The 57,189-nt window shown below is 61.6% G+C and carries 49 protein-coding genes and 2 pseudogenes (2 of these 51 only partly in view); 31 read left to right on the top strand and 20 right to left on the bottom strand.

Annotated elements, in window-relative coordinates; translation table 11 throughout:
• Positions 1–1,860 carry the 3' portion of a PhoX family protein gene (locus tag AC0L3N_RS14860; protein ID WP_123146024.1) on the top strand. It extends 132 nt beyond the left edge of the window, so 1,860 of the gene's 1,992 nt are visible here — the last part of the coding sequence; its start codon lies beyond the left edge, outside the window; it ends in the stop codon at positions 1,858–1,860.
• An 86-nt stretch (positions 1,861–1,946) separates the two neighbouring features.
• Here the strand turns inward: AC0L3N_RS14860 and AC0L3N_RS14855 are convergent, their stop codons facing one another.
• Together AC0L3N_RS14855 and AC0L3N_RS14850 are read right to left on the bottom strand one after the other, a co-directional pair.
• Positions 1,947–2,708, bottom strand: a complete 762-nt coding sequence (locus AC0L3N_RS14855; protein WP_095495890.1) for an ABC transporter permease — start codon at positions 2,706–2,708, stop codon at positions 1,947–1,949.
• The gene (locus tag AC0L3N_RS14850; RefSeq protein WP_123146025.1) at positions 2,705–3,631 is read right to left on the bottom strand and encodes an ABC transporter ATP-binding protein; all 927 of its coding nucleotides are present in this window, start codon (positions 3,629–3,631) and stop codon (positions 2,705–2,707) included. The genes AC0L3N_RS14855 and AC0L3N_RS14850 overlap by 4 nt, the downstream gene beginning before the upstream one ends.
• A gap of 231 nt (positions 3,632–3,862) precedes the next feature.
• On the opposite strand from AC0L3N_RS14850, the gene AC0L3N_RS14845 reads away from it, so the two are divergent.
• The 6 genes from AC0L3N_RS14845 to AC0L3N_RS14820 all read left to right on the top strand — a co-directional run bounded on the left by AC0L3N_RS14845 (position 3,863) and on the right by AC0L3N_RS14820 (position 9,292).
• Positions 3,863–5,221 (top strand): cytochrome ubiquinol oxidase subunit I, encoded by a 1,359-nt coding sequence (locus AC0L3N_RS14845; protein WP_473548286.1) that lies wholly within the window; start codon positions 3,863–3,865, stop codon positions 5,219–5,221.
• 10 nt (positions 5,222–5,231) lie between these two features.
• Positions 5,232–6,236, top strand: a complete 1,005-nt coding sequence (locus AC0L3N_RS14840; RefSeq protein WP_473548285.1) for a cytochrome d ubiquinol oxidase subunit II — start codon at positions 5,232–5,234, stop codon at positions 6,234–6,236.
• 176 nt (positions 6,237–6,412) lie between these two features.
• Entirely contained in the window at positions 6,413–7,207 is a 795-nt protein-coding gene (locus tag AC0L3N_RS14835) for a transporter substrate-binding domain-containing protein (protein ID WP_473548311.1), read from the top strand.
• 40 nt (positions 7,208–7,247) lie between these two features.
• Positions 7,248–7,919 carry an amino acid ABC transporter permease gene (locus AC0L3N_RS14830; RefSeq protein WP_123146027.1) on the top strand — a complete coding sequence of 224 codons (672 nt, stop codon included), beginning with the start codon at positions 7,248–7,250 and terminating at the stop codon, positions 7,917–7,919.
• Positions 7,920–7,929: 10 nt separating this feature from the next.
• Positions 7,930–8,589: an amino acid ABC transporter permease gene (locus AC0L3N_RS14825; RefSeq protein WP_473485682.1), complete on the top strand. Its 660-nt coding sequence runs from the start codon at positions 7,930–7,932 to the stop codon at positions 8,587–8,589.
• Positions 8,567–9,292 (top strand): amino acid ABC transporter ATP-binding protein, encoded by a 726-nt coding sequence (locus AC0L3N_RS14820; protein ID WP_473548284.1) that lies wholly within the window; start codon positions 8,567–8,569, stop codon positions 9,290–9,292. The genes AC0L3N_RS14825 and AC0L3N_RS14820 overlap by 23 nt, the downstream gene beginning before the upstream one ends.
• A gap of 45 nt (positions 9,293–9,337) precedes the next feature.
• On the opposite strand, the gene msrA is transcribed toward AC0L3N_RS14820, so the two are convergent.
• The 3 genes from msrA to AC0L3N_RS14805 form a co-directional block, all read right to left on the bottom strand.
• Positions 9,338–10,078 carry a peptide-methionine (S)-S-oxide reductase MsrA gene (gene msrA, locus AC0L3N_RS14815; RefSeq protein ID WP_473548283.1) on the bottom strand — a complete coding sequence of 247 codons (741 nt, stop codon included), beginning with the start codon at positions 10,076–10,078 and terminating at the stop codon, positions 9,338–9,340.
• A 176-nt stretch (positions 10,079–10,254) separates the two neighbouring features.
• Positions 10,255–10,545 (bottom strand): pentapeptide MXKDX repeat protein, encoded by a 291-nt coding sequence (locus AC0L3N_RS14810; protein ID WP_473548282.1) that lies wholly within the window; start codon positions 10,543–10,545, stop codon positions 10,255–10,257.
• Positions 10,546–10,681: 136 nt separating this feature from the next.
• Positions 10,682–11,407 carry a DUF1223 domain-containing protein gene (locus AC0L3N_RS14805; protein WP_473548280.1) on the bottom strand — a complete coding sequence of 242 codons (726 nt, stop codon included), beginning with the start codon at positions 11,405–11,407 and terminating at the stop codon, positions 10,682–10,684.
• A 542-nt stretch (positions 11,408–11,949) separates the two neighbouring features.
• Between AC0L3N_RS14805 and lepA the strand changes: the two genes are divergently transcribed.
• The 8 genes from lepA (at position 11,950) to AC0L3N_RS14765 (ending at position 21,374) form a co-directional block, all read left to right on the top strand.
• Positions 11,950–13,755, top strand: coding sequence for a translation elongation factor 4 (gene lepA / locus AC0L3N_RS14800; RefSeq protein ID WP_473548279.1), 1,806 nt, complete (start codon positions 11,950–11,952; stop codon positions 13,753–13,755).
• 212 nt (positions 13,756–13,967) lie between these two features.
• Positions 13,968–14,648, top strand: a complete 681-nt coding sequence (locus tag AC0L3N_RS14795) for a hypothetical protein (RefSeq protein WP_473548277.1) — start codon at positions 13,968–13,970, stop codon at positions 14,646–14,648.
• Entirely contained in the window at positions 14,645–14,791 is a 147-nt protein-coding gene (locus AC0L3N_RS14790; protein ID WP_473548315.1) for a hypothetical protein, read from the top strand. Before AC0L3N_RS14795 ends, AC0L3N_RS14790 begins: the two co-directional genes overlap by 4 nt.
• 78 nt (positions 14,792–14,869) lie before the next feature.
• The gene (locus AC0L3N_RS14785) at positions 14,870–15,394 is read left to right on the top strand and encodes a hypothetical protein (protein WP_473548276.1); all 525 of its coding nucleotides are present in this window, start codon (positions 14,870–14,872) and stop codon (positions 15,392–15,394) included.
• A 10-nt stretch (positions 15,395–15,404) separates the two neighbouring features.
• Positions 15,405–15,908 carry a hypothetical protein gene (locus AC0L3N_RS14780; RefSeq protein WP_473548275.1) on the top strand — a complete coding sequence of 168 codons (504 nt, stop codon included), beginning with the start codon at positions 15,405–15,407 and terminating at the stop codon, positions 15,906–15,908.
• A gap of 277 nt (positions 15,909–16,185) precedes the next feature.
• Positions 16,186–16,557 carry a hypothetical protein gene (locus AC0L3N_RS14775; protein ID WP_292183641.1) on the top strand — a complete coding sequence of 124 codons (372 nt, stop codon included), beginning with the start codon at positions 16,186–16,188 and terminating at the stop codon, positions 16,555–16,557.
• Positions 16,558–16,814: 257 nt separating this feature from the next.
• Positions 16,815–18,836: a hydantoinase/oxoprolinase N-terminal domain-containing protein gene (locus AC0L3N_RS14770; RefSeq protein ID WP_473548273.1), complete on the top strand. Its 2,022-nt coding sequence runs from the start codon at positions 16,815–16,817 to the stop codon at positions 18,834–18,836.
• A gap of 366 nt (positions 18,837–19,202) precedes the next feature.
• Entirely contained in the window at positions 19,203–21,374 is a 2,172-nt protein-coding gene (locus AC0L3N_RS14765) for a malate synthase G (protein ID WP_473548272.1), read from the top strand.
• A 75-nt stretch (positions 21,375–21,449) separates the two neighbouring features.
• Here AC0L3N_RS14765 and AC0L3N_RS14760 read toward each other — a convergent pair.
• Positions 21,450–22,370: pseudogene (locus tag AC0L3N_RS14760) on the bottom strand (YifB family Mg chelatase-like AAA ATPase); the annotation flags it as partial.
• A 64-nt stretch (positions 22,371–22,434) separates the two neighbouring features.
• On the opposite strand from AC0L3N_RS14760, the gene AC0L3N_RS14755 reads away from it, so the two are divergent.
• Entirely contained in the window at positions 22,435–24,150 is a 1,716-nt protein-coding gene (locus AC0L3N_RS14755; protein ID WP_473548270.1) for a recombinase family protein, read from the top strand.
• A gap of 110 nt (positions 24,151–24,260) precedes the next feature.
• Positions 24,261–25,262 carry a hypothetical protein gene (locus tag AC0L3N_RS14750; RefSeq protein WP_473548269.1) on the top strand — a complete coding sequence of 334 codons (1,002 nt, stop codon included), beginning with the start codon at positions 24,261–24,263 and terminating at the stop codon, positions 25,260–25,262.
• A 301-nt stretch (positions 25,263–25,563) separates the two neighbouring features.
• Here AC0L3N_RS14750 and AC0L3N_RS14745 read toward each other — a convergent pair whose 3' ends face one another.
• Positions 25,564–25,797, bottom strand: a complete 234-nt coding sequence (locus AC0L3N_RS14745) for a hypothetical protein (RefSeq protein ID WP_473548268.1) — start codon at positions 25,795–25,797, stop codon at positions 25,564–25,566.
• A 298-nt stretch (positions 25,798–26,095) separates the two neighbouring features.
• Here AC0L3N_RS14745 and AC0L3N_RS14740 point away from each other — a divergent pair, with 298 nt between their 5' ends.
• A complete protein-coding gene (locus tag AC0L3N_RS14740; protein WP_473548266.1) occupies positions 26,096–27,070 on the top strand; it encodes an MrcB family domain-containing protein in 975 nt (324 codons plus the stop codon).
• Between the two features lie 7 nt (positions 27,071–27,077).
• Here AC0L3N_RS14740 and AC0L3N_RS14735 read toward each other — a convergent pair whose 3' ends face one another.
• The 3 genes from AC0L3N_RS14735 to AC0L3N_RS14725 all read right to left on the bottom strand — a co-directional run bounded on the left by AC0L3N_RS14735 (position 27,078) and on the right by AC0L3N_RS14725 (position 29,305).
• Positions 27,078–27,752, bottom strand: coding sequence for a hypothetical protein (locus AC0L3N_RS14735; protein WP_473548265.1), 675 nt, complete (start codon positions 27,750–27,752; stop codon positions 27,078–27,080).
• A gap of 779 nt (positions 27,753–28,531) precedes the next feature.
• Entirely contained in the window at positions 28,532–28,723 is a 192-nt protein-coding gene (locus AC0L3N_RS14730) for a hypothetical protein (protein WP_473548264.1), read from the bottom strand.
• A 21-nt stretch (positions 28,724–28,744) separates the two neighbouring features.
• Positions 28,745–29,305 carry a recombinase family protein gene (locus AC0L3N_RS14725; protein WP_473548262.1) on the bottom strand — a complete coding sequence of 187 codons (561 nt, stop codon included), beginning with the start codon at positions 29,303–29,305 and terminating at the stop codon, positions 28,745–28,747.
• A gap of 122 nt (positions 29,306–29,427) precedes the next feature.
• On the opposite strand from AC0L3N_RS14725, the gene AC0L3N_RS14720 reads away from it, so the two are divergent.
• A complete protein-coding gene (locus AC0L3N_RS14720) occupies positions 29,428–31,185 on the top strand; it encodes an ATP-dependent nuclease (RefSeq protein ID WP_473548261.1) in 1,758 nt (585 codons plus the stop codon).
• A gap of 66 nt (positions 31,186–31,251) precedes the next feature.
• Here the strand turns inward: AC0L3N_RS14720 and AC0L3N_RS14715 are convergent, their stop codons facing one another.
• The 3 genes and pseudogenes from AC0L3N_RS14715 to gshB form a co-directional block, all read right to left on the bottom strand.
• Complete coding sequence (locus tag AC0L3N_RS14715; protein WP_473548259.1) at positions 31,252–32,007, bottom strand: hypothetical protein; 756 nt, start codon at positions 32,005–32,007, stop codon at positions 31,252–31,254.
• Positions 32,008–32,131: 124 nt separating this feature from the next.
• Positions 32,132–32,785 (bottom strand): annotated as a pseudogene (locus AC0L3N_RS14710) (magnesium chelatase domain-containing protein); the annotation flags it as partial.
• Between the two features lie 181 nt (positions 32,786–32,966).
• Positions 32,967–33,908, bottom strand: a complete 942-nt coding sequence (gene gshB / locus AC0L3N_RS14705; protein ID WP_473548258.1) for a glutathione synthase — start codon at positions 33,906–33,908, stop codon at positions 32,967–32,969.
• Between the two features lie 395 nt (positions 33,909–34,303).
• Between gshB and AC0L3N_RS14700 the strand changes: the two genes are divergently transcribed.
• From AC0L3N_RS14700 to AC0L3N_RS14670, 7 genes are all read left to right on the top strand, one after another.
• Entirely contained in the window at positions 34,304–35,071 is a 768-nt protein-coding gene (locus AC0L3N_RS14700) for an SDR family NAD(P)-dependent oxidoreductase (protein WP_473548257.1), read from the top strand.
• The gene (locus AC0L3N_RS14695) at positions 35,068–36,024 is read left to right on the top strand and encodes a 2-dehydro-3-deoxygalactonokinase (protein WP_473548256.1); all 957 of its coding nucleotides are present in this window, start codon (positions 35,068–35,070) and stop codon (positions 36,022–36,024) included. Before AC0L3N_RS14700 ends, AC0L3N_RS14695 begins: the two co-directional genes overlap by 4 nt.
• Entirely contained in the window at positions 36,021–36,662 is a 642-nt protein-coding gene (locus tag AC0L3N_RS14690) for a 2-dehydro-3-deoxy-6-phosphogalactonate aldolase (RefSeq protein ID WP_473548255.1), read from the top strand. The genes AC0L3N_RS14695 and AC0L3N_RS14690 overlap by 4 nt, the downstream gene beginning before the upstream one ends.
• The gene (locus AC0L3N_RS14685; RefSeq protein ID WP_473548254.1) at positions 36,659–37,540 is read left to right on the top strand and encodes an SMP-30/gluconolactonase/LRE family protein; all 882 of its coding nucleotides are present in this window, start codon (positions 36,659–36,661) and stop codon (positions 37,538–37,540) included. Before AC0L3N_RS14690 ends, AC0L3N_RS14685 begins: the two co-directional genes overlap by 4 nt.
• Before the next feature lie 176 nt (positions 37,541–37,716).
• Entirely contained in the window at positions 37,717–38,772 is a 1,056-nt protein-coding gene (locus AC0L3N_RS14680; protein ID WP_473548253.1) for a D-alanine--D-alanine ligase family protein, read from the top strand.
• A 223-nt stretch (positions 38,773–38,995) separates the two neighbouring features.
• Positions 38,996–39,142, top strand: coding sequence for a hypothetical protein (locus AC0L3N_RS14675; RefSeq protein WP_473548314.1), 147 nt, complete (start codon positions 38,996–38,998; stop codon positions 39,140–39,142).
• 165 nt (positions 39,143–39,307) lie between these two features.
• Positions 39,308–39,538, top strand: a complete 231-nt coding sequence (locus tag AC0L3N_RS14670) for a cupin domain-containing protein (RefSeq protein WP_473548252.1) — start codon at positions 39,308–39,310, stop codon at positions 39,536–39,538.
• A 23-nt stretch (positions 39,539–39,561) separates the two neighbouring features.
• Here AC0L3N_RS14670 and AC0L3N_RS14665 read toward each other — a convergent pair whose 3' ends face one another.
• The 6 genes from AC0L3N_RS14665 to dnaK form a co-directional block, all read right to left on the bottom strand.
• On the bottom strand, positions 39,562–39,849 hold the full coding sequence (locus tag AC0L3N_RS14665; RefSeq protein ID WP_473548251.1) for a DUF1330 domain-containing protein: 288 nt from the start codon (positions 39,847–39,849) through the stop codon (positions 39,562–39,564).
• Positions 39,850–39,866: 17 nt separating this feature from the next.
• Positions 39,867–40,550 (bottom strand): orotidine-5'-phosphate decarboxylase, encoded by a 684-nt coding sequence (gene pyrF / locus AC0L3N_RS14660; RefSeq protein WP_473548310.1) that lies wholly within the window; start codon positions 40,548–40,550, stop codon positions 39,867–39,869.
• 20 nt (positions 40,551–40,570) lie between these two features.
• Entirely contained in the window at positions 40,571–41,167 is a 597-nt protein-coding gene (locus AC0L3N_RS14655; protein ID WP_473548250.1) for an NADPH-dependent FMN reductase, read from the bottom strand.
• 265 nt (positions 41,168–41,432) lie between these two features.
• Positions 41,433–42,038: a phospholipid N-methyltransferase PmtA gene (pmtA, locus tag AC0L3N_RS14650; protein ID WP_473548249.1), complete on the bottom strand. Its 606-nt coding sequence runs from the start codon at positions 42,036–42,038 to the stop codon at positions 41,433–41,435.
• A 143-nt stretch (positions 42,039–42,181) separates the two neighbouring features.
• The gene (gene dnaJ / locus AC0L3N_RS14645) at positions 42,182–43,312 is read right to left on the bottom strand and encodes a molecular chaperone DnaJ (protein ID WP_095491286.1); all 1,131 of its coding nucleotides are present in this window, start codon (positions 43,310–43,312) and stop codon (positions 42,182–42,184) included.
• Positions 43,313–43,623: 311 nt separating this feature from the next.
• The gene (gene dnaK, locus AC0L3N_RS14640) at positions 43,624–45,540 is read right to left on the bottom strand and encodes a molecular chaperone DnaK (protein ID WP_473548248.1); all 1,917 of its coding nucleotides are present in this window, start codon (positions 45,538–45,540) and stop codon (positions 43,624–43,626) included.
• A gap of 568 nt (positions 45,541–46,108) precedes the next feature.
• On the opposite strand from dnaK, the gene AC0L3N_RS14635 reads away from it, so the two are divergent.
• The 5 genes from AC0L3N_RS14635 to AC0L3N_RS14615 all read left to right on the top strand — a co-directional run bounded on the left by AC0L3N_RS14635 (position 46,109) and on the right by AC0L3N_RS14615 (position 56,214).
• Positions 46,109–48,010, top strand: a complete 1,902-nt coding sequence (locus AC0L3N_RS14635; RefSeq protein ID WP_473548247.1) for a hypothetical protein — start codon at positions 46,109–46,111, stop codon at positions 48,008–48,010.
• 10 nt (positions 48,011–48,020) lie between these two features.
• A complete protein-coding gene (locus tag AC0L3N_RS14630; protein WP_473548245.1) occupies positions 48,021–51,548 on the top strand; it encodes a DUF7929 domain-containing protein in 3,528 nt (1,175 codons plus the stop codon).
• A gap of 166 nt (positions 51,549–51,714) precedes the next feature.
• The gene (locus tag AC0L3N_RS14625) at positions 51,715–53,616 is read left to right on the top strand and encodes an EB domain-containing protein (protein ID WP_473548244.1); all 1,902 of its coding nucleotides are present in this window, start codon (positions 51,715–51,717) and stop codon (positions 53,614–53,616) included.
• 316 nt (positions 53,617–53,932) lie between these two features.
• Positions 53,933–54,610 carry a ribulose-phosphate 3-epimerase gene (gene rpe / locus AC0L3N_RS14620; RefSeq protein ID WP_473548243.1) on the top strand — a complete coding sequence of 226 codons (678 nt, stop codon included), beginning with the start codon at positions 53,933–53,935 and terminating at the stop codon, positions 54,608–54,610.
• Positions 54,611–54,834: 224 nt separating this feature from the next.
• Positions 54,835–56,214 (top strand): malonyl-CoA decarboxylase, encoded by a 1,380-nt coding sequence (locus AC0L3N_RS14615; RefSeq protein ID WP_473548242.1) that lies wholly within the window; start codon positions 54,835–54,837, stop codon positions 56,212–56,214.
• Positions 56,215–56,257: 43 nt separating this feature from the next.
• Here the strand turns inward: AC0L3N_RS14615 and nagA are convergent, their stop codons facing one another.
• Positions 56,258–57,189 carry the 3' portion of an N-acetylglucosamine-6-phosphate deacetylase gene (nagA, locus tag AC0L3N_RS14610; RefSeq protein WP_123146050.1) on the bottom strand. The gene runs 247 nt beyond the window's last position, so the window shows 932 of its 1,179 coding nt (coding positions 248–1,179); the start codon falls outside the window, past its right edge; the stop codon is at positions 56,258–56,260.

Below are 57,189 nucleotides of genomic sequence, written 5' to 3'. Positions count from 1 at the left end.
TTCCTGCAGGGATCGCTCGCGGCAACCGCCATCGCTGCAACCGTCAGCCCGCTGGCGCTGATCCTCGCCGACGATGCCCGCGCCAACGGCGGCTCGGCCTTCACCTTCGACGAGGTCGAGGCGGGCGTCGACGACAAGCATCATGTCGCCGCCGGCTATGACGCCGATGTGCTGTTGCGCTGGGGCGATCCGCTGTTTGCCGATTCGCCGGAATTCGATCCGACAAAACAGTCGGCGCAGGCCCAGGAAAGACAGTTTGGCTACAACAACGACTATGTCGGCTACATCCCGCTCGACGGCTCGGCCGAGCATGGCCTGCTGGTGGTCAACCACGAATACACCAACCCGCATCTGATGTTTCCGGGCCTCGTCACTATCGTCGAGGGCGAGGCCAAGCAGGCGCCGCTGAGCAAGGAACAGGTCGACGTCGAGATGGCCGCCCATGGCGGCACCATCGTCGAGATCCGCAAGGTATCAGGCAAATGGCAAGTAGTGCGCGACGGCAAGCTCAATCGCCGCATCACCTCGAACACCGAGATGGCACTGTCCGGCCCCGTCGCCGGCCACGACCGCGTCAAGACCAGTGCCGATCCGACCGGCACGAAGGCCATCGGCACCGTCAACAATTGTGCCGGCGGCGTCACGCCCTGGGGCACCTACGTCATGGCCGAGGAAAACATCCACGGCTATTTCTCCGGCGAATTGCCGGCCGATCACGCCGAAGCCGCCAACTACAAGCGCCTGGGCATTCCCGAAGGCGCCTATGAATGGGCTGCGCATTATGACCGCTTCGACATCGGCAAGGAGCCGAACGAGCCCAACCGCTTCGGCTGGATCGTTGAGGTCGACGTCAACGATCCGACCTCGGTGCCGAAGAAGCGCACTGCCATGGGCCGCTTCAAGCATGAGGGCGCTGAATCGATCGTCGCCAAGGATGGCCGTGTCGTCTTTTATCTCGGCGACGACGAGCGCTTCGACTATGTCTACAAATTCGTCACCGCCGGCAAGTTCAACGCCGAGGATCGCGCCGCCAACATGGATCTTCTCGACGACGGCACGCTCTACGTCGCCAAATTCGCCGAGGACGGGTCGATCGAATGGCTGCCCATCGTCTTCGGCCAGGGCCCGCTGACGGCGGAGAACGGCTTTGCCAGCCAGGCCGACGTACTGATCGAGACGCGCCGTGCCGCCGATCTGCTCGGCGCCACCAAGATGGATCGCCCCGAGGATATCCAGCCCAATCCGACGACCGGCAAAGTCTACGTCATGCTGACCAACAATTCGAAGCGCAAGACGGATCAGGTCGATGCCGCCAACCCGCGCGCCGAAAACGCCTTCGGCCACATCATCGAGATCGTCGAGGACGGTGGCGATTTCACTGCTGCCAAGGGCAAGTGGGAAGTGCTGCTGAAATGCGGCGATCCCTCGGTGGCCGAAGTCGGCGCCACCTTCTCGACCGCAACCACCGCCAATGGCTGGTTCGGCATGCCGGACAATTGCGCCATCGATTCGGCCGGCCGGCTCTGGGTCTCGACCGATGGACAGGGCCCGAAGGCCACCGGCCGTACCGACGGCCTGTGGGCGGTCGACACCGAGGGCGAGGCGCGGGCGACATCAAAGCTGTTCTTCCGCGTGCCGATCGGTGCTGAACTGTGTGGCCCGCTATTCACGCCCGACGACCAGACCGCCTTCGTCGCGGTCCAGCATCCGGCCGATGGCGGCGAAGACTGGGAGCCTTTTGGCCGACCCTCTTACTATGAGGACCTGTCGACCCGCTGGCCCGACTTCAAGCCCGATATGCCAGTGCGGCCATCGGTCGTCGCCATCACCAAGCAGGGCGGTGGCAAAATCGCGGTCTAGCTCATCTCACTCCAGGTCCACGCCGGTAAATCGTGGAGGAGGGGTTTTGGCTCGACCGAAGCCCCTCCTTTTTTATCCCGCGCCGGTCAGGTCCGCAGCCGGTAGCCGGTCCTGAAGATCCACGCGACGATCGCTATGCAGATAAACAGGAAAACGACGGTCATGCCGAGGCTGATGCCGATCGAGACGTCGGACTTGCCGTAGAAGCTCCAGCGAAAGCCGCTGACCAGATAGAGGACGGGGTTGAACAGCGTCACCGTGCGCCAGATGCCGGGCAGCATGTCAATCGAATAGAAGCTGCCGCCAAGGAAGGTCAGCGGCGTGATGATCAGCAGCGGCACCAGCTGCAGCTGCTCGAAGCTTCTCGCCCAGATGCCGATGATGAAACCGAACAGGCTGAAGGTCACCGCCGTCAGCACCAGGAAGGCAAGCATCCAGAACGGATGCTCGATGGTCAGCGGCACGAACAGCGCTGCGGTCGCCAGGATGATCAGGCCGAGGATGATCGACTTGGTCGCCGCACCCCCGACATAGGCAATGATGATCTCCAGATAGGACACCGGCGCCGACAGCAATTCGTAGATCGAGCCGACAAATTTCGGGAAATAGATGGCGAAAGAGGCGTTGGAGATCGACTGCGTCAGCAGCGACAGCATGATCAGCCCCGGCACGATGAAGGCGCCGTAGCTGATGCCGTCGATCTCGGTGATGCGCGAGCCGATGGCCGACCCGAAGACGACGAAATAGAGCGATGTCGAGATGACCGGCGAAACAATGCTCTGCAGCACGGTCCGAAAGGCGCGCGCCATCTCCATCTTGTAGATCGCCCAGACGGCTCGCAGGTTCATGCGTCCCTCCTCACCAGATTGACGAAGATCTCCTCGAGCGAGCTGTTTTGCGTGTCGATATCGCGGAACTGGATGCCGGCCGTCTCAAGGTCGCGGAGCAGCGAGGCGACGCCCGGCCGTTCGCTCTGGTTGTCATAGGTGTAAGTCAGTTGATTGCCGTCCGGCGAAAGCTCCAGCGCATAGCGCGAAAACGTCTCGGGTATGGTGACAAGCGGACTGCGCAATTCCAGCAACAGCCGTTTGCGGCCGAGCGTGCGCATCAGTTCGGCCTTGTCCTCGACCAGCACGATCTCGCCGCGATTGATAACGCCGACCCGGTCGGCCATCGCCTCGGCCTCCTCGATATAGTGCGTCGTCAGGATGATGGTGACGCCATCCTCGCGCAGCCGGCGCACCATCGCCCACATGTCCTGGCGCAGCTCGACGTCGACGCCGGCTGTCGGCTCGTCGAGGAACAGCACCCGTGGTTCGTGCGACAGCGCCTTGGCGATCATCAGCCGCCGCTTCATGCCGCCGGACAGGGTGATCGCCTTGGCGTCCTTCTTGTCCCACAACGACAGGTCACGCAGTACTTTCTCGACGAAGGCGTGGTCGGCCGGCTTGCCGAACAGGCCGCGGCTGTAGTTGACCGTCGCCCATACGCTCTCGAACGCGTCGATGGTCAGTTCCTGCGGCACCAGCCCGATCAGGCTGCGCGCGGTGCGATAATTCCGGCTGATATCGTTGCCGTCCACGGTGACCGTGCCCGACGAGCGGTTGACGATACCGCAGACAATCGAGATCAGCGTCGTCTTGCCGGCGCCGTTCGGCCCGAGCAGCGCAAAGATCTCGCCGCGCTCGATATCGAGGTTGATCTCCTTCAGCGCCTTGAAACCGGTGGCGTAGGTCTTGGTGACCCCGGAAATGGAAATGATGGATGGCATGGCTGAAAAACGGCTGCTTGAAAGGAGGTCTGTTGATTTTAGTCCGCTGAATGTCGGTGCGCGCCGCCGGAAGTCAATGGCACTCCTGACAGTTCTGGACATCGGTATGTGAAGACGCATCCACCGCTGCCGCGGTCCTGCGGCGTTCCGCCTCGCGTGACGCCACGCCGCTTTGACCGGTCGGCGCATCCGGCCTATCTTCTGCGACATAAGCAGCAGCCGGAGCCCACGATGGACCCGCTCATCCTTTCGCGCATCCAGTTCGGCGCGAACATCTCGTTCCATATCCTGTTTCCGGCTATCACCATTGCGCTTGGCTGGGTGCTGCTGTTCTTCAAGCTTCGCTACAACGCCACAGGCGATTCCGCCTGGATGCGCGCCTATTTCACCTGGGTGAAGGTGTTCGCGCTGTCCTTTGCCATGGGCGTGGTTTCGGGCGTCACCATGAGCTTCCAGTTCGGCACCAACTGGCCGGGTTACATGGAGACCGTCGGCAACATCGCCGGCCCGCTGCTCGCCTATGAGATCCTCACCGCCTTCTTCCTCGAGGCGGCATTCCTCGGCATCATGCTGTTCGGCTTCCGCCGCGTCTCCAATCGCATCCACACGCTGGCAACCGTGCTGGTGGCCGGCGGCACCACCCTGTCCGCCTTCTGGATCATCGCGCTCAATTCATGGATGCAGACGCCGGTCGGCTTCGAGATGCGCAACGGCGTCGCGCATGCTACCGACTGGTGGGCGATCGTCTTCAATCCGTCCATGCCCTACCGGCTCGTCCACATGCTGATTGCCTCCGGCCTGACGGTCTCGCTCCTGATCGCCGGCCTGTCGGCGCTGCGCTATCTCTATGGCGACCGCTCGGAATCAATGTGGAAGGCATTGCGCACCGGTGTCTTCACCGCGGCGATCCTGATCCCCATCCAGATCTTCGCCGGCGACCAGCATGGGCTCAACACGCTGGAGCATCAGCCGCAGAAGATAGCCGCCATGGAGGCCAACTGGAACACCGGCCCCAATGTGCCGCTGGTCCTTTTCGCGCTTCCCGACGAGGCGGCAAGGGAGAACAAATTCGAAGTCACCATCCCCGACGGCGCCAGCCTCATCCTCAGGCACAGCGCCACTGGCGTCGTGCCGGGGCTGAACGACTATGCCGGCAACCACCCGCCGGTGTTCCCGGTGTTCTGGGCTTTCCGCATCATGGTCGGCACCGGCGTCTTGATGCTCGTCGTCTCCTGGTCGGCCGCCTTTTTCCTCAAGCGCCGCCACAGCCTGCCGAAACCGCTGGCGCTGGTGATGGTGCCGATGGCGCTGTCCGGCTGGCTGGCGACGCTGGCCGGCTGGTACACTACCGAGATCGGGCGCCAGCCCTGGCTGGTCACCGGCGTGCTCAGGACTGTCGATGCCGTCGGCCCGGTCGCCGGCAGCCAGGTCGCGCTGTCGCTTGCGGTCTATCTCCTCCTCTATGCGCTGCTTCTGACCGCCTATCTCGGCGTGCTGGTCTATCTGGCGCTGAAGGCGGCGAAGGATGGCGACACCTCGCCGCTGCCGGGCGTTCTCGACGCGCCGCTGTCGCAGCCGGCGGCGAAATAGGAGGATGGTGATGACCCTCGACTGGCCGACATTGCTCCCCCTCATCTTCGCCGGCCTGATGGGCCTTGCCATCCTGATCTACGTTATCCTCGACGGCTTCGATCTCGGCATCGGCATCCTGTTCGCGACCGCCGAGGACGCCGAGCAGGACACGATGATCGCGGCAATAGGCCCGTTCTGGGACGCCAACGAGACCTGGCTGGTGCTGGCCGTCGGCCTGCTGCTAGTCGCCTTCCCGCTGGCACACGGCACCATCCTCACCGCGCTCTACATTCCGGTCTTCCTGCTCCTTGTCGGCTTGATCCTGCGCGGCGTTGCTTTCGATTTCCGTGCCAAGGTGCCGGCCGGCCGGAAGCATCGCTGGAACCGCATCTTCTTCCTGGGCTCGGTCATCGCCTCGCTGGCGCAGGGCTACATGCTGGGGATCTATGTGCTCGGCCTGGATGCCGGCCTCGGCGGCATGGCCTTCGGCGCGCTGGTGGCGCTCTGCCTTGCCGCCGCCTATGCGGCGATGGGCGCGGCTTGGGTCATCTACAAGACGGAAGGCGAATTGCAGAAGAAGGCGGTGCTCTGGCTGCGGCGGGCGCTGGTGCTGACCGCGCTCGGCATGGTCGCCGTCTCGCTGGCCACGCCGCTCGCCAGCCCGCGCATCTTCGACAAATGGTTCGTCTGGCCCGCCATGCTCTATTTGTCGCCGCTGCCGATCCTGTCGGCGGTACTGTTCGCCTGGCTGTGGCGGCAGACCTTCCATCTGCCTAAGACGGACGACCGCCATGCGCTGACGCCGTTCTTGACGCTGGCCGCCATCTTCACGCTGGGCTTTGCCGGGCTCGCCTGGTCGTTCTATCCCTTCGTCGTGCCCGACAGGCTGACCATCTGGCAGGCGGCGTCCGCGCCTGAAAGCCTCGCCATCATCCTGGCCGGCACGGTGGTCGTGCTGCCGATCATCATCTTCTATTCGTTTTATGCCTACCGCGTGTTCGGCGGCAAGGCGACGGATCTGACCTACGACTGACAGGCAACCGCCGCACTGCCCAATATTTAGGCAGCCTGCTGGTCGGGCGGCATTGGATCGTGAAGACGGCCTTCCCAATCCTGCTGGGAAAGCCTGATTCGCGCTGATTTCGATGGTTTGGCATGTCTGTTGCTTTGCCCTGACGACCAATCGGTTTTGTTCAGTCAAAGGGAAAAATAATGAACCGTCGCAATGTTTGCATGCTGGCCTTCGCCGCCGCGGCTGGAATCGCCATGGCTCCGTTCCCGCAGGCGCGGGCTGACGCCTTGAGCGACATCGGGGCGCGGGGCACCATCCGCATCGCCGTTCCACAGGATTTCCCGCCCTTCGGCAGTGTCGGCGCCGACATGACGCCACAAGGCTACGACATCGATATCGCCAATTTGATTGGCGAAAAGCTCGGCGCCAAGGTCGAGATCGTCCCGGTCACCAGCGCCAACCGCATTCCCTATCTTCAGACCAACAAGGTCGACCTGGTCATTTCCAGCCTCGGCAAGAATCCTGATCGCGCGAAGGTCATCGACTTTTCCGAAGCCTACGCCCCGTTCTACAATGGCGTGTTCGCTCCGGCGGACGTCGCAGTCGCTAAGGCGGAAGACCTCGCCGGCAGGACCGTCGGCGTCACCCGCGGCGCGATCGAAGACCTCGAACTGACCAAAGTCGTGCCCGCGAGCGTCGAGATCAAGCGCTACGAGGACAACAACGGCACTATTTCCGCTTTCCTTTCGGGCCAGGTCGAGGTGATCGCAACCGGGAATGTCGTCGCCGCCGCCATCCTCGAAAAGAACCCGCCCAAGCGGCCCGAGCTCAAGTTCCTGATCAAGAACTCGCCCTGCTACATCGGCATGAACAAGGAGCAGCCGGCATTGATGGCCAAGATCAACGGCATCATCGCCGCTGCCAGGGCCGACGGCGCCCTCAACGCGATTTCGCAAAAATGGCTGAAGGTGGACCTGCCGGCTGACCTGTGATCGCCGCCCGCCGCGTGTGGCTGAGGGCAGATAGCAAGCCATGACCTATCATTTCGATTTCGGCTGGCTGATCGATTCTCTGCCGGTGCTGCTCAAGGGCATCCGGATTACCGTGCAGCTCATCCTGATCGGTGCGGTGTTCGGCGTGGCATTGGGCATTGCCTGCGCCTGGGTGCGGGCGCTGGGGCCGAAATGGCTAAAACCTGTCGTCGCGACCTATGTCGAGCTGATCCGCAACACGCCGTTTCTGATCCAGCTGTTCTTCATCTTCTTCGGCCTGCCGTCGCTTGGCATCAGGATGTCGGAACTGACCGCCGCCAACCTCGCCATGATCGTTAACCTCGGCGCCTACAGCTGCGAGATCATCCGCGCCGGCATTCAGGCCACGCCACGTGGCCAGTTCGAGGCCGGCGCGAGTCTCGCCATGACCCCGTTCCAGGCCTTCTGGTATGTGGTTCTGGTCCCGGCGCTGCAGCGCATCTGGCCTGCGCTGTCGTCGCAGATCGTCATCGTCATGCTAGGTTCGGCCGTCGTTTCGCAGATCGCCGCCGAGGACCTGACCTTCGCCGCCAACTTTATCCAGTCGCGCAATTTCAGGGCCTTCGAAACCTACATCGTCTCCACCTTGATCTACCTGGCCCTCGCCATCCTACTGCGCCAGCTGCTGGCCGGCCTGGGCTGGATGCTGTTTCCAAGGAAGGCGTCGCGATGAGACATGCGCCATGATCGAGTTCAGCTTCTGGGACATCCTGCGTAACCTGCTTTTGGCCGCCCGCTGGACCGTTGTGCTTTCGCTGGTCTCCTTCATCGGCGGCGGCATCGTCGGTGCGGCCCTGCTTTTCCTGCGCATCGGCGGCCGGCATTGGCTGCGGCTTCTGTCACGCGGCTACATCCAGCTGTTCCAGGGCACACCGCTCTTGATGCAGCTCTTTCTCGCCTTCTTCGGCCTTGGCCTGTTCGGCGTCGACGTTCCCGCCTGGCTTGCCGCTTGTGTCGCGCTCGTCCTGTGGACCGCCGCCTTCCTCGCTGAAATCTGGCGCGGCTGCGTCGAGAGCATCGCCAAGGGTCAATGGGAGGCGTCCGCCAGCCTCGGCATGGGTTACCTCCAGCAGATGCGCTACGTCATCCTGCCGCAGGCGCTGAAAGTGGCGGTGCCGCCGACCGTCGGCTTCTCGGTGCAGGTGGTGAAAGGCACCGCGCTCACCTCGATCATCGGCTTCGTCGAATTGTCGAAGGCCGGTTCGATCGTCACCAACGCCACCTTCCAGCCGTTCACCGTCTATGGCCTTGTGGCGCTCATCTACTTTGCTTTGTGCTGGCCGCTGTCGAAATCCAGCCAGCTCCTGGAAAGGAAGCTCAATGTCGCTCATCGCAATCACTGAGGTGAAGAAGCGCTTCGGCGACAACGAGGTGCTGAAGGGGATTTCCATCGACGTCGCGCCGGGCGAGGTCGTCGCCATCATCGGCAAGAGCGGTTCGGGCAAGTCGACGCTGCTGCGCTGCATCAACGGGCTGGAGACCATTGATGAAGGCTCGATCGTCGTCGCCGGCGCCCAGTTCCTGCCCGACGAGGTTCATCTCAAGGCGTTGCGCCTGAAAGTCGGCATGATTTTTCAGCAATTCAACCTGTTCCCGCATCTCACGGCCGGCGGCAATGTCATGCTGTCGCAGATGGTGGTAAAGAAGACGCCGAAAAAAGCCGCCGAAGCGGTCGCGCGAAAAATGCTCGACCGCGTCGGTCTCGCCCACAAGTTCGACGCATTGCCGGATGAACTGTCCGGCGGCCAGCAGCAGCGCGTGGCGATCGCCCGGGCGCTAGCCATGCAGCCCATCGCGCTGCTATGCGACGAGATCACCTCGGCGCTCGACCCCGAACTCGTTGCCGAGGTGCTGGCCGTCGTCAAGGAATTGGCCGCGGAAGGCATGACGCTGGTGATGGTCACCCACGAGATGCGCTTCGCCCGCGACGTCTGCTCGCGCGTCGTCTTCATGCATCAGGGCCGCGTCCACGAGATCGGCGCCCCCGAGGACGTCTTCGCCAACCCGAGGACGCCGGAGCTCAGGCAGTTTCTGGGCGTGCACTAAGCGGGCATTGCTGCCCGCTCGCTGCCCTAAGCGCGTCGCAAAAGATCAGCTCTTGTTGGCGGCCAGCACCAGCACCGGCTTGTCGCTGTAAAGGCTGGGGAATAGCGTCTTTAAATTCTCGACCTTGGGCAGGTCGTTGTAGACGATGTAGGGGTAGGTCGGGTTCAGCGTCAAAAAGTCCTGGTGATAGTCTTCGGCCGGATAGAACGTCTTTCCGGTCTCCAGCGTGGTCACGATCGGCTCTGGAAACACCTTGGCCTTGTCGAGCTGGGCGATGTAGCTCTCGGCGATCTTCTTCTGGGCATCGTTTTCGGCAAAGATCGTCGAACGGTATTGCGGGCCGCGGTCCGGACCCTGATAGTTCAGCTGCGTCGGATTGTGCGCCACCGAGAAATATACCTGCAGCAACCGGCCGTAGGTCACCTTTGTCGGCTCGTAGGTGATCTCGACGGCTTCGGCATGCCCAGTCCGGCCGGTGCCGACCGTCTCGTAGACGGCGGTGTCCTTGTCGCCGCCGGCATAGCCGGAGACGGCGCTGGTCACGCCCTTGACGTGCTGGAACACGCCCTGCACGCCCCAGAAGCAGCCACCGGCGAAGACCGCCTTCGCGGTGCCGGCGGCGGCTTTCTCGTCCATCGCCGGCGGCGGGATCACCACCGCCTCCTCGGCCGAGCTTGCCGGCGTCTGCCACAAGGCGGCCCCGGCCGCCGCGAGCATCAGCGCCGCAAGCGCGCCCCTGGCGAAGCTTGTCGAGCGCCTCGCAATTGGTTCTCGAATGCCAGTCATGTCTGATCTCCCATGATGGTGATGTGATTATAGAGCATTTGGGTCCGCCGGCGTCTCACATTGCCGTGCGTTTCGGGCCGTGCGTATTTGGAATATTACGCCGGCGCAGGTTTGCCCTGCGCCGGCCGCAAGAGCCGTCTCCGGCCCGGGCAGGGAACGGCCAGGGACTGCCTGACCTACTTGGCCATGCCCATGGCGTCGCAGGCCTTCGTTGCCTCATCCTTTTTCATAGCGTCCGTTTCCATGGCTGCCTTGTCCATGCAGTCCTTCATCTTTTCGGCGGCCATCGGGTCGGCCGGCTTCATCGCGTCGGTGGCCATGGCATCGGCGGGCTTCATGGCATCCGTGGCCATCGGGTCCGCGGGCTTCATCGAATTTTCGGCGCGGGCAATGCCGCCGGCGAAAAGCGCCGTCGAGCAAAGCGCGAAGGCGAGGGCCGGCAGCGTCAGGCGGGTGAAGTTGGTCATGGTGGTCTCCTCTGAGTGGCGCGCTGATGCGGCCGGCATGTGCGGCGCCGCTCATGCGGCGTTGCGCAATTTGTTTGAGCATGATCTTTTTTCCGAAAACCGGGTTCCACTTTTCGGGATCATCCGTTGTTGAATTCTAGTTCGTCGCGGCGGCCAGGATCGGTCCGCCATCCGGCACTTGCACCAGCACCGCGGTGCTTAGCCCGCTCGGCGGTGCCGGCAGCGGCAGCGCGATGGCCTCGCCGGTCCAGGCGCCAAGCCTGGAGAGGGAATGCACGACGTTGGCATGCGGCAGCGTGCGTCCGGTGTTTTCGCCGCGCGCCACCGGCACTTCGATGACGCCCTGCCGGTAGCGCACCAGCCAGATATCGGCCTTGCCGCCCGGCACCGGGCCGGCGCCGATGGCGATCTTGCCGCCGTCGAGCGACAGCGAGGGTCCTTTCGCGCGGCCGCTGCTCGAAATCAGCTGCTCGATCTCGCCGGGCCGGGCGCCGACCGCATCGGAATTGCCATTGACCACCACTTGCGGCGTGAACGGACTCGAACGGCCGAGCGACGGCTCGTAGCGGACCTGGCGCTGGGTGAATTCCTCCCTGCCGAAAGTGTCCTTCCAGCCGAGATAGTCCCAGTAGGTGACGTTGAAGGAGAGCGCCAGCACATCAGGCCGGTCCTTGACCTTGATGAGATTGGCGTTGGCCGGTGGGCAGGATGAGCAGCCCTGGCTGGTGAACAGCTCCACCACGGTGAGCGGCTGGCCGGTGGCGCCGGTTGCTGAAAACAGAACAGCGGCGAGCCCTACAAGGACCGCGCCTGCGCTTGATTGCGTCGCGCTCCCGCTGCGTTTGGCTTGTGATCCAGTCATCGGCTGTCCTCCGCTGCGACGGGCGTGAAGCGCCGTCATGTTCACACTTCGGCGCCGCAGTGCGGTTCGTTACAGCCATCACCGCTTCGTGATCGTTTACCTTCGTTTGCTGCCGGCGCGATGCCGCGAATAACGGCGTCTTCGGCCGCCTGCGCTCAGCCCTGGCGCCGCGTTTCCATGTAGTGCCATAGGCCGGCTGCGACGGCACCGGCCGCAATACAAACGGCGATCCAGATCCCGGTGTTGCCGCCCACATTGCCGAACGCGGCGCCGAGCACCACCCCACCGAGAATGCCTCAAACCAGCTTGCTCGCCATTGGTTTGTCCTTTCGTGAGTTCGGAAGGAGCCTTGCATAGCTGTGTGGTCATTTCGACACCGGACGGAGACCGGAAAATGGCCGGCACCGATGGATGCCGCTTCGGCTTTCGCCAGCCACTAATGCTGGAACACAGGCGGGGTGAGCGCAAACCTGACGCGATTGCACTGGCGCCGCGCCCGGCCGCTTGCCCGGGCAAGCTGCCCCTGCTAAAGCCGCCCCATCATGACCACGCCGATCAAGAACATTCGCAATTTCTCCATCGTCGCCCATATCGACCATGGCAAATCCACGCTTGCCGACCGGCTGATCCAGCTGACCGGCGGGCTGGAGCTGCGCGACATGAAGGAGCAGGTGCTGGACTCGATGGATATCGAGCGTGAGCGCGGCATCACCATCAAGGCGCAGACGGTGAGGCTGAAATACCGCGCCAACAATGGCGAGGACTATATCCTCAACCTGATCGACACGCCCGGCCATGTCGACTTCGCCTACGAAGTGTCGCGGTCGCTCGCCGCCTGCGAAGGCTCGCTGCTGGTCGTCGATGCCTCTCAAGGCGTCGAGGCGCAGACGCTGGCCAATGTCTACCAGGCCATCGACAACAACCACGAGATCGTCGTGGTGCTGAACAAGGTCGACCTGCCGGCCGCCGAGCCCGAGCGCATCCGCGAGCAGGTCGAGGAGGTGATCGGCATCGATGCCTCCAACGCCGTGCTGATCTCGGCCAAGACCGGGCTCGGCATTCCCGACGTGCTGGAGGCGATCGTCAACGATTTGCCGCCGCCGCACGAGGGCGACATCACAGCACCGCTGAAGGCGATGCTGGTCGACAGCTGGTACGACGCCTATCTCGGCGTCATCGTGCTGGTCCGCGTCATCGACGGCGTGCTGAAGAAGGGCCAGACCATCCGCATGATGGGCACCGGCGCCAAGTACCTCGTCGAGCGCACCGGCGTCTTCACGCCGGCCCGCGTCAATGTCGACGAGCTTGGACCCGGCGAGTTCGGCTTCTTCACCGGCTCGATCAAGGAAGTGGCCGACACCCGCGTCGGCGACACCATCACCGAGGACAAGCGCCAGACGGCACAGGCCCTGCCCGGCTTCAAGCCGGCGCAGCCGGTGGTGTTCTGTGGCCTGTTCCCGGTCGACGCCGCCGATTTCGAGGATCTTCGCGCCGCGGTCGGCAAACTGCGCCTCAACGACGCTTCTTTCTCCTACGAGATGGAAACCAGCGCGGCCCTCGGCTTCGGCTATCGCTGCGGCTTTCTCGGCCTTTTGCACCTGGAAATCATCCAGGAGCGGCTGGAGCGCGAGTTCAATCTCGACCTCATCGCCACCGCGCCGTCGGTCGTCTACCGGCTGCTGTTGAACGACGGCACGACGAAAGAATTGCACAACCCGGCCGACATGCCCGACGTGGTCAAAATCCAGGCTATCGAGGAGCCGTGGATCCGCGCCACCATCCTGACGCCGGACGAGTATCTCGGCGGTATCCTAAAACTCTGCCAGGACCGGCGCGGCATCCAGGCCGACCTGTCCTATGTCGGCAAGCGCGCCATGCTCACTTACGACCTGCCGCTCAACGAGGTCGTCTTCGACTTCTACGACCGGCTGAAGTCGATCTCCAAGGGCTACGCATCCTTCGACTATCATCTGACCGACTACCGCGAGGGCGACCTGGTGAAGATGTCGATCCTGGTCAATGAGGAGCCGGTCGACGCGCTGTCGATGCTGGTCCACCGCACGGCGGCGGAAAAGCGCGGCCGGCTGATGTGCGAGAAGCTGAAGGAGCTGATCCCGCACCATCTGTTCAAGATCCCGATCCAGGCCGCCATCGGCGGCAAGGTCATCGCCCGCGAAACGATCTCGGCGCTGCGCAAGGACGTCACCGCCAAATGCTACGGCGGCGACGTCTCGCGCAAGCGCAAGCTGCTCGACAAGCAGAAAGAGGGCAAGAAGCGGATGCGCCAGTTCGGCAAGGTGGATATCCCGCAGGAGGCGTTTATCCAGGCGCTGAAGATGGGGGATTGAGAAGCCGGTTGGCGCGCGCAGCGCGCCAAGTCATCGATCCGGTGGATCGATGACAGGCTTCGAAAGCGGGGGAGCTGCCGGAGGCAGCGGAACCCCCGCCAGCGCGGCGTTGAAGCTGCCCGGTGGAGATTGGGTGTAACGACCCACCCGCCATTGCGTTTTCCACCCTCGATTGTATCTTTGGCTCGGGGGTCCTTGGGGAAAATCGCTCCATGCGCAAATACGTTGTCCCGTTCCTTTCGCTTTTTCTCGACTTCATCTGGATCAACGCCGTCGTAGGTTTGGCTGTCTATCTAGTGCCACCACTCCCGGAAGCTGCGTTTGGCGGACCTTTGCCATGGTCGGCGCAAATCGTCATCTCCCTGGTCTTGCTGTCGATCAGTCGCCTACTGAACCTCTCGCTCGGTGAGTATCTGCTCTCCTACGCCGTTGCTGAATGGGAAGCGGGCGTGCGGCTTCGCCAATGGCCAAACCTCCTCCTTGGGACGGTCGGATTCCTGTCCGGCCTCAACGAGCTGGTGCGCGGGACCGAGCCTGGCACCGGAGTGCCGTTCCTTTTCATGGTCGAGGAAACACCGCTCAAGATGGTCGCGATGACGGTCTATGGAGCGCTCTTTGGTTTGGGAGGCATCATGTTGCTGAGGTTCGCAACCGGTGCGAAATTGCTCAATGGTGTCTTGCTGGCGAGCGGCGTCTTCGTCATGGCGGTCAACATATTATTTTATCATGACGCAATGGTCACTGCGATCATCGCGCGCAACGAAAACCAGGGCAGGTTGATCACCTTGGAAGCAGCAGAACGAGCCGTGGCGCTCTCGCTATATGGTTTCGTATTGCTGGGCGTCATAGCCGCGATCCTTTACTTTTGCCGGGAGCGCCCAGCGGCGCCGTGATCCGCAAGGGCGACCTGTTGGCCAGGCAGAAAGAGGAGCGGATGCGCCAGTTCGGCAAGGTGGATATCCCGCAGGAGGCGTTTATCCAGGCGCTGAAGATGGGCGATTTGGCGGGGCAGCGCCCGCTTAATCTCAAGAATTAAGGGCCGGAGGCTACGAAAGCCAGCGATTGGAGAACGTCCCTTCCTGAAGTATCCTTGGGCTTGGAAGGGAGCTCTCACATGCGTTCCGCAAGCCCTGCGATCTCCGATATCGTCGCCGCAATCGGCTTGGCGATCGGTGGCGTTTTCGGCCTTGCCGGCACCTTCGAGGACAGCGCCGAGCTTCGCGAAACACTCTGGACCATCGACGGCGTGGCACTCGTGGTGGCAGCCGCACTGTTGACGATGAAGTATCAGCGGGAAGGCAACGACGGCGTGGCGGCCGGATTTCTGACCTTCCTCGCCGGCGAGAGCCTGCTGCTATCAGGCAATGCGGCAGGCCTCCAGGCCAGCGTTCCCTCCTATCTCGGCGGCATCTCGCTTTGGGCGGCAGCACTGGTCATGATCAGCGCGCCGAAAACCTTCGCTTTGTGGATGCGCCTGACGGCGTTGGTGGCCGCCGTGCTGTTCTCCGTGTCGGCAGGCCTGATACTCTGGGGCACCCCGTTGCTGCCAACCTCGGCGCCCTTGCCTGCCGCGGGATATCCGTTTCTGGTCGTCACATTCATCGGCTGGATCTGGACCCTGCTCAAACCCGAACGGTGAGCGGCAGCCCATGCCCGCGCCGCTCGAAATCCGCAACAGCCTCACCGGAAAAATCTTTCCCGCGCTCGGGCCGTTCCTGATCGCGGCGATCTTCGGCTTCTTCGCGCTGAAGGGGCTCGCGTCAGGCGCTCCGGGCCAAGGGCTGTTCCTGGTGGTGGTGCTGGCGCTTGGCTGCCTCGGGCTTGGTCTGTTCCTCGCGCGTGGGGCGTTCGACACCGGGGTCCAGGTGGTGCTCGACGCCAGCGGCTTTCGTGACCGGCGCGGCGGCGATGTGCTGGTGCCCTGGGACAAGGTGCGCAGCGCGCACCTCACCTCCGGCAACGGCGCGGCGATGATCAGCTTCGAACTGACCGAGCCACCTCCCGATGCGATCAAATATGCGCCGGCCAATGCGCTCGGCCTGTTGCTGCCCTTCGGCAAGAACATCGTCCATATGGAGATCTCCTCGCTCGACATCACCGGCGCCGACGTGATCGCGGCGATCCGGCGGTTCGCGCCGCATGTGCGGTGTTGAGGTAGACGCTCCCCCTCTCCCCCTTTGTTTGGACTGGGGACATCGCGAACAGGTGTGCGAGGACATCGCGAACAGTTTTGCGCGTTGTGCGCGAGGGGGTTCGGGATGCCGTTCAAGGGCAGAAGCGCGATGCCCCCAGTCCAAACAAAGGGGGAGAAGGAAAGATCGCGCTTTTCGCGACGCGCAGAACTACTGCCACCCCTTCCACCCGCCCCGCCGCCATGCCATGGTCTCCTCGCGGCCGGGCAGGCCGTTTCATTCCGGGGGGATCATCATGTTGTCTTACGCTTTCGCGCGGCGCATCGCCGTCGCGCTCTGTCTTGCTGCATTGTTCGCGCCGGCGGCGCATGCAGGCGATGTCACTTTCGCGATCAAGAACAGCCATCCCAACGCCATGCGCGTCGAGCTCTACAGCCAGGACCGCGACTATGTCTGGCCGGGCGACGATCAGGACTATTATCTCAGCGACGGCGAGACCAAGTCGATCCCGCTGTCCTGCGATGACGGTGAATCGATCTGCTACGGCGCCTGGGTCGACGGCGACGAGGGCACCTATTGGGGCGTCGGCCCCGGCAACACCGAAAAATGCGACGATTGCTGCTACACTTGCAGCGGTGGCGAGACCGAGGAGATCGATCTGGTGCCGTGAGCGGGGAATCTCCCCACTCGAGGGGGAGATGTCGCCAAAGGCGACAGAGGGGGGTACGGTACGTCCTGACGCGACTCGATCGCGGACAGAGGATGCCGGCGCTCACGCGAGACGACCCCCTCTGGCCTGCCGGCCATCTCCCCCTCAAGGGGGGAGATTACGCTCACCTGGCCCAGCGCTCGCGGCTTTATCGGCCGGGCCATATCGGCTAAGGGCTTCACAGCAAAAACCTCGCCGCCCCGGACCGCTGCTAAAATATGACCGCCAAGCCATTCCCCCTGTTCCTCGGCATCGACACCGGCGGCACCTATACCGACGCCGTACTGTGGTCGGAAGCCGGCGGCGCTAACGGCAAAGTGCTGGCCAAGGCCAAGGCGCTGACCACCCGCCACGATCTCGCGGTCGGCATTTCTGGCGCGGTCGACGCGGTGCTGCAGAAAGCCGGCACCAACCCTGCAGCGATAAAACTGGTGTCGATGTCGACGACGCTTGCCACCAACGCGCTGGTCGAGGGCCAGGGCGGCCGCGTGGCGCTGGTGATGATCGGCTTTTCCGAAGGCGATCTGGCTCGCGACGGGCTGAAGGCGGCACTCGGCACCGACCCTGTGGTGTTCTGCCCCGGCGGCCATGATGTCCACGGCAACGCGGCAAAGCTCGACCTGTCCGAGCTGGAGGCCGCGCTGCCGGAACTCGGCGCTTCGGTGTCCGGCTTTGCCGTCTGCGCCTATTTCGCCACCCGCAACCCGGCGCATGAGCTCGCCGCGCGCGACCTCATCCGCGAAAAGACCGGCCTGCCGGTCACCGCCAGCCACGAGCTTTCGGCCAAGCTCGGCGGCCCGCGTCGGGCGCTGACGACGCTGCTCAACGCCAGGTTGATTTCGATGATCGACCGGCTGGTCGCGGCGACCGAAGGTTTTCTCGCCGCGCGGGGCATTGTCGCCCCGCTGATGGTGGTGCGCGGCGACGGCGCCCTGGTCTCGGCCGCCTTTGCCCGCCAGCGGCCGATCGAGACGATCCTTTCCGGCCCGGCCGCCAGCCTCGTCGGCGCCCGCCACATGACCGGCCTCGACGATGCTGTCGTGTCTGACATCGGCGGCACAACCACCGACGTTGCGGTGCTCGACAGGGGCCGTCCCAGGCTCGATCCGGAAGGCGCCACGGTCGGCGGCTTCCGCACCATGGTCGAGGCGGTGGCCATGCGCACTTTTGGGCTCGGTGGCGATTCCGAAGTGGCGCTGGAGGACGGCACGCTCAACCCAAGAATCCTGCTAGGGCCGCGCCGCCTGGTGCCGCTGGCGCTGGCCGGCATGATGCATGGCGAAGCGGTGACTGTCGAACTGGAACGCCAAATCCGGGCGGCCAACCCCGGCCGCATGGATGGCCGCCTGGCGGTCAGGACCGGCGTGCCGGAGCGGCTGGCCGCCGGCCTGACCGGCGCGGAGGCCAAGCTTTATGAGCTGATCGGTGCGACCCCGCTCGCCGTCGACCGGCTTTTGACCTCGAACGCGCAGAACGCCACCTTGAACCGGCTGGTGTCCCGCGGGCTGGTGCATGTCGCCGGCTTCACGCCGTCGGACGCCGCCCATGTGCTGGGCAAGCAGGCCAATTGGGATGCCGCCGCGGCCCGTCTCGGCGCAGAACTGTTCGCCCGCAAGCGCGACGGCCGCGGGCAATCAATCGCCGCCTCGCCGGAGGCGATCTCGGAACGGGTGCTGACCACGCTGACCCGTCTGTCGGCGGAAGTCATCCTCGAAACCGCGTTTGCCGAGGATGGGCTGGATGGCGCGGCGACCGTGGCGCACGCGCTGGTCCAGCGCGCTGTCGACGCGCACCCCGGCATCGCCCGCCTCAGCGTCGCGCTCGACCGCCCGGTCATCGGCCTCGGCGCCTCGGCGCCGCTGCATTATGGCGGGCTGCCACCGCTGGTCGGCAATGGCTGCGTGGTGCCCGAGGATACCGACGTCGCCAATGCGCTCGGCGCCGTCGTCGGTCAGGTCAGGGTTTCGGCGGAGGCGCGAGTCAGCCAGCCCAAGGAAGGGCTGTTTCGCGTTTCGTCCGGGGAGACAGTCCGCGATTTTCTCGACGAGGCAGCGGCGATCGCGGCGGCGGAAACCGATGTCCGCGCCATTGCCGCCGGACGGGCCAAGGACGCCGGCACAGACAGCGCCGAAATCGAGGTCGCCAGCGAGTTCCGCGTCTCGACCGTCGAAGGCCAGCGCATGTTCATTGAGGCGCATGTGGTAGCGGTGGCGTCCGGCAGGCCAAGGATTGCGGTGTGATTTAGCCAATCTCCTGCCTTGGGGGAGATGGCCGGCAGGCCAGAAGGGACTGTCGATCGGGGCATCATTCCAGCTTGGGTTCCTCGCCCCCACGAGGTGGGGGAGAGGTGGCTCGGTGAAGCCGAGACGGAGAGGGGACTGCGCCTTACGAATGCCCCCTCTCCGTCCGCTTCGCGGCCACCTCTCCCCCGCTTTGCGGGGGCGAGGAACTCGGGCTGTCGGGCATCTCCCAAGTGGCGGGAGATTGGCAGCTTTGGCTGGCGGCGAAAATGCCCTACCTTCACACTAAGCCGAATTGACCGGGCAAACCCGACATGTCAAAGCCCCCGGTGCCGGCAACCCGGCCAAAGCCTTGGAGAAGCCCTGATGACCGATCGCGTCGAAATCGCCGGATTGCGGCTTGCCCGCGAGCTTTATGATTTCGTCGTGAACGAGGCGCTGCGGGGCACCGGCATTGCTGCCGACGCCTTCTGGACTGGCTTTGCGTCAATCGTTTACGATCTTTCGCCGAAGAACCGGGCGCTGCTGGAAAAGCGCGACGCGCTGCAGGACCAGATCGACCGCTGGTATCGCGACAATGGCGCACCCAGCGACATGGAAGCTTACAAGGGGTTCCTCAAGGAGATCGGCTATCTCGTGCCGGAAGGTCCGGCCTTCTCAGTGACGACCGAAAATGTCGACCCGGAGATCTCGGTGGTTGCCGGGCCGCAGCTGGTGGTGCCGGTGATGAACGCGCGCTACGCGCTGAACGCCGCCAATGCGCGCTGGGGCTCGCTCTATGACGCGCTCTACGGCACCGACGCCATTCCCGAGACCGGCGGCGCCGAGAAGGGAGGCAGATTCAATCCCGTGCGCGGCGCCAAGGTCATTGCCTGGGCGAAGGATTTTCTCGACGAGTCGGTGCCGGTCACCTCGGGCAAATGGGCAGGGGTGAACGGGCTTTCGGTTGCCAACGGCATGTTGCGGCTGGGCGAGGGCGCCGGCGCCACCACGCTTGCCGACCCCAGACAGTTTGCCGGCTATCGCGGCGACGCCGCCAATCCCGAAGCCGTCCTGCTCACCAAGAATGGCCTGCATATCGAGATCGTCATCGACCGCAGCAACCAGATCGGCAAGACCGATCCGGCCGGCATTGCCGAAGTCGTGCTGGAATCGGCGCTGACCACCATCCAGGACTGCGAGGATTCGGTCGCGGCGGTGGATGCGCAGGACAAGGTCGTGGTCTACCGCAACTGGCTCGGCCTGATGAAGGGCGACCTTGCCGAGGAGATCACGAAGGGCGGCAAGACGTTTACACGAAAACTCAATTCCGACCGGTCGTATACCGCGCCTGATGGCGGCGCTCTGAGCCTGCCCGGCCGCTCGCTGATGCTGGTCAGGAATGTCGGTCACCTCATGACCAATCCGGCGATAACGGACCGCGACGGCAACGAGGTGCCGGAAGGCATCATGGATGCGGCGATGACGGCGTTGATCGCGCTGCACGATGTTGGGCCGAACGGGCGCCGCGCCAATTCACGCGCCGGCTCGATGTATGTCGTAAAACCCAAGATGCACGGGCCGGAGGAAGTCGCTTTCGCCGTCGAGATCTTCGACCGCGTCGAGGCGCTGCTCGGCATGACCGAAAATACCATCAAGATGGGCATCATGGACGAGGAGCGGCGCACCACCGTGAACCTCAAGGAGGCGATCCGCGCCGCCAAAGACCGCGTCGTCTTCATCAACACCGGTTTCCTCGACCGCACCGGCGACGAGATCCACACCTCGATGGAAGCCGGCCCGATGATCCGCAAGGGCGACATGAAGCAGGCCGCCTGGATTGCCGCCTATGAGGCCTGGAACGTCGACACCGGGCTGGAATGCGGGCTGGCCGGCCATGCCCAGATCGGCAAGGGCATGTGGGCGATGCCCGACCTAATGGCGGCAATGTTGGCCGAGAAGATCGCCCATCCCAAGGCCGGCGCCAACACCGCCTGGGTGCCGTCGCCGACAGCGGCGACGCTGCACGCCACCCACTATCATAAGGTCAATGTGTATGCCGTCCAAGTGGCGCTGAAGAGCCGGCCCAAGGCAAAGCTCGACGACATCTTGTCGGTGCCGGTCGCGGTGCAGTCGAACTGGTCTCAGGCAGACATCCAGAAGGAACTGGACAACAACGCCCAAGGCATTCTGGGTTATGTCGTGCGCTGGATCGACCAGGGCGTCGGCTGCTCGAAAGTGCCTGACATAAACGATATCGGCCTGATGGAGGACCGCGCCACGCTGCGTATCTCCTCGCAGCACATCGCCAACTGGCTGCATCATGGCGTGTGCACCTCGGACCAGGTGATGGAGACGATGAAGCGCATGGCCGGCGTCGTCGACCGCCAGAACGCAGGCGATCCGCTCTACCGGCCGATGGCGCCGGACTTCGACAAATCGATCGCCTTCCTCGCTGCCTGCGACTTGGTTTTCAAAGGCCGCACCCAGCCCAACGGGTACACCGAACCGGTACTGCACGCGCGGCGGCTGGAGCTGAAGGCACGTGCATCGGCCTGACCCGAAGGTTCAACCTTTAAGGAGGCGGGTGAGGTAGGCTCGGCGTCCCCCACCCCTCAAAGGGGGAGGGAAACGTCACGCCGCCTGCGCCATCCGCTCCGAGCTCATGCGGTAGGAAATCGCCTCGGCCAGATGGATGCGGCCGACCGTCTCGCTGGCCTCGAGATCGGCCAGCGTCCGCGCCACTTTCAGCACCCGATGATAGGCGCGCGCGGAAAAGCCGAGTTTTTCGCTGGCATCCCTGAGCAGCGACAGGCCTGATGCATCCGGCATCGCGATCTCCTCGATGACCGAGGGCGAGCAATGCGCGTTGGTGGTGGCGGAGGTCGCGCCGAGCCGTTCGAAACGCTCGCGCTGGATCGTCCGGGCGCGTGCCACGCGCAATGCCACCGCGGCACTTTTCTCCGCCCGGTCCGGCCGGATCAGATCGCTGGCCGAGACCGCCGGCACCTCGATCCGGAGATCGATGCGGTCGAGCAGCGGGCCGGAAATGCGCGCCTGGTAGTCGGTGCGGCAACGGTCGCCGCGCAGGCAGCGATAGCCCGGCTCGCCGGCCATGCCGCAGCGGCACGGATTCATCGCCGCGACCAGCTGGATGCGCGCCGGATAGGTGACGCGATGGTTGGCGCGGGCGATCATGCAATCGCCGGTCTCCAGCGGCTGGCGCAGCGCATCGAGCGCCTGCGGCGAGAATTCGGGAAACTCGTCGAGGAACAGCACGCCGTGATGGGCAAGCGAGGCCTCGCCCGGCCGCACGCGCAGGCCGCCGCCGACCATCGCCGCCATCGAGGCCGAATGGTGCGGCGCTCGGAACGGCCGCCGGTCGGTCAGTTTTCCCTCGCCGAGTTCGCCTGCCACTGATGCGATCATCGAGACTTCGAGCAATTCCCTCGGCGCCAGCGGCGGCAGGATCGACGGCAGCCGCTGCGCCAGCATCGATTTTCCCGATCCCGGCGGTCCGACCATCAGGAGAGTGTAGCCTATTTCCGCTGACAGTCCGCCTCCATTGGCTTGTATGCCTTTGGGCGGCTTCCTATGTCCGGTGACAAGGGGTACCTCCATGAATCTGAAATCAAATAATCGGCCAAGAGCATATTCCTACATCCGCTGGTCAACGGTGCTTCAGGGGGCCGGAGACAGCAATCGGCGACAGGTTCAAATGGCCGTCGACTATGCCGAAAAGCACGGCTTGGACCTTGTTTCGGAAGACATCATTAGAGATGAGGGGCTTTCGGGCTTCACCGGGAAAAATCTTACGGATGGAGCGCTTGGCCAGTTCATAAAAGCTGTGGAGGCCGAGAAAATACCGAAGGGTTCCTACCTCTTGGTAGAGTCCTTCGACCGGCTAAGCCGTCAGATGGTGGACACTGCCGTTGAGCTTTTTCTGAAAATCACCCGGCACGGCATCGTCCTTGTAACGCTTGCCGACCAAACGGAATACCGCAAGCCGGTGGATATGACCAAACTCATCATGTCCATCGTTTATATGTCTCGGGCGCATGAAGAGTCGGCCATGAAGCGCCAGCGAGGGGCTAATAACTGGAGAGGCAAGCGCCTGAACATCGGCAAACGCAAATTGACAAGCCTTTGCCCCGGCTGGCTTACGTTATCCGACGATAGGACCGAATTCATAGTCAATAAGGAAAGGGCTGCCATCGTTCGCCGTGTTTTCGATCTTTCATTGGCAGGCCAAGGGGCCTTCGTTATCGCACGAAGGTTCAACGAGGAACGTGTGCCGACGTTCGGACGGTCAGACGCTTGGGGTGTTTCATCCATCAAGAAGCTTTTGAAAAATCGGGCTGTTATAGGCGAATATCAGCCGTGCCGAAAAAGCCGGGAAGACAAGCACCGGACTCCCGAAGGCGAGCCGGAGCTCTATTATTTCCCGGCCATTATCTTGCCGGAAACCTTCCATGCCAATCAGGCTACTCTGGCTGGTCGCCGCACCAAAGCCGGGCGAAAGGGTAAAGCCTATAGCAATCTTTTTAGCGGTCTGGCGTTTTGCAGCGACTGCGGCGCAAAAATGCATTTCATCAACAAGGGGGTGAAGGGAGGAACCTCGCTCTACTGCGGCGCACAAAAGGGAATCTGTCGGCAACGCCATGGCTGGCGCTACAAACACTTTGAAAAATCGTTCTTGTCTTATGTCAGAGAGATAGACCTCGAAGCTGTCATCAATGGCGGAACAGGTGACCGTGTTGAATTTATCAATGGCCAGTTGCAACAGTTGCAGGGTGAAAGGCTGGACATCGACTCCAAGCTGAACAAGCTTATTGAGTTGTTCGAAGATGATGACCTGCCCAAGGATGTGGTGAAGGCCAAGATGGGAAAGCACCAGACTCGGCTAAGTGAGATTAAGGGCCGGGTCGATCATTTAAACCAAGAGCGGGCAGAGATTCTGGAGTCCCGTCGAAGGTCAAAGCTAGTTGATATTGCAGGATTCCCTGAAGGTATTAGCGACGAAGAACTGTACGCATTGCGAGCGAAAGCTGCAGAACACATCCGTGGCGTGGTGGAATCCATACATATGTACAAAGATCGGGATCTAATTGATCCTGCTACTGGTCAGAAGATGGTCAGGAAGCTATCACGGATGGAGTCCAAGTTTCTGGTGCGCTTCAAAGGTGGCGCTAGCCGGGTGATATACCCCGACTCGGCGGACGCCACAGAAGCCTTTGTGGTGGTCAATATGGACTTCCCACGTGGTCAGAAAGGAAAGTTACCCACGGCCACCCGGTTACAGGAAGAATTTAAAAAAGTCCATACTGGCTCTTAGCGCTTCGAGACCCGGTGTCTGAAATATACAAACAATATCAGCCAGCTATTGGCTCTTTTCTTTGGTGTCAATCTTGTGTCAAAGATCCATTTTGGAGGAATGAGAGCGGTATGAAGGATCAGGACGACGCCCATGGATCGGCCTTCAATCCGAGCGTCCAAGAAATTCGTCGATTTCCAAAGCCATTGTCTATGAACACCGAAATGCCACGGCTTTGGCGTAGTGAATATCTAAAAAATCGCTACTTACTTGGGAAATCGATGGAGTACCTCGAAAGTAGGATATGTGATGTTTTCGACAACATTATGGTACTGGATTGGGAGACTGGGAAATATAAGCCAGACGCAACAATCGATGATGGAATATACTACGCTTTGCCGCAGTTGGATTTTCTGAGAATGCTGATAGAGGTGACGTACGAAGGCGAGCTTAGGGGGCAAAGAATAGAAAAAGCAAACAACAAGCGGAAATTGGTTGATGCGGAGAAGATTCTTCTTAATCAGCCGTGGGCTGTTAAACCAGAATTTCGAAGCTCAAATAAATTCTTCTCTACTACCTATCGAAATCCAGAAACAATATTCCGGTTCTCAGCCAAGGCGCACAACAGTGCGCTCCTTGACAGTGGGCAGCTTCGATTTGGGCCTTCACTGGCGTATGCCGACGGCGCTCTTCTTCCTGCCCAATTTGACAATGAAAACCAAGTCCATGTCAGCAATGGAGGCTATTATGAACTTAATGCTGAATTTTGGGTTTGTTCGTTTTCCTGCATCTATGAACTAAGGATGTATGCCGAGTTCGAGGCAGACAGTTGCATTATTATTCGAGATGTTGCGGAATTTAAAAGACGTATCGTCAAAAGCATATACAAGCACAACGTAGAGAACCCCAGCGATGTGATTGCTCAGGCCAATTTTTCCCCGGTGGTATATTATGACCCTTGCAAGCTGATTGATGTCGAAACTCCTGCGGAGGTCCATTTCATGAAGCATTTCCGATACGCTTATCAACGAGAGTTTCGGGCTATCTTGGCTCCAAAAAAAACTCGCCCATCAACAGCAGTTTTCCTTAATCTTGGTCCGCTGACTGACATAGCGGAATTAGTCTCGGCCTAGACAGTGGCCGGAACGCCCCCGCCTAACTTGGAAGTTCGAATGCGCTGTCATGCAGAACCCATTTTGCATGGTACTTCGATGCGTAGCGCACCGTGTTGACGAGGTGTTCGGGCGCCTCTTCCGCTGCCAATCTGTCTCAGTCGACCTGACTTCTCGGGCCATCGCTCAAAGCCCTTTACGAGGGCCGTAGGGACGCAACAGACGGCATGCCTGTTGGCATGGATATGAAGACTGTCATTCGCATCCTAGCCGGCAGACTAGCTGACGGGGGCAGGCATGAGAGCGGATCAAGAGCATATTCCTATGCGCCGGGCTCGCTGAACCCACGCCAAATCCAGTCAATTATTACCCAAACGATTGCCGCAGCAACCAGAAGCAACAGAAACTCCATGGTCGCAATTTGCATGGCTCTTGCCCGCATTTCCCTCGTTGGTGCCGTCATGCCAATGGTGAGCAGTGGCCGTATCACCAGCGCCAATTCGGCTGCTACCACGCCGATAATGTAAATCCGCTTGAAACCCTGCCTGATGTTCATGAAACTGCCCCTCATTGAATCAGGACAGCTTACACCAGCGGTCATATCAGTGGATAGGTGCAGCAGCACAGGCTGGTGTGTGCTGGTACGCTACTGGTTGCTATGGGGGATGGGTGGATAAGGAAGCTGGTGCCCAACGATGCTGAACAGGCCGTGCTTGCACAGATGCTGGCAAGCGGCTCACCGCTTGTAGTCTAGGATGGCGTGGGTGACCGGCTGAAGGGGTATTTGGTCGAACGGTAGAAGTTCGGACAATAATCAGCTACCGATGTCGTCCGGAAGAGTGGGGGACTAGATCGTGGCAACGGTTCGGGCGGCAATAGATCGTGTTCTAACTGAGTATGGTGCCGCTTCAGCGGCGGACAATCCAAAAGGCCACCCTCTGGCCGATTTCATAAGACATGAAGCGAGGGATGCTGTGGCGTCCCATGTTCCGGATAGTCGTGACATTGCGGTCAAAGGGAGCGCCGGTCAGGGGAACTGGGCGGCGATTCCTTGGATAGCTCTATTTCACAAACTCGTCACCGGCACGGCGACGCATGGCTACTACCCAGTCCTGTTGTTCGACCCGCACGATCAGATTGCTTATCTGTCGCTAAATCAAGGCACGACCGCTATCCAAACCGAATTCGGAAGGGGATATGTGAAGGTGCTGAGTACACGGGCCGAATTAATCCGTCGGAAAATTCCAGAGGCGCTAGCCCGTTTTCCTGAAACTGAGATTACCTTGCATGGAAATGGCACTCTGCCTGCCGGATACGAGGCGGGTCATGCGTGCGGACGCTCATACACGCTGACTAACCTCCCGACTGAAGCGGCGCTAGCGGCTGACATAGCGGACATGATCAATTTCTATCGGATCTTAGTTTTCCGAGGCGGAATAGATGCAGTTTACGACAGTCCGGACGAGGGAGGCCCGGGGGATGACTCCACGATCCTTGAGAAGCGGCAATACAGTATGCATCGCCGGATCGAGCGGAACCCAGTTGCCGCCGCAAAAGCAAAAAAACATCATGGGGCCCGCTGTCAGGCCTGTCGAATTTCGTTTGGCGAAATCTATGGCTACCTTGGAGACGGCTACATCGAAGCCCACCACTTGCGGCCACTCTCGGATTTGAAAGAGGGTGAGGTTGCATCTTATGACGTGGCAACAGATTTTGCGGTCCTCTGTGCCAACTGTCATCGAATGGTACATCGACTCGAAGACGTGAGCGACATAGCCAAGCTCAAGGTCCTTCTGGCCAATCCGAGTGCGGCGCCGTCATCCACTTAATGCCGGTCTAGGGTGATGGTGTCCCTGACATTGTCTGATCGAACCCCACCATAATTATCGAATCGATTGGATAATCCGCACCTACATTTTTCAGCGCATAGCTTGCGACGGCTTCCTTCGATTTCGCTCGTTCGACTTTGCACGTGATAGCGACGCCGAAATGGCGATTCCCTATGTTCGTCCAAAAATCGGTCGTGGCCTGCTCGAAACGGGCTTCCTCGTGGCAGGGGATCGCCAGTAGGCAGTGATAGTGCAAGAAGGTGGCATCGACACCATTCTTCTTGATTGTCTCACAGACGCCCAACGCAGGCAGGTTTCCTCGGCCACTAAACTTTCTGCGCATCGCAGAAAAATAGGCTTTGACCAATCGTTCTCCTGTCGGGCTATCGCTTTCGAAAAGGACGAACCGTTTTGTCGGCGTCGTGGCACCTTTGGTTCCTCCGGAAAGTTGCCTATAAGCGGATTCCGGATCATTGGCCGGGACGAACGAAATTGTGACAAACTGGTTCAGATCATGTTTTTGGGTTTCGTGCAGGATGAGTTCCCGGACCACTTGGGTGCCGTACCTGACTAAATAATCGTTGATGATCCGCCGAGCCAGAGCACTGGTGTTGAGTGAAGATCGTTTGGCGAGAACACCGAGAGCATGGTGAGTGGCTTGCTCCAATCGGATACTAAACATCCAGCTTCGATTCCGGATTGGGAGATTGAAGCATAAAAAGTATGGATAGGTTCATTTCGAATAGAACCTGTGACAGCTTGAAGTTCGCAATCTCATATCTGTCTGGTCTTGTTGAGGATAAAAATTCCATATATATGATTCTGTACTCTTCTCTGTACCCGTCGAGAATTGGTTTTATAGAATTTGGTTTTTGAATGTTATTGAAATTTAATATTCTGTCTATTTCTTCGTCATCCATTTTGGTATTAGTCTTTCCTGTTGTTAGATATAGTTATGATGTTGTTGGCTTTTGCCGTTCAAAAAAATTCATGATGAATGTGCTTAGCACGTGGTGATAATAAAAAAGGTTGCCTTATACGCTTAGCGGGTCAGCAAATATCCTGTATTACGCATCACTTATTTTTATTTATTCATCAAAGAGCAAAGAATAATGAAATATTATTGCTTTCTTTGGTCGAGTATAGAAACAATATTTCGCCATTAGAAAGATAGGCACGTACTTACAACGTGCCGAACACCGTTGAGTGCTCCGGTCTTGGATGGGCATAGTCGCTGTCCGACGAAGGGGAGCTGCGCCTTGATCTAGGTCGGATGTCCCGTTGCGTATGATGGGGGCAGACGAAGGTTCTGGCTGGTATAAGTGGCAGGCGCCCAATGTGTCCTGCTTGGACAGTGGCGACAGAACCTTGTTCCGATTTTCCAAGTGCGCACATCGAGCGCCTAATCCCATCGCCACCAGCCACGCTACATTCCGACAATTGCCGCTGTCCCTGACTTCATCAGCGGTGTTCATTGTCATTTACACCGTGGGGAGGCATTACCCCTGATGACCTGCGTTTCTCGCTGGCGAGATATTTGTCGAAAGCGTCCACCAAATGTTCAAAGCGCTCGACGCCATCCCTTTCGTCAAGTTCAGCCAGCGTGAATCCGGGAATCGCCTTTCGTTTGGCCTTGGTTGATTTGCTGTTCATTTTTAGTCCGGCTTTGGCTTTCTATTGGACCGGGGCGTCGGCGATGATCCGGTAAACCGAGGAGCGACCGACTCCGGTTGCCATGGCGATTTCGGATGCGCCTTGCCCGGCCCGATGCAACTCCATGATCTGGTGCGCCTTGCGGCGTGCGGTTGGTGCTCTGCCCCTGAACTTATTTTCAGCCTTCGCCTTGGCGATGCCCTCACGCTGTCGTGCCAGCATGATTTCACGTTCGAACTGGGCAATCGATCCGACGAGGTTCATCAGCAGCCGACCGGTCGGCGAGGTCGTATCAATCGCCATGTCCAAAATCTTCAGACCGACGTGCTTGGCTTCCAGACGGGCAACGATCTGACTTAGGTCGGAAACCGAGCGGGCGAGGCGATCCAGTCGGGTAACAACGAGAACATCCTTTTCCCGGACGAAATCGATTGCCCGTTCAAGCTCCGGACGATTGGAATTGACCGAGGACACCTGTTCGCTGAAAACCTTGTCACACCCCTGCAATTTCAAGTCCCGAAATTGCGCCTCATAGCCGGCCTGCTGCTCAACAGTGCTGGTTCTAGCGTAGCCCACAAACATGCCGTATCCTTCCCAATAGACTCTAAGAAATTGTGGGACAAAATTCCCAAAATGTCAATACAACCCTTGTGGGGCACGGATGGTCGGATACAGTCATTCCCATAAGAGCAGGGGTTAGCGGGATGTTGAGACTACCAATCTATGGCTTTCGAATTGAAGGCTTTCGAAGCATATATCGAGACGTTCAAGAGATCGGTCCGTTTGAAAAGATCAATATATTTATTGGTCAGAATAATTCCGGAAAATCGAATGTCATTCGCTACATAAGTCGGTACGTAGCTGCAGCCTTGTCAGGCAAGAATCCCACGATTTCACCGACCGATATGCCACGCAGTGGGTATACACCTTCAGGGGTTTTTTGGATGCTATTTCCTATCAACAAGACGCTTATCGAGGAGACCCTAGAAGCCAAAAGAGTCCATTTCGCCGACCACATCGTTAGCGTATTGGCCGAACTGTCGACGGTGGCAAACAATGGAGAAATGGTCTGGCTGCCGGTAGCGGAGAAAGGAGATGAGATTTACAGAGATGTCGCCCTCATAAGGTCGATGGCTGGGCAATTGAATGACGAAAAATTGCGGAAGATATATAATCTTTGGTCGGGTCTAACCCATGGCAGCGGTGGGGGTATTGATGATTGGCTTCCGGCGATTTTACAAAAATTCGTAAAACCGTTCTTTCGACCGACGGATGTTAAGGTCATCCAAGCCTTGCGACGGATTGACACTAGACTAGAAGAGTTTCGATCAGAGTTCGGAGCTTCGGCGGGCCATGATGAGATTATAGACACCCTAGCGGCCCTAGCTAGTCCGCCTTGGGACAAGCAGGAGGATCGCCTTCGGTTTGCGTCAATTGAGCGGTTCATAAATACCATCCTGTCTAGGACGGACGTGAGGGTGGAAATTCCTCACGATAAATCAACCATAAATATCAACATGGATGGGCGGGTACTGCCCGTTGAGGCGCTTGGAACAGGCCTTCATCAAATCATTCTAATGGCTGCCAACGTTATCTCTGTGTCCAATTCAATAGTTTGCATTGAAGAGCCGGAGCTTCATTTGCATCCCGAGCTTCAACGGCAGTTTATGAGATTCTTGCAAGCGGAGACGACCAACCAATATTTTATCACAACCCATTCGGCACACGTGATGGATGCGGCCGATGCGGCAGTCTTTAGCGTCGAGCTGAAGGAAGGGAGCACGTACTTCCGGCGTGCGATTAGTCGGCAGTCCAGACGTGCGATTTGTGACGACCTTGGCTATCGTCCCAGCGACCTTTTACAGAGCAATTGTATCGTTTGGGTCGAAGGGCCTTCTGACCGACTCTATCTGAACCACTGGATCTCCAATAAAGATCCCATGTTGGTTGAAGGTATTCATTACTCCATCATGTTTTACGGCGGCCGCCTTCTAAGTCATTTAAAGGTGGAGGACAGTGAGTTCGGCGAATTCATTCAGTTGCTGCCGATTAATCGCTTCCCTTGCATTTTGATTGACAGCGACAAGCGATCAAAGCACGCAAAAATAAACGAGACAAAGAAGCGCATTGTTCATGAGTTTGCGGGTGTTTCAGGCTTTAGCTGGGTCACCAAAGGGAAGGAAATCGAGAATTATCTCTCCGATGAAACGAGAGATAGTGTTTCGAAATTGATCCACGTCGGCTCTGTCGGGGCAACCTACAAGGGTGACGACTATGCGAATGGTTTGGCCTACACGGGATCAAAAGGGATAGTCGTCGAAAAAGTTGATAAGATCAAATTTGCAAAGGCGGCATTGGCACACGAAACCGATTGGTCTCGGCTTGATTTAGAAGAGCGGGTTGGTCAACTCGTAAAGTTCATCAAGAAAGCGAACCGCATAATTCATGAGAGTACTGGATAGGCATGAGAATCATGTCGCCCATTCCCGGCGAAACGCAGGAGCGTTCAGCGCCTTAGCGGCGACAAACTAGGCAGATCTTTGGGCCTCTTTGGCTCGGAGAATGGCAAGAAACTCTTCGGTTGGTTGACCATCAGATTCGTTAAAGTCGGCAGCATCGAAGCTGAATTTAATGCAGAATACGACAACATTAAATGCGGCAAATAACAGCAATAGTGAAGTGATGCAAGAGAAGAACACGTCTGCATTGGTGCTGTTGTTGCTTAATACCGTCCAAATCTGATAACCGCAGACCACAGCCGGATAGATTACTATTACTAGAAACTGACAAATAGCGAAAAAAATCATTAGCTGCATTGTGATGTGCTGGGGCCGCCTTGATTTTGGACCATAGTATCTTGGCGTCAAAGGATCGATCCACAGATTGAATGCGGTCTTGTGTAGAAGGAATAGCGGGAACGAAAACATGCCCACCTTCGATCCAATCGATGAGATGTAGCGGTCTAAGACAATCTGATCCAGCAGCACATATATCGTACCGACCAATCTGGCTGCCACTAGCATGGCAAGTGCCGATGCAAATTCAGGCGAGATTCTGACGGAAGCGCCGAGGAAGGTGACGCTTCCGCTCACATTGGCAAAGAACGCCAGAACCGTGGCCAACAGGAATAAACTGGATGACACTTTTGCTAGTCGCTGGCTGATTTCATTGCGTCGTTCGGCAAGCCCCTCCAAAAACTTCTCCGACAGAAAATGGCCCCCCATTTTGCCGTCAATGTAATTCTCCAGTGTTAAGGCGGATCTTCCGATCAGTGACAGTTTCATTTGGTTCCCTATGGCCATTCCGGCCTGTATGCTCACTTTGGTCAGGATAGGAATAGCTACGCACAACAGGTCGTCCCGCTCCGCCTTGGCGCTCCAGCCTGCGATACGTCTCCAAAATAACAATTGGCCACAACCTCAGCAGATTGTGGCCGCCGGCTGCCGCCACTTCCAGTGCTCGCTTGGCGGTCTCCTGGCCCTTGATGTCGGCGAGATCCGGCAGGTCGCGCGCCGAGGCATGGATGCCGGCTTCCGGCCGCGACAGCACCTGCGTGCCGCGAAAATGATTGGCGATGGCGATCAGGCTGCGTGGCGCCAGGATGTCGAAATCCTTGCCGGCCCACGCCGCTTCCGGGCCGCAGGCGAAAGGACAGATCAGGCCCTTGCCTTCGGCATTGGCTCCGATCGCCGCCGGCAGCGCGCCGGCCACCGCGGCGATGGTGCCGTCGAGCGACAGCTCGCCAAGCACGACATAGCCGGACAGCATGTCGCCTGGAATGGCGCCCAATGCCGCCATCAGGCCGAGCGCGATCGGCAAATCGTAATGGCTGCCTTCCTTGGGCAGGTCAGCCGGCGCCAGGTTAACCGTGACCTTCTTGGACGGCATCGACAGGCCCGACGCATGCAGCGCTGCCTGAACCCGCTCGCGGCTTTCGGCCACCGCCTTGTCGCCGAGGCCGACGATGTGCATGTTGACCTTGCCCGGCGCGATCATCACCTGCACGTCGACCGGCACGGCCTCAATGCCTTGGAAAGCGACCGTGCGAACCCTTGCCACCATTTTTTGTCCCCGGACATGGGCTCGCCCGAAGCCCATGCGATCATGCCGCGAACGGCGTTTACCAGAAACAACCACAGATTTCACGCGAAGGCAAGAACATTACGGGAACAATTGGACGCTACAATCTGATGGCGTCGCGGCGCTAACGGGTCGGAAAAACACTGTTGCGCAAAGCGTGCGCTTACTTGCGTTTGTCCTCGACCGCATCCCAGAACAGGCTCGCAATATCGGCGCCACCAAAACGCTGCACCTCGCGCACGCCGGTCGGCGACGTCACGTTGATCTCGGTCATGTAGTCGCCGATCACGTCGATGCCGACGAGGATAAAGCCGCGCTCCTTCAGCGACGGGCCGATGCGGGCGCAGATCTCGCGTTCGCGCTCCGTCAATTCGGTTTTTTCGGCGCGGCCGCCGACATGCATGTTGGAGCGTGAATCAGTCTCGGCCGGCACCCGGTTGATGGCGCCGACCGGCTCACCGTCGATCAGGATGATGCGCTTGTCGCCGGCGCGCACCTCCTTCAGATAGCGCTGCACGATGTAAGGCTCGCGGAACAACTGCCCGAACATCTCGAGCAGCGAGGCAAGGTTGCGGTCGGCCTCGTGCAGGTGGAAGATGCCGGCGCCGCCATTGCCGTAGAGCGGCTTGACGATGATGTCGCCGAGCTCCTTGCGGAAGGCGGCGACCTCCAGCGGGTCCTTGGTGATCAGCGTTTCCGGCATCAGGTCGGGAAATTCGGTGACGAAGATCTTTTCCGGGCTGTTGCGCACCCAGGCCGGGTCGTTGACCACCAGCGTCCGGGGATGGATGCGCTCAAGGATATGCGTGGAGGTGATGTAGTTCATGTCGAACGGCGGATCCTGCCTGAGCAGGATGACGTCCATCTCCGACAGGTCGGTGCGGACTTCTTCGCCGAGCGAATAGTGATTGCCCTTCTCATCGCGGACCTGCATTGCCTCGATGCGGGCAAACACCTTGCCGCCGCGCAGCAACAGTCGATCGGGCGTATAATGGAAGAGCTGATGGCCGCGCCGCTGCGCTTCCAGCGACAGCGCGAAAGACGTGTCGCCGGCAATCGAGACGGTGGAGATGTGGTCCATCTGGACGGCGATTTTCAGAGGCATGGCGGATCTCCGGCGGATCGTATGGCTGCTTGCCTGTACAACCTCGCCGGTCATCTGCCAATCGCGACATTTGAGGATTGCCTGCTGCAAGCAGGGCGTGTGTCGGTCAGTTGCAGACAAAGCGAGGCTGTGCGTGCGCTCGATGCCTTCGTGGGTTGGCCGCGCTGCGAGGACGCGTAGTGGGGCGTGATCGTCTTTTTGTCTGACATAAGCCTCCGGAATCCGTTTTTCTCCCTTGCTCCCCCGACCGGGCTGGCTAGGATGCGCGCCGACTGAGCCTACAGCGCCGCGCGTCCTTTTTGGACGCGCAAAGGACGCTGTAGCACTTTGATTTTGCGCATGATCCTTTCCGAAAATCGAAACCGATTTTCGGGGCCATGCGCAGGGAGAAAAAGATGATGCCATCGGCGCGCTTTGACGACCTTGAAGGTGCATCGGTGCTGATCACCGGCGGCGGTTCCGGCATCGGCGCGGCGCTGACCGAGGGTTTTGCCCGCCAGGGAGCGAAGGTCGCCTTCATCGACATCGCCGATGGCCCGAGCCTGGCGCTGGCCGACCGCATCGAGAAGGATCTTGGCCGGCGGCCCCTCTATCTCAAGACGGACATACGCGACATCGAGGCGCTGCGGGCTTCAGCCGCCAAGGCGGCCGAAGCCCATGGCGACGTTACGGTGCTGATCAACAATGCGGCAGTTGACGATCGCCACGCGGTGGAGGATGTCACCGTGGAGTTCTGGGACAACAACCAGGCGGTCAACCTGCGTCCGCATTTCTTCACCGCCCAGGCGGTAGCGCCGGGCATGAAGCGCGCCGGCGGCGGCTCGATCATCAACTTCACGTCGACATCGTTTCTGATCAACCACCCCGATATGCCGGCCTATACCGCGGCCAAGGCCGGCATCGTCGGCCTGACCAAGGGGCTTGCCGGCAAGCTCGGCGCCGACGGCATTCGCGTCAATGCGATCGCACCCGGCTGGGTGATCACCAAGCGGCAGAAGGAGCTCTGGGTCACCGAACAGGCGCTCGCCGCCCATATTGCCAAGCAATGCATCAAGCAGGTGATGCAGCCGGAAGACATTGTCGGCACGGTGCTGTTCCTGGCGTCGGACGCTTCGCGGATGCTGACCGCGCAGATGCTGATCGTCGATGGGGGCTTCCTGTGAGCCCGGGAGTTCCGAGCAAAGCGCCTTCTGTCGCCGCCGTCGACTGGGGCACGACCCGTCTCAGGGTCTGGCTGGTCGATGAGGCCGGAAAAATCCTTGCCGAGCGTCGCGGCGACGACGGGCTGATCACCGCGCAAGCCGCCGGTTTTTCGACCATCCTCGAAGCACATCTGGCGGCGGTGGGCGCGCCGGAAGCGATGCCCGTCATCATCTGCGGCATGGCCGGATCGCGCCAGGGCTGGCTGGAGGCGCCCTATGTCACCGTGCCGGCGCCGATCGGTGCCATCCTTGCCGGCGCTGCGCGCGTCCCCGGCCAGCGCCGCGACATCCGCATCGTGCCGGGCCTGGCCCAGCGCCAGGCCGACGCGCCTGACGTCATGCGCGGCGAGGAAACGCAGCTTGCCGGCGCCGGTTTGCCGGCAAAAGCCCGCCATCTCGTCTGCATGCCCGGCACCCATTCGAAATGGGTGCTGGTCGAGGACAGCGCCGTTACCGGTTTCGGGACATGGCCGACCGGCGAGCTGTTTTCGGTGCTGGCGGCGCATTCGATCCTGCGCCATTTGCTGGGCGAGCAGCCACAGCCGGTTGCATCAGGCAATCCGTTTTTTCAGCGCTGGTGCGAGCAAGCGCTGGCCGAGGGCGGCGATGTCACGTCGAGGCTGTTCTCGATCCGCGCTGCCGGCCTGCTGCAGGACCTGAAGCCCGGCGATGCCGCTGCTTGCCTGTCCGGCCTGCTGATCGGCGGCGAGATCGCCTCGGCCAGCCGCCGTTATGGCAAAGGCGGGTCGGTCGTGCTGGTCGCTTCCGGCGCGCTCGGCACGCTCTATGCTGAGGCGCTCGGTCTTGCCGGACTTGCGGTGAGAGCCGTCGATGCCGACGAGGCGGTGCGTGCCGGCCTGATCGAGGCGGCGCGCAAAAATGGCATGATTGCTGGAAGCGGAGTTGCCGCATGACCGAGACCGCACCGTTTCCGAAGCTCGAGCGCGGGCTTGTCGCCATCCTGCGCGGCCTCAAGCCGGACGAGGCGGTGGCCATTGGCCGGGCGATCTTCGAGGCCGGCATCGAAGCGATCGAAGTGCCGCTCAATTCGCCGGACCCGTTTACCTCGATCGCCAGGATTGTTGACGTGCTGCCGGCGACGGCACTGGTCGGCGCCGGGACAGTGCTGACCGCAGCCGATGTCGACGGATTGCACAAGGCCGGCGGGCGGCTGCTGGTCAGCCCCAACATCGGTGCCGAGGTCATGGGCCGGGCGATGCATTACGGCATGGTGACGATGCCCGGCGTGTTCACGCCGACCGAGGCCTTCCAGGCCATCCGGCTCGGTGCCTCGGCGCTGAAATTCTTCCCGGCCAGCGTGCTTGGCGCGGCCGGCATCGCGGCGATGCGCGCCGTTTTGCCGGCTGAGACGCTGGTCGGCGCGGTCGGTGGCGTTTCGGAAAAGGACTTTGCCGGCTACAAGGCATCAGGTGTCAGCATCTTCGGCCTTGGCTCCAGCCTTTTCAAGCCAGGCATGAGCGTCGATGAGGTGGCAACGCGGGCCCAGGCCGCAGTCGCAGCCTGGGATGCGGCGTTTGGAACGGCAGGATGAGCGAAGCCATCGTCTCGGTTTTTTCCGACCATGTCTGCCAGCTCGGCGAAGGCCCGAGCTACGACCCCACCACCGATACGCTCTACTGGTTCGACATCGTCAACGGCCAGCTTTTGGAAAAGCGCCTTTCCGGCGGTACGGTCAAAATCCAAGAGCTTGGCCAGATGGCCAGCGCGATCGCTATCATCGACGACAAAAGACAATTGATCGCCACCGAAACCGGCCTGCATGTCCGCGACGTGGCGACCGGCAAGATGACACTGCATACGACGATCGAGGCCGACAATCCGACGACGCGCTCGAACGATTCGCGCGTCCACCCCTGCGGCGCGTTTTGGGTCGGGACGATGGGCAAGGGCGAGGAAAAGGCCGTAGGCTCGATTTATTGGTTCTACAAGGGAGAGCTGCGCCGGCTCTTTTCGGATATCACCGTGTCGAACTCGATCTGCTTTTCCGAAGATGGAACCGTTGCCCATTACACCGATACCAGCACCGGCCTGTTGATGCGCGTCGCCTGCGATCCAGCGACCGGCCTGCCGGTCGGCGAACCGAAGATCTTCGTCGATCACCGCAAGGCCAAGGGCTATATCGACGGTTCGGTGCTCGATCGCGACAGTGTTCTGTGGAACGCCTGCTGGGGCGGCAGCGTCATCGAAGCCTACGGGCCCGACGGCAAGCTCATCCGATCGGTCGCGATGCCGGTGACGCAGCCGTCTTGCCCGGCCTTTGTCGGCAGGAATGCCGACCGGCTGGCGGTCACCTCCGCCTGGTCGGGCAAGGATGAGAAACAGCGCCTGCTGGATCCGCAAGCCGGCATGACGTTTCTGCTCGATATTCCGGTCAACGGCCGCTTCGAGCCGCGCGTGCTGATCGCCTAGACCATAATCCCGAATCTCCGGTTCGGAAAGATCATGGTCAAACAGGAAGATCGCGCCAGCACTGTCGCGCAGGCGTCCAGCTGACGTCGGTTTTCCGCGAAAGCCGAATGCGTCTGCCGTGCGATGGTAGACAATCGCGCTGCCAGGACCCGTTCATCCCCGGGATCGTGCATCTCATGTCAAGCCGCAGGCCGAAGCTGATCCTTGTATACGAGCCGGAAAAGGCCTGCTTCGACCGGCTGGTCGCCGATGGCCACGTGCCGGCGCGCGCCGCCGAAATCGCCTCCTATCTGGCGCAGTCGACCGACATCGCCCCTGAGTTCGACACGCTGGCGGCAGCCTGCCAGACGCGCGGTCTGTCGTTCGTGCCGGTGGAACTCGACGATGCCGCAAGCGTGCTTGCCGGTGAGGACCCGGACACGACGCTCGTCTGGACGCTGACCGACGGCGTCGCCTATTTCCGCGGTGGCGCGGCACCGGCTTTGGCGAGGCTGAACGGCCTGAAGGCACTCGGCGCCGATGATGCGCTGTTTGCACTGTGCCAGGACAAGTTCCGCTCCGGCGCCGTGCTCGGCGCACTCGGCCTGCCGGTGCCGCAATCCGGTTTGGCCCGCGACGGCCGCTGGCTGGTCGAGCCACCGGCTTCGCCAGCCGGCTGGTTCGTCAAGCCGAACCGGCTCGGCGCCAAAATCGGCATCTGGCCGGATTCGCGCAGCAGCGATCTCGGCCACGCGCTGGAGCTTAGCCGGCGCGTCTTCGCCGCCTATCGCGACGATGTCGTCGTGCAGACCTATGTCGCCGGGCGCAATGCGCGCGCGAGTTTTCTCGGCCTGAAGCCGGACACCGGCGTCGAGGCGCTCGGCATCGCATTGGTCGATTCTGGCGGTGATTTCCAGACCATGGCGGACAGCCTGGCGCTTTACGGCGACACCGGCGAGGTTGCCAGGGCGACGGGAACATATGCCGAGCCGGTGCTGCTGCCGGTCGCCTCGGACCAGCCGCGAGCCGATGCAAGGATCCGACGGATCGCGCAAAGCCTGATGGTCGGGCTCGGCCTGCGGGATGTGTTTTCCATAGACTTCCGGGTCGAAGCTGACGACAGTGTCCATCTCATCGAATTCGAGGTCTGCCCCGGCCTGCCCTGCTTCGATTTCCGCGCTTATTGCCGCACGCGATGGGAGATGGGCCTCGCCGATGCGATGGCCGAGACCGCTGCGAGTCGTATTGGTTGATTGGCGGCGTCTTGAGCAGAAACCCTGCGTGAAGCTGCCCGGACCCATGCAGCCAAGTCCGCCCGCGAAGTGAGCAGCACCCGCGTCGCAGCTGCACCGGCGGCCCAGGATCGGGTCTCGACAAATGGCTTGCGTTCCGACCGGCAGCGACGTGAAGCTGTTGGCGGACGATGAGAAGGCCGATTTCACGCTGACCTGAATCCTATCTGGGAAAATCGCAACAATGGACGTGAAGAAGAACGGCGACGTTTCATTCTGGTATGCCGACATCGGCGGCGTGCCCGGCTATCGACCGCCACTGCAGGGCGATATTGTGGCCGACGTTTGCAAAGGGGCTGCCGCGGACATCGCGGCTGGCCGCCCTGGCTGATCGCATCACCGGCCACTGAACCGCATCACCGCAAGGATTTAGGAATGATCGACTTCAAGACCTTCGCCCACCTGGCGCATATCGACCTGGGTGAGCCCCAGTCGAAACCCACCTCGGTGGAAGGCGATCAGCTGGAAGCAGCCAACATCCTCTGGACTTCGGATGATGGCAAAGTCGAAGTCGGTCTGGGAATGTTCGCAGGGCCGGTTCACCGCGCGCCGAGACACGAATTCCGAGATTTGCCACATCGTCTCCGGCCGCGTGACGCTGCACGGTCCCGACGGCGCGGCCAAAGATGTCGGGGCTGGCGAATTGCTTGTCCTGCCGCTTGGCTGGGAGGGCGAATGGACCATCCATGAGAAAACGCGCAAGCTTTACATCATGCATTCGGTCTGATCGCGGCGGCGGTTGCCGCTGAACTAAACCCCTTCGACCAGCACGATCTCGCCGTCGGCTACTTTCTGGCGGATCGCCACGGCGCGTTGATACTCCGGCGAGTGATAGCAATCGTACGCCGCAGCCAATGACGGAAACTCGATGATCACGTTGCGGTCGCGGCCCGGCCCTTCTGCCTTTTCATGCGCACCGCCTCGTGCCAGGAAAACGGCGCCGAAACGGTCGAAAGCCGGTTTGGCGGCTGTGACATAGTCCTTGTAGCCTTCCGCATCGCGCACATCGACGCGGGCGATCCAGTATCCCTTGGGCATGCTTCTTCTCCGAATTGTTAGGCCGAGCGCATTTCGTCAAGAATAGCTTCCGCGACCGCCCGCCTGTCGGCAGCGCCGACGATCGGCCGGCCGACGACGAGATGACTGGAGCCGTTGCGGATCGCCTGCGCCGGCGTGACCACGCGTTTCTGGTCGCCATGGTCGCTGCCCTTGGGCCGTATCCCCGGCGTGACGACGGCCATGTTGGGCCCGACGATCCGGCGCACCGCTTCCGCTTCCTCGGCCGAGCAGACGATGCCGCCCATGCCGGCATGCAGCGCCTGTTCGGAGCGCCTCAGCACCAGCGTATGCGGGTCATGCTCATAGCCGGCGTCGATCACGTCCTGCTCGTCCATCGAGGTCAGCACGGTGACGCCGAGCAGGCAGAGATCGCTGCCCCTGGCGGCCTCGACCGCTGCCTTCATCGTCTTCGGATAGGCGTGCAGCGTCAGCATAGTCATGCCCATTCTGGCAATGGCCTCGACACCCTTGGCCACCGTGTTGTCGATGTCGAGCAGCTTCATGTCGAGGAAGACCCTGGTGCCGCCGCTGGCGAGCTCGCGGGCGAAATCGAGGCCGCCGGCGAAGGCGAGCTGATAACCGATCTTGTAGAAGGAGACGACCCCGTCGAGCTCACGCACCGCCTTCTCGGCGTCCTTCAGCGTCGGCACGTCGAGGCCGACGATCAGCCTGTCTTGCATGGTGCTGTCGCGTTGCTGGATCACGCCTCGATCCGCGTCGACAGCATGCGCGAGGTTTCGATCAGCGTGCGGCATAGGTGCTCCATCGATCTGTGCAGTTTCTCGTCCCTGAAATTTCCGTCCTCGTCGAAGGCGTTGCCGCCCTCCGGCACGGAGCATTCCGGCGTCACCACCTCCATCTTGCAGCGCACCAGCACGGCGCGCAGATGGTTGATGCAGCGTACCCCGGCGAAATGTCCTTTGGAAGACGAACAAAGGCCGGCGGGCTTGCCGGCGAACGGCCTGAACGACCGCCCGCCATCCATGCGCACCCGGCTCACCCAGTCGATGGTGTTCTTGAGCAGCGGCGGGATCGAGCCGTTATATTCGGGCGTCGCGATCAGCAGCCCATTATGCGCAGCGATCTGCCGGGCAAACTTGATGGCGTTTTCAGGAATGCCTTTCTCCTTTTCCAGGTCCTCGTCGAGGATCGGCAGCGGATAGTCGGCAAGCGAGATGCGGGTCACCTCGGCACCCTGCAGGGCGAGTTCCTTCTGCGCCACATCGGCGGTCCTGCCGCTGTAGGCGCCAGTGCGAATCGAGCCCGCGAAGACGAGAATTTTTGGGATCACTGCCATTGGCCACCCTTGTTCCCGGACAGGTACAGCCAAGGATCGGTCAAATCAACGCACCGGCCCAAAAATCGAAAAAGCGATCTTTGGGGCACATGCGCGAAGGGTGTGTTGAAAATCAGGTCAGGCCGAGCCGGAGTCGAAGACGGGCGCGAAGCGACCAAACAGGTTGGTTCCGAGAACCGGAGCGGAGCGTACTTGAAGTACGTGAGCACCGGAAGCGCAGGAAGCTGCCATTTGCAGGCCGGCCTCACCTGAATATCGGCACACCCTAATGCGCCCCGCGCCGATAGATCCACAGCTGTGTTGGCGGGATGTTGCGGATGACGAAATGGAAGTGCTCGACCGTGTAGTCGCCGCGGCCGGGCGGGATCGGCGACAGCGGGCCGTAGGTCAGCTGCACGATCGGGCGGCCTGTCGGGATGCGGTCGAGAAGGCTTTCGACATAGGCGATGCGCTGGGCGACCGGGAAATTGAGCAATGGCACGCCGGAGACGACCGAATCGAAGGTCAGGCCGCTCTTGTCGCCGAGTGTCGCATCGAGATTGAAGGCGTCGCCCTCGATGACGTTGACGCCGGGATAGAGCTGGCGCAGATGGCGCACGAAATCGGGGGAGTATTCGACTGCGTAGAGATTTTCAGGCTTTACGCCCTGGGCGAGGATGGCTCGGGTGATGACGCCGGTGCCGGGCCCGACTTCGAGCACCGGCAGGCCCGAGTTCGGGTTGACGACGGAGGCCATCTTGCGGGCCGTGGTGGAACTGGTCGGCACGATCGAACCGACCGCCTTCGGCTTGTCGATCCAGCCTTTGAAGAACTTCAGTTCGTCGTCGAACTTCTCCGCCAGCGTCTTTCGCAGTCCGGGACCATGTGCCATGAAAGTTCTCCTGAACGCTCCTCCCGAGAGGCTACTTAGCAGCTACGGGGTCCAAGGCAAGGCGGACGCCGGTATAAGATGTTGATGACGCTAGGGAAGCCTCGCCTTGATTGCACGCTACACCGGATTGGCGAGAATAGGCATCAGCGCTCGCCGAAGGCTTCGAAAAAGTCCTTCATGCGGGCGAAAAAGCCGCTCGACTGCGGCGAATTATCCTTCGAGGAAAGCTGCTCGAACTCCTCCAGCAACTCGCGCTGGCGGCGGGAAAGGTTTTGCGGCGTCTCGACCGCGGTCTGGATATAGAGATCGCCGACATTGTGCTGGCGCAGCACCGGCATGCCCTTGCCCTTTAGGCGGAACTGGCGGCCGTTCTGGGTGCCTTCCGGCACTTTCACTTTCGTCTGGGTGCCGTCCAGCGTCGCCACCTCGAAGGAGCCGCCAAGTGCTGCCGTCGTCATCGAGATCGGCACCTTGCAGTAGAGATCGGCGCCGTCGCGCTGGAAGAATTCGTGCGGCTTGACCGCGAGGAAAATATAGAGGTCGCCCGACGGGCCGCCGCGCAGGCCGGCCTCGCCCTCATTGGCAAGGCGGATGCGGGTGCCGTCCTCGATGCCGGCCGGGATATTGACCGACAGCGAGCGCTCCTCGGTGACGCGGCCCTGGCCGGCACATTTCGGGCACGGCTCCTTGATGGTCTGGCCACGCCCCTGGCATTGCGGGCAGGTGCGCTCGATCGAAAAGAACCCTTGCGTGGCGCGCACCTTGCCGTGGCCGTTGCACATCGAGCAGGTGACGGGCTGGGTGCCGGGCTTGGCGCCGCTGCCGGAGCATTCCGTGCAGGAGATCGAGGCCGGCACGTGAATCTGTGCGGTCTTGCCGGTAAACGCCTCCTCAAGCGTGATTTCCATATTGTAGCGCAGGTCGGCGCCGCGCTCGCGGCCACCTGAGGAGCGGCGCTGGCGCCCGCCCATCATGTCGCCGAAAATATCCTCGAAGATGTCGGCGAAGCCGCCGGCGCCGAAGCCGTGTGCTCCGCCGTTCATGCCGCCCTGTTCAAAGGCGGCGTGGCCGAAACGGTCGTAGGCCGCACGTTTCTGCGGGTCCTTCAGCGTCTCGTAGGCTTCGTTGATTTCCTTGAATTTGTGCTCGCAGGCATGATCGCCGGGATTGCGATCGGGATGGAACTGCATGGCGAGCTTGCGGAAAGCGCTCTTGAGCTCCTTCTCGTCGGCCCCCTTTTGCACGCCCAACGTTTCGTAGAAATCAGCTTTCATCTTTTCCTGCAGTCCGGATATTCAACGTCTTGAAGCCTTGTTGCGTCGTTTGCCGGCACGCTGTTCCGATTTAGGTGCGATGGAGCCGGGATGCCAGTGTTGACACGGGCTTGCTCGCACTTTTTCGATCAGGCCCGCACTTTTTCGGCCAGAGTTGCAAAAAAGCCCGGCTTTGCGCCGGGCTTTACTACAGCGCCGCGCGTCCTGTTGGACGCGCAAAGGACGCTGTAGCACTTTGATTTTTGCGCATGATCCTTTCCGAAATCGATTCCGATTTCGGGGTCATGCGCCTAAACCTGCCGTCAGGCCGCTCAGGCCGACTTCTTCTTGTCGTCGTCCTCGTTGATTTCCTCGAAATCGGCATCGACCACGTCGCTGTCCTTGGCGGCATCCGCCTTGGCGTCAGCCTCCGCGGCTTCCTTCTGCGAAGCCTCGTACATGGCCTGGCCGAGCTTCATCGAAGTTTCTGCGAGCGCCTGGGTCTTGGCTTCGATCTCGGCCGTGTCGTCGCCTTCGGCCGCGGTCTTCAGCGCCGTGATCGCATCGGCGATCGCCGTGCGGTCGGCCTCGGAAACCTTCTCGCCATATTCCTTCAGCGACTTCTCCGAGGAATGCACCAGCGCTTCGGCCTGGTTGCGGGCCTCGACCAGCGCGCGCCGCTTCTTGTCGGCCTCGGCATTGGCTTCGGCGTCCTTCACCATCTTCTCGATGTCGGCGTCCGAAAGGCCGCCAGACGCCTGGATGCGGATCTGGTGCTCCTTGCCGGTGCCCTTGTCCTTGGCCGAGACGTTGACGATGCCGTTGGCGTCGATGTCGAAAGTGACCTCGATCTGCGGCACGCCACGCGGCGCCGGCGGAATGCCGACCAGGTCGAACTGGCCGAGCGCCTTGTTGTCGGCGGCCATTTCACGCTCGCCCTGGAAGACGCGGATGGTCACGGCCGACTGTGAATCCTCGGCCGTCGAGAACACCTGGCTCTTCTTGGTCGGGATCGTCGTGTTGCGCTCGATCAGCCGCGTGAACACACCACCCAGCGTCTCGATGCCGAGCGACAGCGGCGTCACGTCGAGCAGCAGCACGTCCTTGACGTCGCCCTGCAGCACGCCGGCCTGGATGGCGGCGCCCAACGCGACGACCTCGTCCGGATTGACGCCCTTGTGCGGCTCCTTGCCGAAGAACTGCTTCACGATCTCCTGGATCTTGGGCATGCGGGTCATGCCGCCGACCAGGACGACCTCGTCGATTTCGCCGGCTTTCAGACCGGCATCCTTGAGCGCCGCCTTGCAGGGATCGATCGTGCGCTGGACGAGATCCTCGACCAGGCTCTCGAACTTCGCCCGCGTCAGCTTCAGCGTCAGGTGCTTGGGACCGGTGGCATCGGCGGTGATGAAGGGCAGGTTGATCTCGGTCTGCGTCGTCGACGACAGCTCGATCTTGGCCTTTTCGGCCGCTTCCTTGAGGCGCTGAAGGGCGAGCTTGTCGCTGCGCAGGTCGATGCCCTGTTCCTTCTTGAACTCGGCCGCCAGATATTCGACCAGACGCATGTCGAAATCCTCGCCGCCGAGGAAGGTGTCACCATTGGTCGACTTCACCTCGAAGACGCCGTCGCCGATTTCGAGCACTGAAATGTCGAAGGTGCCGCCGCCAAGGTCATAGACGGCAATGGTCTTGCCTTCCTTCTTGTCGAGGCCATAGGCAAGCGCGGCCGCGGTCGGCTCGTTGATGATGCGCAGCACTTCAAGTCCGGCGATCTTGCCGGCATCCTTGGTCGCCTGGCGCTGGGCGTCGTTGAAATAGGCTGGAACGGTGATGACCGCCTTCTCGACCTTCTCGCCGAGATAGGCTTCCGCCGTTTCCTTCATCTTCTGCAGGATCATCGCCGAGATCTGGCTGGGTGACTGCTTCTTGCCGCCGGCCTCGACCCAGGCGTCGCCATTGTCGCCCTTGACGATCTTGTAGGGGACAAGCTTCTTGTCCTTTTCCGTCACCGGATCGTCATAGCGGCGGCCGATCAGGCGCTTGACCGCGAAGATGGTATTTTCAGGATTGGTGACTGCCTGGCGCTTGGCCGGCTGGCCGACGAGGCGCTCGCCATCGCTGTTTATGGCGACGATGGAAGGGGTCGTGCGCGCGCCTTCCGCATTCTCGATCACCTTCGATTCCTTGCCATCCATGATGGCGACACAAGAGTTGGTAGTCCCCAGATCGATACCGATTACTTTTGCCATTTTTCTAATCTCTCCGCTAAGCAGGCTCTCAGGACCCGTACAGGCGTTCCGGCGAAAGCCCCTGTTCACAAGAAATTCCGCTTCGGCCACCGGCATTCCGGCGTCGAACGGCTTGGCGCGTATATAAGAACAGGCTGCGCGGCGCGCAAGCATTCTGCGCAAGGCATCCAACATCCTTTTCTCCGGCCATGGCTCCCCTGAACCTTTCCGCGTCCGTTCGCGACTGACACCAAGGTGCGCCGCATGGTGCGGCCCTGGAAAGGAAAGCCCCATGACTGGAAATCCAGAGCCTCCGCGGTCTCCGGGAACTCAGCGCGACCACCATTTGTGGGATGGAGCCGATATGCCAGGCCTTCCGCTGATTCCGTTGACCCTGCGTAAGTGCCGGCATATCGTGACTACGAGGAAAGCAGACAATTCGATCAGGGAAAAACGTGCCGGAGCGCCGCGTCTTGCCCTGATTTGCGCGGAAATGCCGGATGTTTCTCCCGTAGCCCACGGGGGGAACTCCATGTCTGGCGACCACGGCGCGTTCATGCGCACTCGTGCTGGCCGTTCGCGTTGTGCGATGCAACAAACCAGTGGCTTTCTGGCGCTGGCGCTCGCCACCACCCTGTGGCTTGGCGGTGCCGCCCAGGCGCAGCAAACGCAGATCATCTATCCAGGCTCGATGACGGTGACCGGATTTTCCGGCACCGTCATTCCCAATTTCGAAGAAGGCCTGCCGCCCGGCGTCGACCCTCTCGACGAAACTTTCATCGACACGACGCGCGCAACCTTGCGCGTCTTAGACGTTTCAAGGCTGGGCGGGCCGGCCTCCGGCCAGCTCGTCTTCACGCCGCCGCCCTTCGAAGTGACGGCCGGGCAGATCGGCCTGGTGTTCGCCATCACCTATGACGACGGTGTCCGCGACGGCGCTCCCTCAGGCATTCCGAACCTCTATGCCGGCGCCACCTCGTTGCACGGCATCCGCATCGTCACTTCAGACGAAGATGCGGACGGTCGTCCCGAGCGGCAGCGTCGCGGTGCTGCCGGCGCCACCTTCATGGACGGCCAATTCGGCACCGAGAACGGTGGCGGACCGGGCACGATCTGGAAGATCGACGGCATCACCGGCCAGGTGAGCAAATTCGCCGACATCGACACCAACAGGGGTCCCGGCATCGGCGACGTCACCTTCGACAATATCCACCGCCAGCTCTTCGCCAGCGACCTCGACACCGGTCTCATCCACCGCATCGACGCCAACGGCGCCCTGATCGACAGGTTCGACCACGGCGTTGCCGGGCGCCCGGCGCACGGGCTGGCCCCGCTTGCCGACGATGGGACGGGGATGGACATCGAAGACGCTGCGTTCGACAGCGAAGACCCGGACAGCTGGGGCTACACGCAGGACGAGCGCCGCGTCTGGTCCGTCGCCTATCATGGCGGCCGGCTCTATTATTCGGTCGGTGAAAAGGCCGAGATCTGGTCGGTGGGCGTTGCCCGCGACGGCAGCTTTGCCGGCGACCCGCGCTGGGAGCTGACGGTCAAGGCCGGCAAGGACCACGCCGTCACCGACATCGCTTTCGATATCAGCGGCTTCATGTACCTGGCCCAGCGCGGCCCGGTGGAAAGCCGCCACGACTACAGCCGGTTCGCCAATTCCGTCAAGGGAGAGGTCATCCGCTATTGGCGCGAAAACCCGGACGATCCGGCGACGGAATCAATCTGGGTGGAAATGCCGCAGGACTATGCGGTCGGCTTCCCCCAGGGCAACCGGCGGTCGGCCGGCGGCCTCGACCTGCAATATGGCTATGACGCCGACGGCAACCTCGACGCGAACGTCTGCACCGACACGCTGGTCAAGACCGGCGACAAATTGCGTGATAACCCTGGGCTTGCCGAACAGCTTGGCGGGCCGCTGGCCGTGCACGGCGTGCAGATCACGCCGATGGCGCTGGTCAAGCCGGCCAACGTGCCACCTTTCGGCTCGTGGTTCGTCGACTTCGACGGTTATTTCGAGGACCCCGAGGTTGAAGGTCATGTCGGCGACGTCGAGGTCTGGCACCCCTGCGAAGGCCGTGCCGGCTACTACGAGCAGATACCGGGCGGCGGTTACCTGCCACCTTTCTATCCGCCTGATTTTCCGCGGCCCGGCGGCGTGCCTCCTTGCCTCGACCTTGAGGATGTCAGGTATTTCTGCGCGCCCTCCGGTCTCAAGGCCGAACTCTATCTCCGCGACCCTGCCGGCTTTGGCGGCGATTCGATCAAGGCAATGTCCAGGACTTCAGGCGTCGGCGTGACTTCACCCCAATCGCATGCTCCCGGCGCGCCTTACACGATCGGCATCACCGGCCATTATCCTGGCGACACGGTCGATGTCGGGCTCTGCTTCTACAGGCGGTCCGACCGCGACAAGGGCGGCTACTTCCCTTGCTGCAAGATGACCGTGCCGCTCAGAACCCCAGCCGTCAGCTGCGAACGTTGAGGAGGGGAAGATGAGCAATTCAGCATTTTCCCCGCGTGCGACGATCATGAAACCGCTGTCACTCGCCGGGCGCGGCGCGCGCTGGCTGATGGCGGCCGGGATCGCGGTCGCCATGCTGGCCCCGGCGCAAGGCTTCGCCCAGGACCTTGTTCCGGCCCAGACCAGCCAGGCCGACCTCGACAAGCCCGCCGATCCCGGTCCGCTCGTAACCGCCAGTCCGGATTTCGGGCTCGACCTGGACAATCCGCGCATCGTCAATCCGCGGCCCGGCCGGGTTGTGCCTTTCCTTACCAAGAAAGGCAGGCAACGAGGCTGCGACTTTGTCGTATATTCGCTGAGCTTTGGCCTGCGCGGCAATCCGCAAGCTTTTGCCAGCCCGAGCCTCGCGGCCGCGCTGGAAAAGGTCAAGATCGACTTCAAGGACCAGCTTCCGAATGGCCTGCGGATCGTCGGCGTGCATGTGTCCGACGACGGCTCGGATGCGTCAGGCGGACCGCTGCCCGGGGCCTCGGTCAGCACGTCGGCAAATCCCAACGACACGGCTGATGTTTCCGATTTCCGGATCTCAGCCTCCGATCTCGACGGCGTCGGCGCTCCGAACGAGCGCGTCATCACCTTGCAGATCACCGCCAGGATCGACCATGCGGCGTTTGCCTCGCCGGCGATCGTCGACAATCAGGGCATGATCAAGCTGACGGTCGGACCCGGCACCGGGACCATCATCCCGTCGCAGGATCCGGCCAAGCCGGACGACGGCAATTTCCTCACCGGCGAAAAAACCTCGATCAAGATCGACTTGACCAAATGCAGCCCGCCGCCTCCACCTCCCGGCGACCGGGAATGCTTCAAGGTGGAACGCGGCACGGTCGATTGCGTACCCGGCGGCGGCGCCTTCATCTACCACATGCCGGTCGGCGCCGAGATGGGCGGCAAATGGGTGCAGCTTTCGACGACGACACCAGGCATCACTATCATCCCCGACACGCAATTGGCGCCGGCGGGCGGCGGTGTGCTCGACTGGAAGATCGTCGGTGCCTCACCTGGCGACGTCATCCACCTCATCGTCACCGGAATCGAAACCTATGCCGGCCCGGAAGAGGGCTGGGGCCTGTGCTGCACGCAGACAATCGAAATCGTCATTCCGCGCGACCAGAGGTGTCCGCCCAAGGACAGGGAGCCGGATCTGAAAGTCGAAAAACGCGCCGACGTTCCGCATTGCACGATGGGTGGCGACTGCGACTTCACCATCAGGGTCACCAATGTCGGCGCCGGGCCGTATCACGGCAAGATCGTTATCGACGAAGTAACGCTGCCGGCCGGCTCCACTCTCGATTCAGGACCGAATGCGCCCTGGGCCTGTGCGCCGGCGGCCACCCCGATGATATGCACCCATCCAGTGACCACGCTCAACCCGGGTGCCTCCGTCGACCTCAAGCTCGGCTTCAAGCCGGCCGGAGGTTGGAAGGGCCGCATCTTGCGCAACTGCGCCGCCTATAATTATGGGGCCAGCGGCAAGCCGCTGTTCGGCAGCCAGCAAAACGACCGCGGCTGCGCCTCGATTCCGATCTGCCGGCGTGGCGACCGTGACCGCGACTGCCGGCCGCCGGTGGAAAAGAAGCTCGATCTGATCCTGAAGAAGCGTGCCCGCACCCCGGTCTGCACGGCCGATCGTGTCTGCACCTTCGTGATCGACATCATCAACAACGGCAGCGTCCTCTATGACGGGCCGCTGACGGTCACCGACACCTATCCGGGCGGCGCGCCGGCATCGTCGAGCTTCGGGCCGACCCCGCCTTGGACATGCGGACCGAACGGTCCCGGCCAGTTCCGCTGCGACAATGCCGGCATCGTGCTCTCGCCGGGCGCCTCGACGCCGATTTTCGTCAAGGCGGTGATGCCGCCCGGCTACCGTCCGGACACCGTCGAGAACTGCGCCGAGGTGAAAGCCATCCCCGGTGAGAACGACCTCACCAACAACCGGGGCTGCGCCAAGCAACGCATCGGTGATGGCGGCAAGCCGGCCATTCGCATCACCAAGCTGTGCAGCGGCTCGCTGGCCGGTGCTGTCGCCGTCACCTGCCGCATCACCGTCATCAGCACCGGCACCACTGCCCCAACTGGTCCGGTGCGGGTCAACGATGCCGCCGCGCTGGTGGCCGGAGGCGCGCCCGTCCCGATCCAGACCATCACCCCTGACGGCGCGGAATGGACGTGCGGACCGGTTCCGGCCAATGCGTTGTCGTGCCAGATTCCCGGCGCCGTCATGACGCCCGGAACCAGCCGCCACTTCGATGTGACGGTTGCAGCAAATGGCGTGTTCGAGAACTGCGCACGCGGCTTCTACGGCCCGGCGCCAGGAGACGACATTGTCTATCCGATCGGCAGGGCCTGCGCCAAGGGTGGCGGTGCCTCGACCATCCGTGTCGAGAAGGCTGGTGATGCCGAGTGCCGGATCGGCCGGCGATGCTCATTCGAGATCACCATCGCGAACGATGGCCAAAACGCCTTCTCCGGTCCGGTTCGCATCGGTGATGCGATCGGCGTCGAAGGCCTTGGCCGGCTGGAAGGCGTTGCGATCACCTTGATCGACCCGCCCTTCGGCTGCGCGCCGGAACCGGCGACCTTGCCGGCATCCTGCATCGCCAATCTGACGCTCGGCGCCGGGGAAAGCCACGTTCACCGTGTGACCGTGATCATTCCCGACGACGGCCGCCTGGCCAATCTGCAGGGCACCGTCAGCGGCCAGAACTGCGTCGGCGTGCTGTCGCCCCACACGCCGGTGCGAGGTGCGGGCGAAGTGCTCTCCCGCGACCTGACCAACGTGCAGGGCGATCGCGGCAAGGCCTATGCCTGCCATCCCTTCACCATCAAGAATGAGGTGCAGAAGGAGTGCTCGGCAGATCTCGTCATGAACGACGCCGGCCGGTGCGTCTGCCCGGAAGGCACCACTTTCCGCAACGGCCAGTGCTCGTCGGGTGGCGGCACGGTTATCATACCGAAGCCGAAGGAGCGCTGCGTGCTGCTCAAGGGCCAGATCCGGACCTCCGACGGGCGTTGCGTCTGCCCGAGCGGAACCGAGCTGGAGAACCGCAGGTGCGTGTCGACCGACGAGCCGCCAGCACGCCTGTGCAAGCTGCTGCCCGGTCAGATCCGCACCAAGAGCGGCGATTGCGTCTGCCCGAGACGGACGGAACTGAGGGGTAGGGCCTGCGTGCCGATCGTCAAGAAGCCGACCGTTGAACAGTGCACCACCCGCGGCCAGATTCACAACAAGCGCGGCGCCTGTGTCTGCCCGCGCGGGACCGAGGTGATCAGAGGCGCATGCCGCCGGGCGCAGGTGGAGTGTGCGCCTGGCTCACGGCTGATCAATGGCCGGTGCCAGCCGATCATCAAGCGGCTCTGTCCGGTCGGGACAGTCGGACAGTATCCGGACTGCAACCCTATCCGCAGGGCGCCGACGCTGCAGATCAATCCGAACCTGTTGCTGAACCCGAACATCTTGCAGCAGCCGAGGCGCAGGCCGCGGGCTCTCCAGTAGGGATCCGGCGCGTAACAAGCCGTAATCTTCGACCGCAACACCAAAACCCCGCCGGAGCAATCCGGCGGGGTTTTGGTGTTGGTCGGACGTGTTTCAGCCGCCGTGTGAACCTAATCGCTGCAGTCGGCGACAAACTCCCTGAAGGAACATTTCAGGGAGAGAGAAGATGTCTTCAACCAAACATGTTTTGCGCAATACGGCGGCGACCGTTACCCTGATCGCAGCCGCGCTCGCCACCACGCCGGCCTTCGCCAAGCAGGCGAACATCAAGTCAATGTCATTCAACACCGAGAGCGCCAACACGACGATCCATGTCGGCTCGAGCGACAAGCAAAAATGGGACACGCTTAAGAGCGGCAACGTCCAGTTCTGGGGCCACATGAAGCTCAACACACGGTGGCCAGGTTATGTGCAGGATGTCGGCGTGGCGCTCGGCGTTTGTGGACCGGGCCAGTGCGGCGCGTTTCCGCCGATCTGGAGCACGTCACCTGTCAGCCGCGACTACGATCATCAGGAAAATTTCTACTTCGATCCCTCCATAATACCGCTGTCGTCGGACACCGGTATCGCCGTCGTGCCTTACGGCGACCAGATCATTGCCAGGTGCAACCAGCACCTCCAGCCCGATGGGCCGACAAAGTCTTACTCGTTCACGCACAGCTTCCATGCGAGCTTCTCGGCACTGACCGACACGGCGCTCGACATGGACAATGCGGTCAGCGAGGCCCAGGGCGGCAGCTGGCCCCATCCGCTGTACGACTCGCACTATGCCGAGCATGGATCGTTCGACGTCCAGGTTGTCTGCGACCCCGTCATCAAACCGCCGGTTCAGGACGTCGCCAATGATTTCGGCGAATTCGACGTGGACAATGTCAAGCTGTTCCTGACCACCTACCAGTCGAACCAGACCGGCTCGACGCCCGGTACGGTCTGCCCGTCGTTGAAGGTCACGAGCCGGGCGCAGGCCAACCAGGCCGGGCCTGTGTCGATGCGCATCTGGCGCCAGAAGAACGACGGGCCGATCACCTCCGAGGTGCAGCAGGCGTGGGCGTCATACGACGCTACCAAGAATGGCTATTTCGCCACCTATGAGAAATGGGAGGATGTCGGCGCCACCGCCTACTTCCAATACAAGACCGAGATCATCGGCAACGGTCCGTTCGAACCATTTGACGGCTGGAAGGACATCACCGTCCATTGCACCGGCGCGGGCGGGGGCGGCTTCACCGACGCACCTCAGGACAACCCCGAAAACCCGCCGGCGCATTCGGACTGGCAGGGAGAAGTCACTGTCTCGGACAGCGCTGGCTTCAAAAAATTCTGCCCGCGCAAGGGCCAGGTGGCGTTCGAGGTCGAACGCGATGCGCCGGGTGCGTTTCACTACCGCATCAGCTGCTCGAACGGCGCATTCTTCACCGGCACGACGGCCGCCTTCAACGATGGCGGTGTGTTCAAGGCGAGTGCCGCACACGAGCTCAGCATCGTCAGAACCCGCTCGATCCAGTGCACCCTGCAGGAGATCAAGCAGAACGGTTCGATCGCCACCGTCGACAACAGCAACGAGGATTTTACCTGCATCAAGCGCAATTTTGATCCGCATGCCGATGGTCTGGCGGTCGATACGCGACCCAATCCCGGCAAACCGCAACTTCCGCCGATCGTCATCGATGCCGGCCGCACATGCCTGCCGAGCCAGAGGCTGATCCGTGGCAAATGCGTCGACAGGCCGCTCGTGGCTGCCTGCCGCAGCACCGAAAAGCGTATCAACGGCAAGTGCGTTGGGGTCAGCATCCACTGCCTGCCCGGTTACCATGAGGTCGGCCTGAAATGCGTGCCCAATGCAGTGATCGCCGACAGGTGCAAGCGCAACGAACAGCGCATCGACGGGAGATGCGTGCGCAAGCCCCCCATCATTATCGACTGCAAGCGCGGCTATCATCTGGTGGGCAAGGCATGCGTTAAGAACCCGCTGATCATCACCGCCTGCCGGGCAACCGAAAAACTGGTGCGTGGACACTGCGGGCCCAAGCAACCTGTGAAAAAACCCAATCTGCAAAAAGTGAAGTAAAGGCAGCGGCAAGGTCTTACTGCCACGACCGGCCAGGCCGCGGCATCCGGTGAACTGAAATCGCGACGCTTGAACAGGGAGAGAGGTGGCCGACGCTGCCTCTCTCCTTTGTGCAACAACCCATCTTTGTGCAACAACCCATCGGCGCCGGATTCCTGTCGACAAGCGGCGCTGAGACAATTAGAGCGACGTGCGTCCACTTGGACGCACAAAGTACGCTTTAAGGCTTTGAATCTTCGCTTCGTGTTTCCGAAAATCGATTCCGATTTTCGGGCCGATGCGGTAGGCGAAGGCGGGCCAAGAACGGGAAGCGAACATGGCTCACAAGACCCTGATCGCGCCATCTGTGCTGGCGTCGGATTTTTCGAAGCTCGGCGACGAGGTCGAGGCGGTAGCGGCGGCCGGCGCCGACTGGATCCATCTCGACGTCATGGACGGGCATTTCGTGCCCAACATCACCTTCGGTCCGCCGGTGATCAAGGCGATCCGCAACCGCACCAAGGCCTTCTTCGACTCCCATCTGATGATCGCACCGGCCGATCCCTATCTGGAGGCCTTCGCCGAAGCCGGCTGCGACGGCATGACGGTGCATGCCGAGGCCGGGCCGCATCTCGACCGTTCGCTGCAGACGATCAGGGACCTCGGCAAGAAGGCCGGCGTGTCGCTCAACCCGGCGACGCCGGAAACGGCGATCGAATATGTGCTCGACCGGCTCGATCTGATCCTTATCATGACCGTCAATCCGGGTTTTGGCGGCCAGGCCTTCATTCCGGGGCTCGTCGACAAGGTGAAGCGGGTGAAAGCGCTGATCGGCAATCGGCCGATCCGGATCGAGATCGACGGCGGCATCTCGCCGCAAACAGCACCTTTGGTCACCGCCGCCGGCGCCAGCGTGCTGGTCGCCGGTGCAGCCATCTTCAAGGGCGGCAGCGTCGAAGCCTATCGGGCGAACATCGAGGCGATCAGGACAGCGGCCGACCGGGCTGCCGGCTGACGCTGCCGGCGTCGTTATCAGAACGCGCCGTCTCTTCAGCCGGTCAGGAATTCGTTGGCCGACGCTGGTGCGCTTGTGCTCGTGACATGCGGTCCCCCAGCCAAAAATGTCTTTGTCCATTTTTGGCAATTTTGTTGGTATATCAGAAACTACATCCATATTCTTTGTCTCACCCTCTTGCCTCTCTGGACCTTCCCGCAGGCTCCTCTTCGACGGTCGGATCGATGAACCGCAGCCCTTTCTTCGCTGACCTGCTGAACACCATCGCCGATCGCGGCCGGATGATGCTGAACCTCGTTCGCGGTGACGAGCCGGTTTCAGCCGACAGCCTGGCGCGTCTGTGCGCCCGTCTGCTTTCCAGTCAGGGCGAGGCATCGGGCGTCGCCTATGCAAGGGAAATCCTGGAGCGCTGGCGCACCCTCGGCGCCGACGGAAGGCTGGCTTTCCTGCATGTGCTGCGCGATCGTTTCGGCACTGATCATGCCAAGCTTGCCGCCGCGGTGGATGCCTATCGCGCCGAGCCTGACGATCGCTCGGCACTTGCCCTGCACGCCGCCGCCGAGCCGGCCAGGCAGGAGCTCCTGCGCCGCCTGAACCTGGCGCCCGGCGGCATCGAGACGCTGGTGCGCATGCGCGAGGATCTGCTTACCCGGCTGCCCACATCGCCCGATCTCGCCATCGTCGATGCCGATTTCACGCACCTCCTGTCGTCATGGTTCAACCGCGGCTTCCTGGTGCTGCGGCGGATCGACTGGTCGACGCCGGCCAACATCCTGGAAAAGATCATCCGCTACGAGGCGGTGCACGCCATCCACACCTGGGACGATCTGCGCCGCCGGATCGAACCCGACGACCGGCTCTGCTATGCGTTCTTTCATCCGCAACTCGGCGACGAGCCGCTGATCTTCGTCGAGGTCGCGCTCACCCGGGCGATGCCGACGACGATCGCCGAGCTGCTTGCCGACGAGCGGCCGCTGGTGCAGCCACGGCAGGCCACGACGGCGGTATTCTATTCCATCTCCAACTGCCAGGAGGGCTTGCGCGGCATCTCGTTCGGCAATTTCCTGATCAAGCAGGTGGTCGAGGACCTGCGCCGCGACCTTTCCGGCTTGACCGATTTCGTCACGCTGTCCCCGGTGCCGGGCTTTGCCCGCTGGCTGGCCGAGCAGGCTGAAACCATCCCCTCCGCCGCCGAAGTGTTAGACCTCGTCGCCGACGAGGGCTGGCATGCGAACGCTGCCGCGCGCGACCGCGCGGGCCAGGCCCTGCTTCCTCTTGCGGCACAGTATTTCCTCGAAGCCCGCACCGCTTCCGGCAAGGTGATCGATCCGGTCGCCCGGTTCCATCTCGGCAATGGCGCGCGGCTGGAGCGCATCGACCTTTTCGGCGACCTGTCGCCCCGCGCCCTGCGTCAGGCGCATGGCCTGATGGTCAATTATCGCTACAAGCTCGACGACATCGAGAAGAACCACGAGCTGTTCGCCGCCAGGAACGATGTGGCGGCCGCGCCCGCCGTGCGCCGCCTGCTCCCGAACCGGCGAGACCGGGCCGCGCCGCGGCTTCCGGCGCAAGCTCAGGGGATTGAGGACAAGAGGGACATATGAGCAACCCACCCGCTTCAGGCTGCGGGCCGAATTGGCTGATACCTTAGGCGCCCTTTGCGACACCGGCCTCGAAAACCCTGTCGCCTTCTATCCAGACGCCCTTGACGTCCAATTCGTCCGACAGCGCAACGATATCGGCGGCGGTGCCGTTGGCGAACCGCCCGAGCCGGTGTGATTGGCCGATCGCCTGCGCCGGATAAAGCGAAGCCATGCGCAGCGCCTCCGACAGGTACAGTCCAACGACACGGTGGACGAAGCGCACGGCGGAGATCATGTCGAGGTCGGCGCCCGCCAGCGTCCCGTCGGCAAGCCGCAGGCTGCCCTCCTTGCGGTAGACGGTGCGGCCGTTCAGCGTGAACGACGTCATGTCGGTGCCGATCGTCGCCATGGCGTCGGTGACCAGGAAAATTTTTGCCGGGCCCTGCTTGGCGCGCAAAGCGATGGCCATGGTGGCTGGATCGACATGGATGCCGTCGGCGATGATGCCGGCAAACAATGTGCCTGTATCGATGGCAGCACCCGCCAACCCCGGCTCGCGGTTGCCGATCTGGCTCATGGCGTTGAACAGATGGGTGACCATTGTTGCGCCGGCATCGGCGAACGCGCGCGCCTTGGCATAGCCGGTGTCGGAATGGCCGAGGCTGACGACGATGCCGGCCTCGACGAGCCCCGAAACGCGCACGGTGTCGACGGATTCCGGCGCGATCGTGGTCAGCAGCACCGGCAGGGTTTTTCGCGTCGCAATCAGCATCGCCTGGTCGGAATCCAGCATCGGTCGGATCAGCGCTGGGTCATGCGCGCCCTTGCGGGCGATCGACAGATGCGGGCCTTCGAGATGCAGGCCCAAAAAGCCAGGCACCTTTTGCCTTGCGGCCTCCGCTCCGGCGGCAACCGCCGCTGCGGTGATGGCAGGCGTGTCGGTGATCAGCGTCGGCAACAGCGCGGTTGTACCGAACGGCGCGTGCGCCCGACAGA

Source organism: Mesorhizobium sp. WSM4807 (assembly GCF_055811615.1).
The sequence above is the reverse complement of the archived record's forward strand: the minus strand, read 5'-3'. Positions and strand labels throughout refer to the sequence as shown.

Excerpts from the sequence above, each read along its gene's own strand:
- AC0L3N_RS14725 (WP_473548262.1), bottom strand. The coding sequence starts at position 29,305 with ATGTTTGTGGGCTACGCTAGAACCAGCACTGTTGAGCAGCAGGCCGGC.
- AC0L3N_RS14685 (WP_473548254.1), top strand. The coding sequence starts at position 36,659 with ATGAGCGAAGCCATCGTCTCGGTTTTTTCCGACCATGTCTGCCAGCTC.
- AC0L3N_RS14825 (WP_473485682.1), top strand. The coding sequence starts at position 7,930 with ATGATCGAGTTCAGCTTCTGGGACATCCTGCGTAACCTGCTTTTGGCC.
- AC0L3N_RS14850 (WP_123146025.1), bottom strand. The coding sequence starts at position 3,631 with ATGCCATCCATCATTTCCATTTCCGGGGTCACCAAGACCTACGCCACC.
- AC0L3N_RS14855 (WP_095495890.1), bottom strand. The coding sequence starts at position 2,708 with ATGAACCTGCGAGCCGTCTGGGCGATCTACAAGATGGAGATGGCGCGC.
- AC0L3N_RS14615 (WP_473548242.1), top strand. The coding sequence starts at position 54,835 with ATGAACCGCAGCCCTTTCTTCGCTGACCTGCTGAACACCATCGCCGAT.
- AC0L3N_RS14795 (WP_473548277.1), top strand. The coding sequence starts at position 13,968 with ATGCGCAAATACGTTGTCCCGTTCCTTTCGCTTTTTCTCGACTTCATC.
- AC0L3N_RS14810 (WP_473548282.1), bottom strand. The coding sequence starts at position 10,545 with ATGACCAACTTCACCCGCCTGACGCTGCCGGCCCTCGCCTTCGCGCTT.
- AC0L3N_RS14700 (WP_473548257.1), top strand. The coding sequence starts at position 34,304 with ATGATGCCATCGGCGCGCTTTGACGACCTTGAAGGTGCATCGGTGCTG.
- AC0L3N_RS14755 (WP_473548270.1), top strand. The coding sequence starts at position 22,435 with ATGAATCTGAAATCAAATAATCGGCCAAGAGCATATTCCTACATCCGC.
- AC0L3N_RS14820 (WP_473548284.1), top strand. The coding sequence starts at position 8,567 with ATGTCGCTCATCGCAATCACTGAGGTGAAGAAGCGCTTCGGCGACAAC.
- AC0L3N_RS14735 (WP_473548265.1), bottom strand. The coding sequence starts at position 27,752 with ATGTTTAGTATCCGATTGGAGCAAGCCACTCACCATGCTCTCGGTGTT.
- AC0L3N_RS14745 (WP_473548268.1), bottom strand. The coding sequence starts at position 25,797 with ATGAACATCAGGCAGGGTTTCAAGCGGATTTACATTATCGGCGTGGTA.
- AC0L3N_RS14635 (WP_473548247.1), top strand. The coding sequence starts at position 46,109 with ATGCAACAAACCAGTGGCTTTCTGGCGCTGGCGCTCGCCACCACCCTG.
- pyrF (WP_473548310.1), bottom strand. The coding sequence starts at position 40,550 with ATGCAAGACAGGCTGATCGTCGGCCTCGACGTGCCGACGCTGAAGGAC.
- AC0L3N_RS14730 (WP_473548264.1), bottom strand. The coding sequence starts at position 28,723 with ATGAACAGCAAATCAACCAAGGCCAAACGAAAGGCGATTCCCGGATTC.
- AC0L3N_RS14830 (WP_123146027.1), top strand. The coding sequence starts at position 7,248 with ATGACCTATCATTTCGATTTCGGCTGGCTGATCGATTCTCTGCCGGTG.
- rpe (WP_473548243.1), top strand. The coding sequence starts at position 53,933 with ATGGCTCACAAGACCCTGATCGCGCCATCTGTGCTGGCGTCGGATTTT.
- AC0L3N_RS14655 (WP_473548250.1), bottom strand. The coding sequence starts at position 41,167 with ATGGCAGTGATCCCAAAAATTCTCGTCTTCGCGGGCTCGATTCGCACT.
- AC0L3N_RS14675 (WP_473548314.1), top strand. The coding sequence starts at position 38,996 with ATGGACGTGAAGAAGAACGGCGACGTTTCATTCTGGTATGCCGACATC.
- dnaK (WP_473548248.1), bottom strand. The coding sequence starts at position 45,540 with ATGGCAAAAGTAATCGGTATCGATCTGGGGACTACCAACTCTTGTGTC.
- AC0L3N_RS14785 (WP_473548276.1), top strand. The coding sequence starts at position 14,870 with ATGCGTTCCGCAAGCCCTGCGATCTCCGATATCGTCGCCGCAATCGGC.
- AC0L3N_RS14840 (WP_473548285.1), top strand. The coding sequence starts at position 5,232 with ATGACCCTCGACTGGCCGACATTGCTCCCCCTCATCTTCGCCGGCCTG.
- AC0L3N_RS14715 (WP_473548259.1), bottom strand. The coding sequence starts at position 32,007 with ATGAAACTGTCACTGATCGGAAGATCCGCCTTAACACTGGAGAATTAC.
- AC0L3N_RS14750 (WP_473548269.1), top strand. The coding sequence starts at position 24,261 with ATGAAGGATCAGGACGACGCCCATGGATCGGCCTTCAATCCGAGCGTC.
- pmtA (WP_473548249.1), bottom strand. The coding sequence starts at position 42,038 with ATGGCACATGGTCCCGGACTGCGAAAGACGCTGGCGGAGAAGTTCGAC.
- dnaJ (WP_095491286.1), bottom strand. The coding sequence starts at position 43,312 with ATGAAAGCTGATTTCTACGAAACGTTGGGCGTGCAAAAGGGGGCCGAC.
- msrA (WP_473548283.1), bottom strand. The coding sequence starts at position 10,078 with ATGACTGGCATTCGAGAACCAATTGCGAGGCGCTCGACAAGCTTCGCC.
- gshB (WP_473548258.1), bottom strand. The coding sequence starts at position 33,908 with ATGCCTCTGAAAATCGCCGTCCAGATGGACCACATCTCCACCGTCTCG.
- AC0L3N_RS14780 (WP_473548275.1), top strand. The coding sequence starts at position 15,405 with ATGCCCGCGCCGCTCGAAATCCGCAACAGCCTCACCGGAAAAATCTTT.
- AC0L3N_RS14845 (WP_473548286.1), top strand. The coding sequence starts at position 3,863 with ATGGACCCGCTCATCCTTTCGCGCATCCAGTTCGGCGCGAACATCTCG.
- AC0L3N_RS14770 (WP_473548273.1), top strand. The coding sequence starts at position 16,815 with ATGACCGCCAAGCCATTCCCCCTGTTCCTCGGCATCGACACCGGCGGC.
- AC0L3N_RS14670 (WP_473548252.1), top strand. The coding sequence starts at position 39,308 with ATGGCAAAGTCGAAGTCGGTCTGGGAATGTTCGCAGGGCCGGTTCACC.
- AC0L3N_RS14720 (WP_473548261.1), top strand. The coding sequence starts at position 29,428 with ATGTTGAGACTACCAATCTATGGCTTTCGAATTGAAGGCTTTCGAAGC.
- lepA (WP_473548279.1), top strand. The coding sequence starts at position 11,950 with ATGACCACGCCGATCAAGAACATTCGCAATTTCTCCATCGTCGCCCAT.
- AC0L3N_RS14680 (WP_473548253.1), top strand. The coding sequence starts at position 37,717 with ATGTCAAGCCGCAGGCCGAAGCTGATCCTTGTATACGAGCCGGAAAAG.
- AC0L3N_RS14625 (WP_473548244.1), top strand. The coding sequence starts at position 51,715 with ATGTCTTCAACCAAACATGTTTTGCGCAATACGGCGGCGACCGTTACC.
- AC0L3N_RS14765 (WP_473548272.1), top strand. The coding sequence starts at position 19,203 with ATGACCGATCGCGTCGAAATCGCCGGATTGCGGCTTGCCCGCGAGCTT.
- AC0L3N_RS14630 (WP_473548245.1), top strand. The coding sequence starts at position 48,021 with ATGAGCAATTCAGCATTTTCCCCGCGTGCGACGATCATGAAACCGCTG.
- AC0L3N_RS14805 (WP_473548280.1), bottom strand. The coding sequence starts at position 11,407 with ATGACTGGATCACAAGCCAAACGCAGCGGGAGCGCGACGCAATCAAGC.
- AC0L3N_RS14690 (WP_473548255.1), top strand. The coding sequence starts at position 36,021 with ATGACCGAGACCGCACCGTTTCCGAAGCTCGAGCGCGGGCTTGTCGCC.
- AC0L3N_RS14665 (WP_473548251.1), bottom strand. The coding sequence starts at position 39,849 with ATGCCCAAGGGATACTGGATCGCCCGCGTCGATGTGCGCGATGCGGAA.